Source organism: Bacillus sp. FSL K6-4563, from assembly GCF_038630405.1.
GTDB lineage: Bacteria > Bacillota > Bacilli > Bacillales > Bacillaceae > Bacillus > Bacillus pumilus.
Genome location: NZ_CP152030.1, coordinates 1 through 57,671 on the forward strand (window position 1 = coordinate 1; position 57,671 = coordinate 57,671).

50 protein-coding genes, 5 tRNA genes, 6 rRNA genes, 1 other RNA gene and 1 other annotated feature (1 of these 63 running past the window's edge) are annotated in these 57,671 nt (G+C 42.7%); of the genes, 55 read left to right on the plus strand and 7 right to left on the minus strand.

Annotated elements, in window-relative coordinates; all coding sequences use genetic code 11:
• The 12 genes from dnaA (at position 1) to rrf (MHH54_RS00060) (ending at position 14,523) form a co-directional block, all read left to right on the plus strand.
• On the plus strand, positions 1–1,341 hold the full coding sequence (dnaA, locus tag MHH54_RS00005; protein ID WP_003214781.1) for a chromosomal replication initiator protein DnaA: 1,341 nt from the start codon (positions 1–3) through the stop codon (positions 1,339–1,341).
• 196 nt (positions 1,342–1,537) lie between these two features.
• Complete coding sequence (dnaN, locus tag MHH54_RS00010; protein WP_106033057.1) at positions 1,538–2,674, plus strand: DNA polymerase III subunit beta; 1,137 nt, start codon at positions 1,538–1,540, stop codon at positions 2,672–2,674.
• A 149-nt stretch (positions 2,675–2,823) separates the two neighbouring features.
• Positions 2,824–3,039, plus strand: coding sequence for a S4 domain-containing protein YaaA (yaaA, locus tag MHH54_RS00015; protein WP_003215257.1), 216 nt, complete (start codon positions 2,824–2,826; stop codon positions 3,037–3,039).
• Positions 3,040–3,055: 16 nt separating this feature from the next.
• Positions 3,056–4,168: a DNA replication/repair protein RecF gene (gene recF / locus MHH54_RS00020; RefSeq protein WP_003215341.1), complete on the plus strand. Its 1,113-nt coding sequence runs from the start codon at positions 3,056–3,058 to the stop codon at positions 4,166–4,168.
• Between the two features lie 17 nt (positions 4,169–4,185).
• The gene (locus MHH54_RS00025; RefSeq protein WP_003214686.1) at positions 4,186–4,431 is read left to right on the plus strand and encodes an extracellular matrix/biofilm biosynthesis regulator RemA family protein; all 246 of its coding nucleotides are present in this window, start codon (positions 4,186–4,188) and stop codon (positions 4,429–4,431) included.
• 57 nt (positions 4,432–4,488) lie between these two features.
• Positions 4,489–6,405: a DNA topoisomerase (ATP-hydrolyzing) subunit B gene (gene gyrB, locus MHH54_RS00030; protein WP_034620352.1), complete on the plus strand. Its 1,917-nt coding sequence runs from the start codon at positions 4,489–4,491 to the stop codon at positions 6,403–6,405.
• Between the two features lie 232 nt (positions 6,406–6,637).
• Positions 6,638–9,139 carry a DNA gyrase subunit A gene (gyrA, locus tag MHH54_RS00035; protein ID WP_003214767.1) on the plus strand — a complete coding sequence of 834 codons (2,502 nt, stop codon included), beginning with the start codon at positions 6,638–6,640 and terminating at the stop codon, positions 9,137–9,139.
• Positions 9,140–9,506: 367 nt separating this feature from the next.
• Positions 9,507–11,055: ribosomal RNA gene (locus MHH54_RS00040) — 16S ribosomal RNA — on the plus strand.
• A gap of 95 nt (positions 11,056–11,150) precedes the next feature.
• Positions 11,151–11,227, plus strand: a tRNA-Ile gene (locus MHH54_RS00045).
• Positions 11,228–11,241: 14 nt separating this feature from the next.
• A tRNA-Ala gene (locus MHH54_RS00050) sits at positions 11,242–11,317 on the plus strand.
• 98 nt (positions 11,318–11,415) lie between these two features.
• Positions 11,416–14,346: ribosomal RNA gene (locus MHH54_RS00055) — 23S ribosomal RNA — on the plus strand.
• A gap of 61 nt (positions 14,347–14,407) precedes the next feature.
• Positions 14,408–14,523, plus strand: a 5S ribosomal RNA gene (gene rrf, locus MHH54_RS00060).
• Together the 16S, 23S and 5S rRNA genes with 2 tRNA genes alongside form the textbook arrangement of a ribosomal RNA operon.
• An 11-nt stretch (positions 14,524–14,534) precedes the next feature.
• Here the strand turns inward: rrf (MHH54_RS00060) and MHH54_RS00065 are convergent.
• Complete coding sequence (locus tag MHH54_RS00065; RefSeq protein ID WP_003218107.1) at positions 14,535–15,503, minus strand: YaaC family protein; 969 nt, start codon at positions 15,501–15,503, stop codon at positions 14,535–14,537.
• A gap of 121 nt (positions 15,504–15,624) precedes the next feature.
• Here MHH54_RS00065 and guaB point away from each other — a divergent pair, with 121 nt between their 5' ends.
• Together guaB and MHH54_RS00075 are read left to right on the plus strand one after the other, a co-directional pair.
• Positions 15,625–17,091, plus strand: a complete 1,467-nt coding sequence (guaB, locus tag MHH54_RS00070; protein WP_003218109.1) for an IMP dehydrogenase — start codon at positions 15,625–15,627, stop codon at positions 17,089–17,091.
• A 160-nt stretch (positions 17,092–17,251) separates the two neighbouring features.
• The gene (locus tag MHH54_RS00075; protein ID WP_003218098.1) at positions 17,252–18,577 is read left to right on the plus strand and encodes a D-alanyl-D-alanine carboxypeptidase family protein; all 1,326 of its coding nucleotides are present in this window, start codon (positions 17,252–17,254) and stop codon (positions 18,575–18,577) included.
• Between the two features lie 41 nt (positions 18,578–18,618).
• Here the strand turns inward: MHH54_RS00075 and MHH54_RS00080 are convergent, their stop codons facing one another.
• On the minus strand, positions 18,619–20,097 hold the full coding sequence (locus MHH54_RS00080) for a PLP-dependent aminotransferase family protein (RefSeq protein ID WP_003218114.1): 1,479 nt from the start codon (positions 20,095–20,097) through the stop codon (positions 18,619–18,621).
• Between the two features lie 245 nt (positions 20,098–20,342).
• Here MHH54_RS00080 and pdxS point away from each other — a divergent pair, with 245 nt between their 5' ends.
• The 5 genes from pdxS (at position 20,343) to MHH54_RS00105 (ending at position 24,587) form a co-directional block, all read left to right on the plus strand.
• On the plus strand, positions 20,343–21,227 hold the full coding sequence (pdxS, locus tag MHH54_RS00085; protein ID WP_342500560.1) for a pyridoxal 5'-phosphate synthase lyase subunit PdxS: 885 nt from the start codon (positions 20,343–20,345) through the stop codon (positions 21,225–21,227).
• A gap of 20 nt (positions 21,228–21,247) precedes the next feature.
• Positions 21,248–21,838, plus strand: coding sequence for a pyridoxal 5'-phosphate synthase glutaminase subunit PdxT (gene pdxT, locus MHH54_RS00090; RefSeq protein ID WP_106033243.1), 591 nt, complete (start codon positions 21,248–21,250; stop codon positions 21,836–21,838).
• Between the two features lie 53 nt (positions 21,839–21,891).
• Positions 21,892–22,108: a binding site (T-box leader), on the plus strand.
• 49 nt (positions 22,109–22,157) lie between these two features.
• Entirely contained in the window at positions 22,158–23,432 is a 1,275-nt protein-coding gene (gene serS, locus MHH54_RS00095; protein ID WP_106033244.1) for a serine--tRNA ligase, read from the plus strand.
• Positions 23,433–23,534: 102 nt separating this feature from the next.
• On the plus strand, positions 23,535–24,365 hold the full coding sequence (locus tag MHH54_RS00100) for a methyl-accepting chemotaxis protein (protein ID WP_003218096.1): 831 nt from the start codon (positions 23,535–23,537) through the stop codon (positions 24,363–24,365).
• Positions 24,366–24,494: 129 nt separating this feature from the next.
• A tRNA-Ser gene (locus tag MHH54_RS00105) sits at positions 24,495–24,587 on the plus strand.
• Between the two features lie 88 nt (positions 24,588–24,675).
• On the opposite strand, the gene MHH54_RS00110 is transcribed toward MHH54_RS00105, so the two are convergent.
• The 4 genes from MHH54_RS00110 to MHH54_RS00125 all read right to left on the minus strand — a co-directional run bounded on the left by MHH54_RS00110 (position 24,676) and on the right by MHH54_RS00125 (position 27,936).
• Positions 24,676–25,335 carry a deoxynucleoside kinase gene (locus MHH54_RS00110; RefSeq protein ID WP_012009062.1) on the minus strand — a complete coding sequence of 220 codons (660 nt, stop codon included), beginning with the start codon at positions 25,333–25,335 and terminating at the stop codon, positions 24,676–24,678.
• Positions 25,332–25,955 carry a deoxynucleoside kinase gene (locus MHH54_RS00115; protein ID WP_003218080.1) on the minus strand — a complete coding sequence of 208 codons (624 nt, stop codon included), beginning with the start codon at positions 25,953–25,955 and terminating at the stop codon, positions 25,332–25,334. Before MHH54_RS00115 ends, MHH54_RS00110 begins: the two co-directional genes overlap by 4 nt.
• 79 nt (positions 25,956–26,034) lie before the next feature.
• Entirely contained in the window at positions 26,035–27,336 is a 1,302-nt protein-coding gene (locus tag MHH54_RS00120; protein WP_003218116.1) for a glycoside hydrolase family 18 protein, read from the minus strand.
• Positions 27,337–27,381: 45 nt separating this feature from the next.
• The gene (locus MHH54_RS00125; protein WP_003218117.1) at positions 27,382–27,936 is read right to left on the minus strand and encodes an isochorismatase family cysteine hydrolase; all 555 of its coding nucleotides are present in this window, start codon (positions 27,934–27,936) and stop codon (positions 27,382–27,384) included.
• 79 nt (positions 27,937–28,015) lie between these two features.
• Here MHH54_RS00125 and tadA point away from each other — a divergent pair, with 79 nt between their 5' ends.
• The 25 genes from tadA to rsmI all read left to right on the plus strand — a co-directional run bounded on the left by tadA (position 28,016) and on the right by rsmI (position 47,007).
• Complete coding sequence (gene tadA, locus MHH54_RS00130) at positions 28,016–28,492, plus strand: tRNA adenosine(34) deaminase TadA (protein ID WP_003218102.1); 477 nt, start codon at positions 28,016–28,018, stop codon at positions 28,490–28,492.
• A 76-nt stretch (positions 28,493–28,568) separates the two neighbouring features.
• Positions 28,569–28,833: signal recognition particle sRNA large type (ffs, locus tag MHH54_RS00135), an RNA gene on the plus strand.
• A gap of 329 nt (positions 28,834–29,162) precedes the next feature.
• On the plus strand, positions 29,163–30,875 hold the full coding sequence (gene dnaX / locus MHH54_RS00140) for a DNA polymerase III subunit gamma/tau (protein WP_106033246.1): 1,713 nt from the start codon (positions 29,163–29,165) through the stop codon (positions 30,873–30,875).
• A gap of 26 nt (positions 30,876–30,901) precedes the next feature.
• Positions 30,902–31,225 carry a YbaB/EbfC family nucleoid-associated protein gene (locus tag MHH54_RS00145; protein WP_008342011.1) on the plus strand — a complete coding sequence of 108 codons (324 nt, stop codon included), beginning with the start codon at positions 30,902–30,904 and terminating at the stop codon, positions 31,223–31,225.
• A gap of 15 nt (positions 31,226–31,240) precedes the next feature.
• Positions 31,241–31,837, plus strand: coding sequence for a recombination protein RecR (gene recR, locus MHH54_RS00150; protein WP_003218094.1), 597 nt, complete (start codon positions 31,241–31,243; stop codon positions 31,835–31,837).
• Between the two features lie 18 nt (positions 31,838–31,855).
• Positions 31,856–32,080: a YaaL family protein gene (locus MHH54_RS00155; RefSeq protein WP_003218088.1), complete on the plus strand. Its 225-nt coding sequence runs from the start codon at positions 31,856–31,858 to the stop codon at positions 32,078–32,080.
• Between the two features lie 66 nt (positions 32,081–32,146).
• A complete protein-coding gene (locus MHH54_RS00160; protein WP_003218084.1) occupies positions 32,147–32,410 on the plus strand; it encodes a pro-sigmaK processing inhibitor BofA family protein in 264 nt (87 codons plus the stop codon).
• A 276-nt stretch (positions 32,411–32,686) separates the two neighbouring features.
• A 16S ribosomal RNA gene (locus tag MHH54_RS00165) occupies positions 32,687–34,235 on the plus strand.
• A gap of 95 nt (positions 34,236–34,330) precedes the next feature.
• Positions 34,331–34,407, plus strand: a tRNA-Ile gene (locus MHH54_RS00170).
• Between the two features lie 14 nt (positions 34,408–34,421).
• A tRNA-Ala gene (locus MHH54_RS00175) sits at positions 34,422–34,497 on the plus strand.
• Positions 34,498–34,595: 98 nt separating this feature from the next.
• Positions 34,596–37,526 (plus strand): 23S ribosomal RNA (locus tag MHH54_RS00180).
• A gap of 61 nt (positions 37,527–37,587) precedes the next feature.
• Positions 37,588–37,703, plus strand: a 5S ribosomal RNA gene (gene rrf / locus MHH54_RS00185).
• A 171-nt stretch (positions 37,704–37,874) separates the two neighbouring features.
• Positions 37,875–38,066: a sigma factor G inhibitor Gin gene (locus MHH54_RS00190; RefSeq protein WP_003217973.1), complete on the plus strand. Its 192-nt coding sequence runs from the start codon at positions 37,875–37,877 to the stop codon at positions 38,064–38,066.
• A 127-nt stretch (positions 38,067–38,193) separates the two neighbouring features.
• Positions 38,194–38,808, plus strand: coding sequence for a 5-bromo-4-chloroindolyl phosphate hydrolysis family protein (locus MHH54_RS00195; RefSeq protein ID WP_003217944.1), 615 nt, complete (start codon positions 38,194–38,196; stop codon positions 38,806–38,808).
• A 19-nt stretch (positions 38,809–38,827) separates the two neighbouring features.
• A complete protein-coding gene (locus tag MHH54_RS00200) occupies positions 38,828–39,886 on the plus strand; it encodes a toxic anion resistance protein (RefSeq protein WP_342500561.1) in 1,059 nt (352 codons plus the stop codon).
• A 77-nt stretch (positions 39,887–39,963) separates the two neighbouring features.
• Positions 39,964–41,373, plus strand: coding sequence for an aminotransferase class I/II-fold pyridoxal phosphate-dependent enzyme (locus tag MHH54_RS00205; protein ID WP_003217894.1), 1,410 nt, complete (start codon positions 39,964–39,966; stop codon positions 41,371–41,373).
• Positions 41,370–42,008 carry a dTMP kinase gene (tmk, locus tag MHH54_RS00210; protein ID WP_044140387.1) on the plus strand — a complete coding sequence of 213 codons (639 nt, stop codon included), beginning with the start codon at positions 41,370–41,372 and terminating at the stop codon, positions 42,006–42,008. Before MHH54_RS00205 ends, tmk begins: the two co-directional genes overlap by 4 nt.
• Before the next feature lie 79 nt (positions 42,009–42,087).
• Positions 42,088–42,417, plus strand: a complete 330-nt coding sequence (locus tag MHH54_RS00215; RefSeq protein WP_012008640.1) for a cyclic-di-AMP receptor — start codon at positions 42,088–42,090, stop codon at positions 42,415–42,417.
• Positions 42,418–42,429: 12 nt separating this feature from the next.
• The gene (locus MHH54_RS00220) at positions 42,430–42,870 is read left to right on the plus strand and encodes a DUF327 family protein (RefSeq protein WP_044140388.1); all 441 of its coding nucleotides are present in this window, start codon (positions 42,430–42,432) and stop codon (positions 42,868–42,870) included.
• An 11-nt stretch (positions 42,871–42,881) separates the two neighbouring features.
• A complete protein-coding gene (gene holB, locus MHH54_RS00225) occupies positions 42,882–43,871 on the plus strand; it encodes a DNA polymerase III subunit delta' (RefSeq protein ID WP_050945801.1) in 990 nt (329 codons plus the stop codon).
• A gap of 2 nt (positions 43,872–43,873) precedes the next feature.
• Complete coding sequence (locus tag MHH54_RS00230; protein WP_003217932.1) at positions 43,874–44,701, plus strand: stage 0 sporulation family protein; 828 nt, start codon at positions 43,874–43,876, stop codon at positions 44,699–44,701.
• Positions 44,702–44,715: 14 nt separating this feature from the next.
• The gene (gene yabA / locus MHH54_RS00235) at positions 44,716–45,069 is read left to right on the plus strand and encodes a DNA replication initiation control protein YabA (RefSeq protein ID WP_003217957.1); all 354 of its coding nucleotides are present in this window, start codon (positions 44,716–44,718) and stop codon (positions 45,067–45,069) included.
• Positions 45,070–45,124: 55 nt separating this feature from the next.
• Positions 45,125–45,868 carry a tRNA1(Val) (adenine(37)-N6)-methyltransferase gene (locus MHH54_RS00240; RefSeq protein ID WP_044140390.1) on the plus strand — a complete coding sequence of 248 codons (744 nt, stop codon included), beginning with the start codon at positions 45,125–45,127 and terminating at the stop codon, positions 45,866–45,868.
• Positions 45,855–46,151 (plus strand): GIY-YIG nuclease family protein, encoded by a 297-nt coding sequence (locus tag MHH54_RS00245; protein WP_003217970.1) that lies wholly within the window; start codon positions 45,855–45,857, stop codon positions 46,149–46,151. The genes MHH54_RS00240 and MHH54_RS00245 overlap by 14 nt, the downstream gene beginning before the upstream one ends.
• A complete protein-coding gene (gene rsmI / locus MHH54_RS00250) occupies positions 46,129–47,007 on the plus strand; it encodes a 16S rRNA (cytidine(1402)-2'-O)-methyltransferase (protein WP_113386627.1) in 879 nt (292 codons plus the stop codon). The genes MHH54_RS00245 and rsmI overlap by 23 nt, the downstream gene beginning before the upstream one ends.
• A gap of 45 nt (positions 47,008–47,052) precedes the next feature.
• Here rsmI and MHH54_RS00255 read toward each other — a convergent pair whose 3' ends face one another.
• The gene (locus tag MHH54_RS00255) at positions 47,053–47,343 is read right to left on the minus strand and encodes an AbrB/MazE/SpoVT family DNA-binding domain-containing protein (protein WP_087975202.1); all 291 of its coding nucleotides are present in this window, start codon (positions 47,341–47,343) and stop codon (positions 47,053–47,055) included.
• Positions 47,344–47,863: 520 nt separating this feature from the next.
• Between MHH54_RS00255 and metG the strand changes: the two genes are divergently transcribed.
• The 11 genes from metG to ridA all read left to right on the plus strand — a co-directional run.
• Positions 47,864–49,855 (plus strand): methionine--tRNA ligase, encoded by a 1,992-nt coding sequence (metG, locus tag MHH54_RS00260; protein WP_106033208.1) that lies wholly within the window; start codon positions 47,864–47,866, stop codon positions 49,853–49,855.
• 81 nt (positions 49,856–49,936) lie between these two features.
• Entirely contained in the window at positions 49,937–50,704 is a 768-nt protein-coding gene (locus tag MHH54_RS00265) for a TatD family hydrolase (protein ID WP_050945797.1), read from the plus strand.
• Positions 50,705–50,948: 244 nt separating this feature from the next.
• A complete protein-coding gene (locus MHH54_RS00270; protein WP_106033210.1) occupies positions 50,949–52,151 on the plus strand; it encodes a G5 and 3D domain-containing protein in 1,203 nt (400 codons plus the stop codon).
• Positions 52,152–52,311: 160 nt separating this feature from the next.
• Complete coding sequence (gene rnmV, locus MHH54_RS00275; protein ID WP_003217938.1) at positions 52,312–52,872, plus strand: ribonuclease M5; 561 nt, start codon at positions 52,312–52,314, stop codon at positions 52,870–52,872.
• Entirely contained in the window at positions 52,865–53,743 is an 879-nt protein-coding gene (gene rsmA / locus MHH54_RS00280; RefSeq protein WP_251191533.1) for a 16S rRNA (adenine(1518)-N(6)/adenine(1519)-N(6))-dimethyltransferase RsmA, read from the plus strand. Before rnmV ends, rsmA begins: the two co-directional genes overlap by 8 nt.
• Positions 53,744–53,876: 133 nt before the next feature.
• Positions 53,877–54,761, plus strand: a complete 885-nt coding sequence (gene yabG, locus MHH54_RS00285) for a sporulation peptidase YabG (RefSeq protein ID WP_034620903.1) — start codon at positions 53,877–53,879, stop codon at positions 54,759–54,761.
• A 213-nt stretch (positions 54,762–54,974) separates the two neighbouring features.
• On the plus strand, positions 54,975–55,232 hold the full coding sequence (locus tag MHH54_RS00290) for a Veg family protein (protein WP_003217979.1): 258 nt from the start codon (positions 54,975–54,977) through the stop codon (positions 55,230–55,232).
• Positions 55,233–55,395: 163 nt separating this feature from the next.
• On the plus strand, positions 55,396–55,581 hold the full coding sequence (locus MHH54_RS00295; RefSeq protein ID WP_342500562.1) for a small, acid-soluble spore protein, alpha/beta type: 186 nt from the start codon (positions 55,396–55,398) through the stop codon (positions 55,579–55,581).
• A 146-nt stretch (positions 55,582–55,727) separates the two neighbouring features.
• The gene (gene ispE, locus MHH54_RS00300; protein ID WP_034620899.1) at positions 55,728–56,597 is read left to right on the plus strand and encodes a 4-(cytidine 5'-diphospho)-2-C-methyl-D-erythritol kinase; all 870 of its coding nucleotides are present in this window, start codon (positions 55,728–55,730) and stop codon (positions 56,595–56,597) included.
• Positions 56,598–56,652: 55 nt separating this feature from the next.
• The gene (gene purR, locus MHH54_RS00305; protein ID WP_003217919.1) at positions 56,653–57,486 is read left to right on the plus strand and encodes a pur operon repressor; all 834 of its coding nucleotides are present in this window, start codon (positions 56,653–56,655) and stop codon (positions 57,484–57,486) included.
• A gap of 37 nt (positions 57,487–57,523) precedes the next feature.
• A protein-coding gene (ridA, locus tag MHH54_RS00310; protein ID WP_003217959.1) for a 2-iminobutanoate/2-iminopropanoate deaminase crosses the window boundary here: on the plus strand, positions 57,524–57,671 show its beginning. The gene runs 230 nt beyond the window's last position; the window shows 148 of its 378 coding nt (coding positions 1–148); its start codon is at positions 57,524–57,526; the stop codon falls past the right edge of the window.

Consider the following 57,671-nt stretch of genomic DNA (forward strand, 5'->3'; position numbering starts at 1 on the left):
ATGGAAAATATTTTGGATCTGTGGAATAAAGCACTTCAAAAAATAGAGACAAAGTTGAGCAAGCCCAGTTTTGAGACATGGATGAAATCGACAAAAGCCCATTCTCTTCAAGGTGATACGCTTACAATTACCGCACCAAATGAATTTGCTAGAGACTGGCTGGAATCAAGATATCTTCACTTAATTGCTGATACCATCTACGAACTGACAGGTGAAGAGCTCAGTATTAAATTTATTATTCCTCAAAATCAGGATGAAGTGGAAGCTATGCCAAAGTCTCCAATTAAAAAAATGTCTAAAGAAGATCCCGTCGATATTCCACAAAATATGCTGAATCCAAAATATACATTTGATACTTTTGTTATTGGTTCAGGCAACCGATTTGCGCATGCCGCTTCACTTGCAGTTGCGGAAGCACCAGCAAAAGCATATAATCCGCTCTTTATTTATGGGGGCGTTGGTTTAGGAAAGACTCACTTGATGCATGCGATTGGTCATTATGTCATCGACCATAATCCATCAGCCAAAGTGGTCTATCTATCATCTGAAAAATTTACAAATGAATTTATCAACTCAATCCGAGACAACAAAGCTGTCGATTTCCGTAATCGCTATCGGAATGTCGATGTGCTTTTGATAGATGATATTCAATTTTTAGCAGGAAAAGAACAAACACAAGAAGAATTTTTCCATACATTCAACACACTTCACGAAGAAAGTAAGCAAATCGTCATTTCTAGTGATCGGCCGCCGAAAGAAATTCCGACACTTGAAGACAGATTACGCTCTCGATTCGAATGGGGCTTAATCACAGACATTACCCCACCAGATTTAGAAACGCGTATTGCGATTTTACGAAAAAAGGCAAAAGCAGAGGGATTAGACATTCCGAATGAAGTCATGCTTTATATTGCCAATCAAATCGACAGCAACATTCGTGAACTGGAGGGTGCTTTGATTCGTGTCGTTGCTTATTCTTCTTTAATTAATAAAGATATCAATGCGGATCTAGCAGCTGAGGCGCTAAAGGACATCATTCCTTCATCGAAGCCAAGGATCATTACAATTAAAGATATTCAAAGAATTGTAGGGCAGCAATTTAATATTCGCTTAGAGGATTTCAAAGCGAAGAAACGTACGAAGTCAGTTGCTTATCCAAGACAAATTGCCATGTATCTCTCTAGAGAAATGACCGATTCCTCTCTGCCTAAAATAGGAGAAGAATTTGGAGGTCGTGATCATACGACTGTCATTCATGCTCATGAGAAGATTTCGAAATTAATCGTTGAAGATGAACAGCTTCAGCAGCATGTGAAAGAAATCAAAGAACAATTAAAATAACCTAGCTGATATAATAAGTACGGGAAAATGTGAATAACTAGAGCATAGTCATACACAGTCTGTCCACATGTGGATAGGCTGTCTTTCCTTTCTTATTACCGACTTATCCACATATTCACAAGCCCTACTATTACTTCTACGATTTTTATTAATAAAATATATATACATGTCATTAAGAAAATTTAGGAGGACCACTATGAAATTCACGATTCAAAAAGATCGTCTTGTCGAAAGTGTCCAAGATGTATTAAAGGCCGTATCCTCTAGAACAACGATACCTATTTTGACAGGGATAAAAATTGTTGCATCTGATGAGGGGGTTTCTCTCACAGGAAGCGACTCTGATATCTCAATTGAATCCTTTATTTCTCAAAGAGATGGAGATTTAGAAGTGATCACGATTGATCGTCCAGGGAGTATTGTGCTTCAGGCCCGCTTCTTTAGTGAAATTGTGAAGAAACTGCCAATGACTACTGTCGAAATTGAAGTAGAACAAAATCACCTCACCATCATCCGTTCTGGTTCAGCGGAATTTAACTTAAACGGCTTAGATGCTGAGGAATATCCGCATCTTCCGCAAATTGAAGAGCATCATGCATTTCAAATTCCGACAGACTTGCTTAAAAACTTAATTCGTCAAACCGTTTTTGCAGTGTCCACCTCAGAAACACGACCTATCTTGACAGGTGTAAACTGGAGGGTAGAAAAAGGTGAATTAATATGCACAGCGACGGATAGTCACCGTCTTGCTTTAAGAAAAGCAAAGTTGGATATTGACGAGGAAAGCTCATACAATGTCGTGATTCCAGGGAAAAGTTTAACAGAGTTAAGTAGAATCCTTGATGACGGACAAGATCTTGTGAGCATCGTAATTACAGAAACGCAAGTTCTCTTTAAAGCACAAAACGTGTTGTTCTTCTCAAGATTGCTGGATGGTAATTATCCAGATACAGCTCGCCTGATCCCGCAGGAAAGTAAAACGGATGTCGTGGTCAACACGAAGGAATTCCTTCAAGCCATTGATCGTGCATCACTTTTGGCAAGAGAAGGACGCAATAACGTCGTAAAGCTGTCAGCTGATCCTGAACAAAGCCTTGAGATTTCTTCTAATTCACCTGAGATCGGTAAAGTAGTCGAAACGGTTCAAGCAGATGACATTAAAGGGGAGGACCTTAAAATCTCCTTCAGTCCAAAATATATGCTGGATGCGTTAAAAGTATTAGAGGGAACAGAAATTCATGTAAGCTTTACTGGCGCCATGAGACCTTTCCTGTTGCGCACACCAAATGATGATTCAATCTTGCAGTTGATTCTTCCAGTCAGAACATATTAATTCAACTAAAATAGCTGCTGTGAGAGTGCACAGCAGCTTTTCTTCTCGTTTACCATGCTTTCTTTCATCCCAGTTCGCTTTCCCCCTTTCCTTCTTGTCTTGTTTTTTAGTACAATTAGATATTAGTGATATTGAAAGAGGTCGATACAATGCCTAATCTTATAACCATTGAGAAAGAAATGATTACATTAGGGCAGTTTTTGAAATTAGCCGAAGTCATCCAATCTGGCGGAATGGCGAAATGGTTTTTAAGTGAACATGAGGTGTTCATTAATCAAGAGCCAGATAATAGACGGGGACGCAAACTATACCCAGGAGATGTTGTCGAGATAGAAGGTTATGGCACATTTCAAGTTGTGAATTAGAAACGGGTGACAATACATGTACATTCAAAGTCTGGCGTTAACTTCATACCGAAACTATGAACACACCGAGCTTCAATTCGACAACAAGGTGAATGTCATGATCGGTGAGAATGCCCAAGGTAAAACGAACTTGATGGAAGCGATCTATGTATTGTCGATGGCAAAGTCGCATCGTACGTCAAATGATAAAGAACTTATCCGATGGGACCAAGACTATGCTAAAATAGAAGGTAGAGTCATCAAAAAAAATGGTCCACTCCCAATGCAGCTCGTGATCTCAAAAAAAGGGAAAAAGGGCAAGGTCAATCACATTGAACAACAGAAGCTCAGTCATTATGTTGGTGCGTTAAACACCATCATGTTTGCACCAGAGGACTTAAGTCTTGTGAAGGGCAGCCCGCAAATCCGCAGAAGATTTCTCGATATGGAGATTGGACAAGTTTCTGCTGTCTACTTGCATGATTTATCGCTCTATCAAAAAATTCTCTCTCAGCGGAATCATTACTTGAAACAATTGCAGACAAGAAAGCAAAAGGATCAAGCGATGCTGGAGGTTTTAACAGAGCAGTTGATTGATGCGGCAGCGAAAGTTGTCAAAAGACGACTGACTTTTACGAAACAGCTCGAGAAATGGGCGCAGCCGTTGCATTTTGGCATTTCTAGAGAGCTAGAAACACTCACGCTCCAATACCACACGGCGATAGAGGTATCAGAAGCGTCAGACTTGTCGAAAATAAAGAATAGCTATGAAGAATCGTTTCAGAAACTAAGAGACAGAGAAATAGACCGAGGAGTGACGCTGTGGGGACCTCACAGAGATGACCTTCTTTTCTTTGTGAATGGTCGGGATGTTCAGACATATGGCTCTCAAGGGCAGCAAAGAACAACAGCTCTTTCACTAAAACTGGCAGAAATCGACTTGATACACGAAGAGATCGGAGAATATCCCATTCTTCTACTCGATGATGTTTTATCTGAACTTGATGATTACAGACAGTCTCATTTGCTCCATACCATTCAGGGACGTGTACAGACCTTCGTCACCACAACAAGTGTTGAGGGCATCGATCACGCCACCTTGAAAGAAGCGGAAATTTTCAGAGTAGCCAGTGGAAAAGTAATTGACTGATAAATGAGGTGTGGGTCTTGTATATTCATTTAGGTGATGATTGTGTTGTTTCTACACGAGAGATTGTCGCAATTGTTGATTACAAAATGAGGTCGTCTTCTGTTGTGGAAGAGTTTCTCCTAAAACAAGAAGGACAAATCATTTCGTTATCACAAGGGACACCCAAATCCATCGTCGTCACAACTAAATCTGTTTATTACTCTCCTCTTTCCTCAAGCACGCTCAAAAAACGTGCTTCATTTGTGATTGAAATTGAAGTCTAAAAGCTCAATTCATATAAATATATCGTTTAAGAAAAGTGTAGGTGAATGTACGTGGCAATGGAACAGCAACATAATAGTTATGATGAAAATCAGATACAGGTGCTTGAAGGACTAGAAGCTGTTAGAAAACGTCCAGGAATGTACATTGGGTCAACCAGTGCAAAAGGACTTCACCATCTTGTATGGGAAATTGTCGACAACAGTATTGATGAGGCTTTAGCTGGATATTGCACAGATATTACGGTGCAAATTGAAAAGGATAATAGCATTACAGTGAAAGATAATGGCCGCGGAATTCCTGTTGGGATTCATGAGAAAATGGGACGTCCTGCTGTAGAGGTTATTATGACTGTTCTTCACGCTGGCGGTAAATTTGACGGCAGCGGTTATAAAGTATCTGGCGGTCTGCATGGCGTAGGGGCATCTGTTGTTAATGCGTTATCTACGACCTTAGACGTGACCGTATATCGTGATGGGAAAATTCATTATCAACAATTCAAACGTGGTGTTCCAGTTGGAGATTTAGAGATCATTGGTGAAACAGATGTTACAGGGACAACCACTCATTTTGTGCCAGATACAGAAATTTTTACTGAAACCATTGAATTTGATTACGACACACTTGCCAACCGTGTACGTGAGTTAGCTTTCTTAACAAAAGGTGTCAACATCGTTATTGAAGATTTACGTGAGGGGAAAGAACGACGAAATGAATACTGCTATGAAGGCGGTATTAAGAGCTATGTAGAACATTTAAATCGCTCAAAAGAAGTCGTTCATGAAGAACCCGTTTACATCGAAGGTGAAAAAGATGGAATCACGGTTGAAGTGGCATTACAATATAACGATTCCTATACAAGCAACATCTATTCCTTCGCCAACAATATCAACACGTATGAAGGCGGAACACACGAAGCAGGCTTTAAAACAGGTCTGACACGTGTCATCAATGATTATGCTCGTAAAAATGGCGTATTCAAAGATGGAGACTCGAATTTGAGCGGTGAAGATGTGCGAGAGGGCTTAACAGCCATTATCTCCATCAAACATCCAGATCCTCAATTCGAAGGACAAACGAAGACAAAGCTCGGTAACTCAGAAGCAAGAACCATTACCGACTCCCTTTTCTCTGAAGCACTTGAGAAATTCCTCTTAGAGAACCCTGATGCTGCAAAGAAAATTGTGGAGAAAGGCGTGATGGCAGCTCGTGCAAGAATGGCTGCCAAAAAGGCACGTGAGCTGACAAGACGTAAAAGTGCACTGGAAGTCTCCAGCTTACCGGGGAAACTGGCGGATTGTTCTTCTAAAGACCCTTCCATCTCTGAACTTTATATCGTAGAGGGAGATTCTGCGGGTGGATCTGCTAAGCAAGGTCGTGATCGTCACTTCCAAGCAATCTTACCGTTAAGAGGGAAGATCCTAAACGTAGAAAAAGCGCGACTAGATAAAATTCTATCGAACAACGAGGTTCGGTCAATGATTACAGCGTTAGGGACTGGAATCGGAGAAGACTTTAATTTAGAGAAAGCTCGCTATCACAAAGTTGTGATCATGACGGATGCGGATGTCGATGGAGCGCACATTCGAACGCTGCTTTTAACATTCTTCTATCGCTACATGCGTGAAATCATTGAAAACGGTTATGTGTATATTGCGCAGCCACCTTTATTTAAAGTGCAGCAAGGTAAACGTGTTGAGTATGTGTATAACGATAAACAGCTAGATGAGCTGCTAAAGACATTGCCTCAAACACCAAAACCTGGACTTCAGCGCTATAAAGGTCTTGGAGAAATGAACGCAACTCAGCTTTGGGAAACAACAATGGACCCTGATGCGAGAACACTTCTTCAAGTCACACTTGAGGATGCGATCGATGCTGATGAGACATTTGAAATGCTCATGGGAGATAAAGTAGAGCCGAGAAGAAACTTTATCGAAGAAAATGCGCAATACGTGAAAAACCTCGATATTTAGATAGATCCCTACTGAGAACAACCTTATTTCTTGTTTGGAATAAGGTTGTTTTTCAAGAAATAGGGGCGTGTAACCAATGTCCTGTTTTTCCGTGTTTTCGCTGATTTTCTAGTAAATAAATGTGTATAAAGACGAGATTATTGATATAATGGAGAATAGTCTTGTGAAGATAAATACATATTTTACTCCCACATAATTTATTTCATGTGATACGTAAAGGGAGGTTCTTATAGTGAGTGAACAACATACACCAAATGTACGCGAAGTGAATATTAGTCAGGAAATGCGTACGTCTTTTTTAGATTATGCAATGAGTGTGATTGTGTCGCGTGCATTACCAGATGTGCGTGACGGATTAAAGCCCGTGCATCGAAGAATTTTGTATGCGATGAATGACCTAGGTATGACAAGTGATAAACCATTTAAGAAATCTGCACGTATCGTCGGGGAAGTTATCGGTAAGTATCACCCTCATGGTGACAGTGCTGTATACGAAGCGATGGTTCGTATGGCGCAAGACTTCAACTATCGTTATATGTTAGTAGATGGTCATGGAAACTTTGGTTCAGTCGATGGAGACGGAGCAGCGGCGATGCGTTACACCGAGGCACGTCTATCGAAGATTTCTATGGAAATCCTCCGTGATATCACTAAGGATACCATTGATTATCAGGATAACTATGACGGCAGTGAAAGAGAGCCAATGGTGATGCCTGCAAGATTCCCGAACTTATTGGTCAACGGAGCGACAGGAATTGCTGTAGGAATGGCGACCAATATTCCGCCACACCAATTAGGTGAAGTGATTGATGGGGTATTGGCTATCAGTCAAAACCCTGAAATGACCACACAGGAACTTATGGATATCATCCCAGGTCCAGATTTCCCAACAGCAGGTCAAATCATTGGCCGAAGTGGTATTCGGAAGGCGTATGAGACAGGGCGCGGCTCTATTACATTAAGAGCAAAATCGGATATTGAGGAAACATCTAGTGGTAAACAGCGCATTGTTATCAATGAGATTCCTTACCAAGTCAACAAAGCCCGTTTAATTGAAAAAATTGCTGATCTTGTGCGTGATAAAAAGATTGATGGCATTACAGACTTGCGTGATGAATCAGATCGTAATGGTATGCGTATTGTCATTGAACTGCGTAGAGATGCAAACGTTCATGTTCTATTAAACAATCTTTATAAACAAACGACACTTCAAACGTCTTTTGGTATCAACTTATTAGCACTTGTTGATGGACAGCCGAAAGTCTTGTCCCTCAAACAATGTCTAGAGTACTATCTAGAGCATCAAAAAGTGATCATTCGCAGAAGAACAGCGTATGAGCTACGTAAAGCAGAAGCAAGAGCACACATTTTAGAAGGTCTGAGAATTGCACTTGATCACTTAGATGAAGTCATTGCTTTAATTAGAGGCTCTCAAACTGCGGAAATTGCGAGAAATGGTTTGATGGAGAACTATAGCTTGTCTGAAAAACAGGCACAGGCCATTCTTGATATGCGACTTCAGCGTTTGACTGGTCTAGAACGAGAAAAGATAGAAGATGAATATAAAGGACTTGTTGATTTGATTGCTGAATTAAAAGCCATTTTAGCAGACAATGAGAAAGTACTTGAAATCATTAGAGAAGAATTAATAGAAATTAAAGAACGCTTCAATGATACGCGCCGTACTGAAATTGTGACAGCGGGTATTGAAACAATTGAAGACGAAGATTTGATTCCTGTTGAGAACATCGTGATTACGCTGACGCATAATGGTTATATCAAGCGTCTCCCTGCATCAACATACCGCAGTCAAAAAAGAGGCGGTAAAGGTGTCCAAGGAATGGGAACCAACGAAGATGATTTCGTTGAACAGTTGATTTCAACATCGACCCACGATACGATTCTTTTCTTCTCTAATAAAGGGAAGGTTTATCGTGCGAAAGGGTATGAGATTCCTGAATTCGGACGGACAGCGAAAGGGATTCCGATCATTAACCTTCTTGAAGTAGAAAAGGGAGAATGGATTAACGCCATTATTCCTGTAAGCGAATTTGATGAAAATTCGTATCTCTTCTTTACAACAAGACATGGTGTATCCAAACGGACGACATTGTCCCAGTTCGCTAACATTCGAAACAACGGTCTTATTGCACTTAGCCTTCGTGACGAAGATGAACTGATGGCCGTTCGTTTAACCAATGGAGAAAAACAAATCATCATTGGGACGAAAAAGGGGATGCTGATTCGTTTCGCCGAGACAGATGTTCGTGAAATGGGACGTACGGCAGCTGGGGTCAAAGGGATTACACTTTCTGAGGATGACATCGTCGTTGGAATGGAAATCCTTGAGCCAGATGCAAACGTATTGATCGTAACCGAAAGAGGTTATGGTAAATTAACGCCTGAAAAAGAATATCGTGTTCAAACTCGAGGCGGTAAAGGTCTTAAAACATGCAAGATCACTGACAACAATGGTCCGCTTGTCACAGTGAAGGCGACCAATGCTGAAGCTGAAGAAGACTTGATGATTATTACAGGGAGCGGTGTCATCATTCGTATGGCCGTTTCAGACATTTCGACAACAGGCCGTGTCACTCAAGGTGTCCGCCTAATCCGTCTTGGTGATGAGGAACATGTCGCAACAGTGGCATTAGTTGAACAATCACAAGAAGACGATGAAGATAATGAAGAGAACGTAGAGAATATAGAGTCAGATCAAGAGCAATCTGAGTAAAAATAAAGCCGGTTTTTCACCGGCTTTATTTTTTTTTGAAAAAACATCACTTTTTTTGAAATTTATAATGCTTTTTTCATAGATATGTGTTAATCTTTCAAAGGAGCAAAAAGAGGCTCTATTTTTTATCTCATTCCCCAGTAAAAACTTCTTAGAAAAACAAAATGTTTTTTAAGAAAAATGTTGACTGTTGATAGAGATATATGATATATTTAAGTGGTCGCTTTAAGAGAGTGACACACAAGTTCTTTGAAAACTAAACAAGACAAAACGTACCTGTTAATTCGAGTTTTTATAAAAAAATCCTATGTTATATCATAGGTAGTCAGTCAAACACTGACGAAAAACAAAACTTCGGTTTTGTACTTTTTCGGAGAGTTTGATCCTGGCTCAGGACGAACGCTGGCGGCGTGCCTAATACATGCAAGTCGAGCGGACAGAAGGGAGCTTGCTCCCGGATGTTAGCGGCGGACGGGTGAGTAACACGTGGGTAACCTGCCTGTAAGACTGGGATAACTCCGGGAAACCGGAGCTAATACCGGATAGTTCCTTGAACCGCATGGTTCAAGGATGAAAGACGGTTTCGGCTGTCACTTACAGATGGACCCGCGGCGCATTAGCTAGTTGGTGGGGTAATGGCTCACCAAGGCGACGATGCGTAGCCGACCTGAGAGGGTGATCGGCCACACTGGGACTGAGACACGGCCCAGACTCCTACGGGAGGCAGCAGTAGGGAATCTTCCGCAATGGACGAAAGTCTGACGGAGCAACGCCGCGTGAGTGATGAAGGTTTTCGGATCGTAAAGCTCTGTTGTTAGGGAAGAACAAGTGCGAGAGTAACTGCTCGCACCTTGACGGTACCTAACCAGAAAGCCACGGCTAACTACGTGCCAGCAGCCGCGGTAATACGTAGGTGGCAAGCGTTGTCCGGAATTATTGGGCGTAAAGGGCTCGCAGGCGGTTTCTTAAGTCTGATGTGAAAGCCCCCGGCTCAACCGGGGAGGGTCATTGGAAACTGGGAAACTTGAGTGCAGAAGAGGAGAGTGGAATTCCACGTGTAGCGGTGAAATGCGTAGAGATGTGGAGGAACACCAGTGGCGAAGGCGACTCTCTGGTCTGTAACTGACGCTGAGGAGCGAAAGCGTGGGGAGCGAACAGGATTAGATACCCTGGTAGTCCACGCCGTAAACGATGAGTGCTAAGTGTTAGGGGGTTTCCGCCCCTTAGTGCTGCAGCTAACGCATTAAGCACTCCGCCTGGGGAGTACGGTCGCAAGACTGAAACTCAAAGGAATTGACGGGGGCCCGCACAAGCGGTGGAGCATGTGGTTTAATTCGAAGCAACGCGAAGAACCTTACCAGGTCTTGACATCCTCTGACAACCCTAGAGATAGGGCTTTCCCTTCGGGGACAGAGTGACAGGTGGTGCATGGTTGTCGTCAGCTCGTGTCGTGAGATGTTGGGTTAAGTCCCGCAACGAGCGCAACCCTTGATCTTAGTTGCCAGCATTTAGTTGGGCACTCTAAGGTGACTGCCGGTGACAAACCGGAGGAAGGTGGGGATGACGTCAAATCATCATGCCCCTTATGACCTGGGCTACACACGTGCTACAATGGACAGAACAAAGGGCTGCGAGACCGCAAGGTTTAGCCAATCCCATAAATCTGTTCTCAGTTCGGATCGCAGTCTGCAACTCGACTGCGTGAAGCTGGAATCGCTAGTAATCGCGGATCAGCATGCCGCGGTGAATACGTTCCCGGGCCTTGTACACACCGCCCGTCACACCACGAGAGTTTGCAACACCCGAAGTCGGTGAGGTAACCTTTATGGAGCCAGCCGCCGAAGGTGGGGCAGATGATTGGGGTGAAGTCGTAACAAGGTAGCCGTATCGGAAGGTGCGGCTGGATCACCTCCTTTCTAAGGATATATGGAGCAGTGTACGTTTTCGTCTTGTTTAGTTTTGAAGGAACTTGCAAAAGATCCTACAACATCATATCTTCGATATGAAAGATGGGCCTGTAGCTCAGCTGGTTAGAGCGCACGCCTGATAAGCGTGAGGTCGGTGGTTCGAGTCCACTCAGGCCCACCATCTTCTATTAAATCGGGGCCTTAGCTCAGCTGGGAGAGCGCCTGCCTTGCACGCAGGAGGTCAGCGGTTCGATCCCGCTAGGCTCCACCAACGTGTTCTTTGAAAACTAGATAACAATAAGTAATACATTCACATTGAATGCAATGCAAAGTTCATCACACATAGTGATTCTTTCTAAAGTAAGAAATGGTTAAGTTAGAAAGGGCGCACGGTGGATGCCTTGGCACTAGGAGCCGATGAAGGACGGGACGAACACCGATATGCTTCGGGGAGCTGTAAGCAAGCTTTGATCCGGAGATTTCCGAATGGGGAAACCCACTGCTCGTAATGGAGTAGTATCCATACTTGAATACATAGAGTATGAGAAGGCATACCCGGGGAACTGAAACATCTAAGTACCCGGAGGAAGAGAAAGCAAATGCGATTCCCTGAGTAGCGGCGAGCGAAACGGGAACAGCCCAAACCAAGAGGCTTGCCTCTTGGGGTTGTAGGACACTCTATACGGAGTTACAAAGGAACGATATAAGCGAAGAGGTCTGGAAAGGCCCGCCAAAGAAGGTAACAGCCCTGTAACTGAAATGTTGTTCTCTCCAGAGTGGATCCTGAGTACGGCGGAACACGTGAAATTCCGTCGGAATCCGGGAGGACCATCTCCCAAGGCTAAATACTCCCTAGTGACCGATAGTGAACCAGTACCGTGAGGGAAAGGTGAAAAGCACCCCGGAAGGGGAGTGAAATAGATCCTGAAACCGTGTGCCTACAAGTAGTCAGAGCCCGTTAAAGGGTGATGGCGTGCCTTTTGTAGAATGAACCGGCGAGTTACGATCCCGTGCAAGGTTAAGCAGAAGATGCGGAGCCGCAGCGAAAGCGAGTCTGAATAGGGCGCATGAGTACGTGGTCGTAGACCCGAAACCAGGTGATCTACCCATGTCCAGGGTGAAGTTCAGGTAACACTGAATGGAGGCCCGAACCCACGCACGTTGAAAAGTGCGGGGATGAGGTGTGGGTAGGGGTGAAATGCCAATCGAACCTGGAGATAGCTGGTTCTCTCCGAAATAGCTTTAGGGCTAGCCTCAAGGTAAGAGTCTCGGAGGTAGAGCACTGATTGGACTAGGGGCCCCTACCGGGTTACCGAATTCAGTCAAACTCCGAATGCCGATGACTTATCCTTGGGAGTCAGACTGCGAGTGATAAGATCCGTAGTCGAAAGGGAAACAGCCCAGACCGCCAGCTAAGGTCCCAAAGTATACGTTAAGTGGAAAAGGATGTGGAGTTGCTTAGACAACCAGGATGTTGGCTTAGAAGCAGCCACCATTTAAAGAGTGCGTAATAGCTCACTGGTCGAGTGACTCTGCGCCGAAAATGTACCGGGGCTAAACGTATCACCGAAGCTGCGGACTGTTCTTACGAACAGTGGTAGGAGAGCGTTCTAAGTGCTGTGAAGTCAGACCGGAAGGACTGGTGGAGCGCTTAGAAGTGAGAATGCCGGTATGAGTAGCGAAAGACGGGTGAGAATCCCGTCCACCGAATGCCTAAGGTTTCCTGAGGAAGGCTCGTCCGCTCAGGGTTAGTCGGGACCTAAGCCGAGGCCGAAAGGCGTAGGCGATGGACAACAGGTTGATATTCCTGTACCACCTCCTCACCATTTGAGCAATGGGGGGACGCAGGAGGATAGGGTAAGCGCGGTATTGGATATCCGCGTCCAAGCAGTTAGGCTGGGAAATAGGCAAATCCGTTTCCCGTGAAGGCTGAGCTGTGATGGCGAGCGAAATTTAGTAGCGAAGTTCCTGATTCCACACTGCCAAGAAAAGCCTCTAGCGAGGTGAGAGGTGCCCGTACCGCAAACCGACACAGGTAGGCGAGGAGAGAATCCTAAGGTGATCGAGAGAACTCTCGTTAAGGAACTCGGCAAAATGACCCCGTAACTTCGGGAGAAGGGGTGCTTCTTAGGGTGTTAAAGCCCCGAGAAGCCGCAGTGAATAGGCCCAGGCGACTGTTTAGCAAAAACACAGGTCTCTGCGAAGCCGTAAGGCGAAGTATAGGGGCTGACGCCTGCCCGGTGCTGGAAGGTTAAGAGGAGCGCTTAGCGTAAGCGAAGGTGCGAATTGAAGCCCCAGTAAACGGCGGCCGTAACTATAACGGTCCTAAGGTAGCGAAATTCCTTGTCGGGTAAGTTCCGACCCGCACGAAAGGCGCAACGATCTGGGCACTGTCTCAACGAGAGACTCGGTGAAATTATAGTACCTGTGAAGATGCAGGTTACCCGCGACAGGACGGAAAGACCCCGTGGAGCTTTACTGCAGCCTGATATTGAATGTTGGTACAGCTTGTACAGGATAGGTAGGAGCCTTGGAAACCGGAGCGCTAGCTTCGGTGGAGGCATCGGTGGGATACTACCCTGGCTGTATTGACCTTCTAACCCGCTGCCCTTATCGGGCAGGGAGACAGTGTCAGGTGGGCAGTTTGACTGGGGCGGTCGCCTCCTAAAATGTAACGGAGGCGCCCAAAGGTTCCCTCAGAATGGTTGGAAATCATTCGCAGAGTGTAAAGGCACAAGGGAGCTTGACTGCGAGACCTACAAGTCGAGCAGGGACGAAAGTCGGGCTTAGTGATCCGGTGGTTCCGCATGGAAGGGCCATCGCTCAACGGATAAAAGCTACCCCGGGGATAACAGGCTTATCTCCCCCAAGAGTCCACATCGACGGGGAGGTTTGGCACCTCGATGTCGGCTCATCGCATCCTGGGGCTGTAGTCGGTCCCAAGGGTTGGGCTGTTCGCCCATTAAAGCGGTACGCGAGCTGGGTTCAGAACGTCGTGAGACAGTTCGGTCCCTATCCGTCGCGGGCGCAGGAAATTTGAGAGGAGCTGTCCTTAGTACGAGAGGACCGGGATGGACGCACCGCTGGTGTACCAGTTGTTCTGCCAAGGGCATCGCTGGGTAGCTATGTGCGGACGGGATAAGTGCTGAAAGCATCTAAGCATGAAGCCCCCCTCAAGATGAGATTTCCCATTCCGCAAGGAAGTAAGATCCCTGAAAGATGATCAGGTTGATAGGTCTGAGGTGGAAGCGTGGTGACACGTGGAGCTGACAGATACTAATAGATCGAGGACTTAACCTATATTCTAATGTGAAGTTTGAACATTGTTATCTAGTTTTGAGAGAACATTCTCTCCATCAGGTTTGGTGGCGATAGCGAAGAGGTCACACCCGTTCCCATACCGAACACGGAAGTTAAGCTCTTCAGCGCCGATGGTAGTTGGGGGTCTCCCCCTGTGAGAGTAGGACGCCGCCAAGCTTTTCTAAGGATCAGTTCCATAAGGAACTGGTCTTTTTTGTTTTTTCTTCTAATAGCATCATGATATAAGCTGGGAACTTCTCTTCGGCAATCTCCATGTAGCGTTCAATCATGACGTAATCATCACTAATGTATTGAGACAGCAGCTCGTACCACCATTCAGTTTCGTAGCGGGCAATCATACTGAGGTTATACATTAATAAGTAATGACTGATGATCTCAGGAATCCCTAAAAAGGAATCACGCGTTGACGGAATATACCATTGATCCATTTCTAAATCATAATGAAGATGAGTAGCCAGCGCTGGGTTTTCTTCTAGAGATACATCAAACGTCAGCTTTTTGGCTTCTCTCTGTTTGAGTTTCCAACTTGTATGAAACTCAAAGTATTCAATAAAACGTTCAGCAGACATGTTATATAGCAATGGAATATGATCTTGAATCATCATCCCATTGGCCTTTTCCACTTTAACTAATGTCGAGGGCTGCTTTTGAAACTCCAGAATATGACTCATTTCAGGTATCTTTGAAAGGAGATGAATCATCGTAAATCGTTCATCTTCAAGTCCATTTAAATGAAATAGATGCTTTAACACATGCATGCATAGTCCATTTCGTTGAATTTTCACCTCATCTTCACTAAAACGGTAGTGCTGCTTCTTTCTCTTTCTCGATGTTACACCATGGGCCAAAACAGAGGTTTGAGAAGGATAGTGAGGATCAACTGTCAGTAAACATGCCTTTAGCAACTGAGCCATTCCATAAAACAATAAAATGGGCTTCAGTTCGAGTGGAGCGATAGCTGCCTGTTCATAGAACGTATGGCCATGCTTTAAAAAATAAATAAACCGTTCACAGTTTTTAAAGGCTTGCTGGTTTGCATCTTGAATGTTCCGTTTCTCATATTGTTGATATAGAAATTTTTGGGAAGTTTCAAGTGAGTAAAAACGTTTTAAATCCTTCCATCCTGAACTTTTCATCTTCTTCCTCAACTCTCTTTATATTTTCTAAAAATTGCAACTGTTTGTTGCTTCCTTGACATGCTGTTTGCTAGTTGATAATCTACATATAATATTTTGCCGAAAAGAGGGGGATTTACTAATGTGGGAAAGTAAATTTTCAAAAGAAGGTTTGACGTTTGACGATGTTTTGCTTGTTCCAGCTAAGTCTGAAGTACTTCCGCGAGATGTCGATTTATCAGTTGAGTTAACAAGCACATTAAAACTAAACATTCCAATTATCAGTGCAGGAATGGACACGGTGACTGAATCACAAATGGCGATTGCAATGGCACGTCAAGGTGGTCTTGGTATCATTCATAAGAACATGTCTATTGAGCAACAAGCAGAGCAAGTGGATAAAGTAAAACGTTCAGAGCGCGGCGTTATTACAAATCCATTCTTCTTAACACCTGAGCATCAAGTCTTTGATGCAGAGCACTTAATGGGTAAATACCGTATTTCAGGTGTACCGATTGTAAATAACATAGAAGATCAAAAGCTTGTCGGTATTATTACGAACCGTGACCTTCGATTTATTTCGGATTATTCAATGAAGATTAGCGATGTGATGACAAAAGAGGAACTTGTGACAGCTTCTGTCGGTACGACGTTAGAAGAAGCTGAAAAAATCCTACAGCAATACAAAATTGAAAAATTACCTCTTTTAGATGACGAAGGAACGTTAAAAGGTCTCATCACCATCAAAGATATTGAAAAAGTGATCGAATTCCCTAACTCCTCTAAAGATGCACATGGTCGTTTAATTGTTGGTGCCGCTGTTGGTGTCACTGGCGATACAATGACTCGTGTGAGAAAATTAGTCGAAGCCAATGTGGATGTCGTTGTCATTGATACGGCACATGGTCATTCACAAGGTGTTCTAAACACTGTATCGAAAATCCGTGAAACGTATCCTTCTCTTAATATCATTGCTGGTAATGTGGCAACAGCCGAAGCAACTAAAGCATTGTTTGAAGCAGGAGCCGATATTGTGAAAGTCGGTATCGGACCAGGATCTATTTGTACAACACGTGTTGTTGCAGGCGTTGGTGTACCACAAATCACAGCGATCTATGACTGTGCAACAGAAGCAAGAAAACATGGTAAAGCTATTATTGCAGATGGTGGAATTAAATATTCAGGTGATATCGTAAAAGCTCTAGCATCTGGTGGACATGCTGTAATGCTTGGAAGCCTTCTAGCTGGTACATCTGAAAGCCCAGGAGACACAGAAATTTTCCAAGGTAGACGCTTCAAAGTTTATCGCGGTATGGGTTCAGTCGCTGCAATGGAAAAAGGAAGTAAAGATCGTTACTTCCAAGAAGATAATAAAAAATTCGTTCCAGAAGGTATTGAAGGCCGTACACCATACAAAGGACCAGTCGTTGATACAGTGTATCAACTCGTTGGCGGTATCCGTTCTGGTATGGGCTATTGTGGAACACAGGACTTACGCTCTCTTAGAGAAGATGCACAGTTCATTCGCATGACTGGTGCAGGACTTCGTGAGAGTCATCCACATGATGTACAAATTACAAAAGAATCACCAAACTACACAATTTCTTGATAAATTGTGACAATCAAATTACATTTGACAGGGTCTATGACTCTGTCTATTTTTTTTGTCTTTATTGTGATAAAATTTATACTGTTGTGTTGAAATAAGCCCTTGTGGATTAAATATATATGAAATATGTCGAAAAAAGATGATAACGGAGGTATGACGATTGAACAGCAAGATATTGAAACAGCTTATGGTCTCTATCCTTGCACTGGCATTGATTGTGACAGCATTTACACCAATGTCCAAAGCAAAAGCAGCTGAAGATCCATTCAATGTGAATGCGAAAGCAGCGATCCTAATTGAAGCTTCTACAGGTAAGATCCTTTATAGTAAAAACGCAGAGCAAAGACTGCCTATTGCAAGTATGGCAAAGATGATGACAGAGTATCTTTTACTAGAAGCGATTGCTGAAGGCAAAGTGAAATGGGATCAAACGTATACGCCAGATGATTATGTATACGAAATTTCTCAGGACCGCAGTTTATCAAACGTTCCTTTGAGAAAAGATGGCTCGTATACAGTGAAAGAACTTTATCAAGCAACGGCTATTTATTCGGCAAATGCAGCAGCAATTGGCTTAGCAGAAGTGATTGCTGGATCAGAATCGAAGTTCGTTGAAAAAATGAACGCAAAAGCGAAAGAATTAGGTTTAACAAACTACAAATTCGTGAATGCAACTGGACTAGAAAATAAAGACTTACATGGCAAACAGCCAAAAGGTACAGGTCCTGATGAAGAAAGTGAAGTATCTGCGAAAGATATGGCATTGCTTGCACAGCATCTCATCAAAGACCACCCAGAAATTCTTGAAACATCAAGTATTGCGAAAACAAAGTTCAGAGAAGGCACAGACGATGAAATGGACATGCCTAACTGGAACTTCATGCTTAAAGGACTTGTGAAGGAATATAAAGGTGTAGACGGTCTGAAAACAGGTTCTACAGATTCAGCTGGTTCTAGCTTCACAGGTACCGCTAAGCAAGGTGACATGCGTGTCATCGCAGTGATCTTGAATGCAAAAGGTAATCTTCATACAGCACGTTTTGACGTGGCGAAAAAACTGTTCGATTATGCGTTTAAAAACTTCACGATGAAAGAAATGTACAAAAAAGGTCAACAGATCAAAGGACATGAAAACATCGAAGTCGACAAAGGCAAAGACAAAGAAGTACCTGTCGTTACGAAAGAAGCTTTCTCTGTGCCGGTAAAAAATGGCGACGAAAAGAGCTTTAAAGCAAAAGTAAATATCGAGAAAACAAAACTCGAAGCTCCTATTAAAAAAGGAACGAAGGTAGGCATGCTGACGACTTCTTATTCTGGTGATGAGAAGGACTACGGCTATTTGAATAAAGATCAATCAGGTGTTGAGCTTATAACGAAAACAGGCGATGAAAAAGCAAACTGGTTCATCCTTGCAATGCGTGGTGTAGGTGGATTCTTCGCTGGCATTTGGGGCGGAATCGTTGACACAGTAAAAGGTTGGTTCTAATAAAAAACTGCTCTCTATGCATGAGAGCAGTTTTTTTATCGTTAAAAGAAAAGCGATTGTTTGTGATTTTGAGGAGTGGACAAGGCTTGCTGAAAAATACCACATAACTTTTCCACTCCCTCGGTCAGTGCCTTTTCATTCACATAAGAAAAGCTGAGGCGGATATAGTTTTGTTTCGGCTCTCCAGGATAGCACACAGAGCCAGGCAGAAAGGTGATTTGCTGTTTACGTGCCTCATGCAGCAGTGCACGTGTATCAACCCAGGAAGGAAAGCTAAGCCACAAATTGAGCCCACCCTGAGGAATTTGCCACGTCACATCTTTTGGTGCGTTCTTCGTTAACACATCTATCATTAAATCACGTCTCACCTTCAAGGCGGTTCTCAGCTTTTTCGTATGATCAATCATTTTCTTTGAAGTCAGAAATGGCAGAATAGCTTTTTGTGTGAGAAGAGGGCTGCCTAAATCATTATTGGCCTTTGCAGCTAATAAACGATTAAATATCGAGCCTGAAGCAGTGATAATTCCAATTCTGCATCCTGGAGCAAGTGTTTTACTTAAACCTCGTAAATAAATGACGTGTCCATCATGATCCAGACTTTTGATAGGTGCTGGCGGCTTCTTTTCGAAATAAAGCTCACGATAAGGATCATCCTCTACAATCAGACAATCAATACTTTGAGCCAGTAAGAGAAGTTGTTTTCTGCGTTTCATTGACATACTGGCGCCTGTTGGACTGTGAAAAGTAGGAATCGTGTAGATGAGCTTTGGTTTATATTTATCACAAATGCTTTGAAGCTGCTTCATGTTCATTCCTTCATGATCAACCGGGACTGTAATAATTCTTGCCCCTCTCCCCATAAAGACATCAATGGCGCCTGGATAGGTCGGTGCTTCCATGACAACTACATCATCAGGACCGATAAACGCACGTGCGACCAAATCAAGCCCTTGCTGAGAACCACTAGTTACTAAGATATTCTCAGGAGTAGAAGGCACATCCAGCTTTTCTAAAAAAGACTGAATGACCTGCCGAAGCTGAAGATCCCCTTGAATTTCCCCATACTTTGACATGATTTGAGGATGTCTGGCTAGGACATGCTGCATTTCTTTTTCTAAATAACGGTTTGGCAAAAGCCCTGGATCGATCATAGAGGAAGAAAGGTTGATCGCTTCTTCGACATAGTGATACTGCGCAAATTGAGACCGTGGTAAATAATCCGGAATGGATAACTGCCAATCAAAAGAGGTAGATGACGGAACCGGAATCTCTGACTGCTTTTGCAACTCATCCACAAACGTTCCTTTTCCTTGCACAGTCGTTAAATATCCGTCGTCCTTCAGCCGAGTGTATGCCTTTGCTGCCGTGACAAGACTCACATTCAACTGCTTTGCCAAATCACGTACAGTTGGCAGCTTATCTCCCTGTTGAAGCAAACCCGATTGGATATGATCAATGATTGAAAAGTAAATCTGATTTGAAAGCGATGTATCAGAATGTCGATGGATATCAATATGCATGAGAAACCTCCATTGAGTGCAAAATTGTTATACATGAATTTGAATTGTTATAGTTGCATTATAGCATGTAAATGGCACTTCAAAGAAAGAATGACATATTTTTAGCAGGTAATCGTTTATATACAAGGGTTTAAGCTATTTTTTCGGCTGATTGAATTGTTATACTATTCTCTTTATTGTTATACTGTCTCGCTTGTATGATAAAGGGGTAAATCAATCGAATTGACAAATGGGAGGAAACTATTGTGAGCAATAAGGGAACTGAACGAGTGAAACGTGGAATGGCAGAAATGCAAAAGGGTGGCGTCATTATGGATGTCGTCAATGCTGAACAGGCGAAGATCGCAGAAGAAGCAGGTGCGGTGGCAGTTATGGCACTAGAACGAGTACCAGCTGATATCCGTGCAGCCGGCGGTGTTGCCCGTATGGCAGACCCAAGAATCGTAGAAGAAGTACAAAATGCAGTAACGATTCCAGTCATGGCAAAAGCACGTATCGGCCATATCGTCGAGGCTCGTGTTCTTGAAGCACTTGGTGTTGATTATATCGATGAGAGTGAAGTGCTGACGCCCGCAGATGAGGAATTCCATTTAAATAAAAATGAATACAGAGTACCTTTTGTCTGTGGTTGCCGTGATTTAGGTGAAGCAACCCGTCGTATTGCAGAAGGCGCTTCTATGCTTCGTACAAAAGGGGAGCCTGGAACAGGCAACATTGTAGAAGCTGTCCGTCATATGAGAAAGGTCAATGCTCAGATTCGTAAAGTAGCAGCAATGAATGAAGATGAACTGATGACAGAAGCGAAGAACCTAGGAGCACCGTATGAATTATTGCTTCAAATCAAAAAAGATGGCAAGCTCCCAGTTGTTAACTTTGCAGCGGGAGGCGTTGCAACACCAGCAGATGCTGCATTAATGATGCAGCTTGGAGCAGACGGTGTATTTGTTGGATCTGGTATTTTTAAATCAGACAATCCAGCGAAATTTGCAAAAGCAATTGTTGAAGCAACGACTCACTTCACAGATTACCGTCTCATTGCAGAGCTTTCAAAAGAGCTTGGAACAGCCATGAAAGGAATTGAAATCTCAAATCTACTGCCAGAAGAGCGTATGCAAGAGCGTGGCTGGTAATTAAGGGAGCGCAAACGAACATGCTAACAATTGGTGTACTAGGGCTTCAAGGAGCCGTGAGAGAGCATATTCAATCGATTGAAGCTTGCGCTGCAGAAGGGAAGATCATCAAACGAGCAGAAGAGCTAGCATCTGTGGACGGTCTTATTATCCCTGGTGGAGAAAGCACGACGATGAGAAGACTCATGGATACGTACCAATTCATTGAACCGATCAAAGCGTTCGCTGCAGAAGGGAAACCGATTTTCGGAACATGTGCCGGTTTGATTATGCTGGCAAAGCATATAGAAGATCGAGACGATGCTCATCTTGGACTGTTAAATGTATCTGTTGCACGGAATTCATTTGGCAGACAGGTAGACAGCTTTGAAGCAGAATTAGAAGTAAAAGGACTGGATGCGCCGTTTACAGGAGTGTTCATCCGTGCGCCTCATATCATCAGCGCAGATGAGAGCGTAGATATCATGGCTGAATATGATGGCAGGATTGTGATGGCGAAGGAAAACAATATCTTAGGCTGTTCTTTTCATCCAGAGCTGACAGACGACCACCGGTTAACACAGCTGTTTGTTGAAATGGTGAAGTCCTATAAAACGAAGCTCGCTGTATAAAACGGTTGAAAAGAGATAAAACTTATAGTACATTAAAATCACAATCAAAGATCGAAAAAGCGTTGACGGGAAATAGTAAGAAGCCCCTCTTTCTCAGAGAGCCGATGGTTGGTGCGAATCGGTGAAAGATGCAGTCTGAATCCATCCTTGAGCGAAATGCTGAAACACGTGAAGTAAGCATTTACGGTGATACCGTTACAGAGGAAAGAGGAAAGCATGCTTCTGCATGTTTTCAATCAGGGTGGCAACGCGAGAGCTCTCGTCCCTTTCATGGGATGAGGGCTCTTTTTATTTTTCGATAAAAAAAGGAGTGTTACACATGCTGGATATTAAACAACTGCGCACGGACTTTGATCAAATCAAAGAAAAATTAGCACACCGAGGCGAAGATTTAGCAGATTTTGATAAGTTTGGTGAGCTGGATCAAAAAAGAAGAGAATTAATCGGAAAAACAGAAGTATTAAAGAGCCGAAGAAATGAAGTATCACAGCAAGTGGCTGTTCTAAAAAGAGAAAAGAAAGACGCCGATCACATTATTCAAGAAATGCGTGAGGTAGGAGATGAGATTAAGAAGCTGGATGATGAGCTACGAACAGTAGAAGAAAGCTTGCAGCACATCTTATTCTCTATTCCGAATATCCCTCATGACACTGTACCCGTTGGGGAAACAGAAGATGACAACGTGGAAGTGAGAAAATGGGGCGAACAGCCGGCATTCTCATTTGAGCCAAAGCCACATTGGGACGTAGCGGATGAACTAAACATTCTCGATTTTGAACGTGCAGGAAAAGTCACAGGAAGCCGTTTCGTTTTTTATAAAGGGCTTGGCGCACGCTTAGAGCGCGCACTATACAACTTTATGCTCGATTTGCATGTAGATGAGTTTGGTTTTACTGAAGTGCTTCCTCCTTACATGGTCAATAGAGCAAGCATGACAGGGACTGGACAGCTTCCAAAATTCGAAGAGGATGCCTTTAAAATCCGTGAAGAGGATTATTTCCTCATTCCAACAGCTGAAGTACCTATTACTAACATGCACCGTGATGAAATAATTGAAGGGGAACAGCTGCCAATCAATTATGCAGCGTTCAGTGCTTGCTTTAGATCAGAGGCTGGATCTGCCGGCAGAGATACACGCGGACTCATCCGTCAGCATCAGTTTAATAAGGTAGAGCTTGTGAAATTTGTAAGACCTGAAGATTCTTATGAAGAATTAGAGAAACTAACAAATCAAGCAGAAAAAGTCCTTCAGTTATTAAACCTGCCATACCGTGTCATGAGCATGTGTACGGGAGATTTAGGATTCACGGCTGCGAAGAAATACGACATCGAAGTATGGATTCCGAGCCAAGATACGTATCGTGAAATTTCTTCTTGCAGTAACTTTGAAGCATTCCAAGCAAGACGTGCAAACATTCGATTCCGTCCAGAGCCTAAAGCCAAGCCAGAGCATGTGCACACATTAAATGGATCTGGTTTAGCAGTAGGAAGAACCGTGGCGGCCATTTTAGAAAACTATCAACAAGAGGACGGTACTGTGATTATTCCTGAAGTACTGCGTCCTTATATGGGAAATAAAGAAGTAATTAAATAAGATGCCGTTATGGCATCTTATTTCTTTTTCCCAAAAGTCCTACAGTTTTCCTAAATTTAGCCGATAGAAATACTAAAAGCTTCTAGGAAAGAAGGAATAACCTTGAATAGGCTTGACTATTATGTTGAAATGGCTCAATTAATTAGAAAAGTTCTAGATGAAAGTATCCTTTTCGGCATCACTGATACAGAGAAGGTGCTTTGTTACTATCCGTCTAAAACAATAGATTTTGGCATGAAGGTTGGGGACCCATTGAACCCAGAAGACCAAAACGTGGCGACGACATTAAGAGGACAAGAATATGACGGTCATTTACCAGAGTCTTTATATGGTTATGAAATTGCAGTAAAAGGTTACCCGATTTTTGATGAAAATAGAAAAGTAATTGGCTCTTTTTTAGTGGCATTTTCACATCATCGTGAAAAGAAATTAAGTGGTTACATGGAGCATATCAATGATGTAGCGAAAGAACTTCAAAGTGGAATTGAGCAAATTGCTGCGCATTCACAAGAGCTGGCTGCCACAAGTTTAGAAATAAGCGAACAGGCAGGAAGAGCGGAAGAGAAATCTGCAAATATTGAAGAAGTCGTCAAAACCATTGGCGGGATTGCTAGACAAACCAATTTGCTAGGCCTAAATGCTGCAATTGAAGCAGCAAGAGCAGGAGAGAATGGAAAAGGGTTTGCTGTCGTAGCTGATGAAGTTCGTAAATTATCAGATGGCTCAAAGGAAGCGGCTGAAACCATTAATACCTTCTTAAAAGAGATCCAAGACAGCATTGGCACTTTGTCTGAAAACATCTCACAAATCAGCAGTTCAACAAATGAACAAGCAAAACAAGTGACAGACTTTACGAAAATTATTGAATCATTAAATGAGTTTAAAGAAGAGATGAATCATTTTATTGAAGAGATTAGACAGGATACAAAATAGATCAAGAGCAGCCGTCGATGGCTGCTTTTTTATGGGCAGATTCTCATGCCAAAATAACTTATTGAAATTTTTTTCGAAAAGATGTTGACTTGAAATAAATCGATATGGTATATTAATTCTTGTCGATACGGAGGAATACCCAAGTCCGGCTGAAGGGATCGGTCTTGAAAACCGACAGGGGTGTCAAAGCCCGCGGGGGTTCGAATCCCTCTTCCTCCGCCATATTGATTTTTTACCTTAGTTGAATTGAAACGCAAGCATAAAAATTGGAATTGTCAAACCGCTGCATTTGCGAAATGCAGCGGTTTTTTTATTTTGTTTTAGAGCGATTTTTTTGAATAACAGAAGCTATTTCATGAAGAATGGGATCAAGTGAGCTTTCATCATGAAGTAAGTCGTAATCTTCAATGTTAATTTTAATCACTGGGCATAAATCGAATTGTTCAATCCATTCCGTGTATCGAGTGTACATTTCTTCCCAATAGGCTCGATCCGTTTGAGTTTCCATCTCTCTGCCGCGTTCCTCAATACGATGTAAAATGTGATTTAAATCCCCGTGCAAATAGATGAGAACATCAGGGTGAGGGAAGTAAGGTGTCATCACCATCGCCTCGAATAGACTTGTATACGTTTCATAATCTACTTCAGACATCGTACCTTTGTCCGCATGCATTTTTGCGAAAATGCCAGTGTCCTCATAAATTGAACGATCTTGCACATACCCTCCACCAGATTCAAAAATCCGCTTTTGCTCCTTAAAACGCTCAGCTAGGAAATAGACCTGTAAATGGAAGCTCCATCTTTGGAAATCTGAATAAAAGGGCTCTAAATATGGGTTATCATCTACTTTTTCAAGAGAGGTTTGAAAGCCTAGCTTGTCCGCTATTGTTTTAGTCATAGTTGATTTTCCGACACCAACAGTCCCGGCGATTGTGATCACTGCATCCTTTGGTATTTCGATATTGTTCATAGCACTTGCTCCTTTATGTTCTGTACAATTTGCTGGTAATCTTGCTGTGAGGAAACGAAGTCTGTATGATCTCCTTCAATTGTAATGATAGGAAGCCCTGGGTCAGTCTGTTTTAAATGTTCAATGGCCAGCTCATAATCTTCAATGAGTGTTTTTAAATAAGCCGGTTCAATGTCTTCTTCAAAAGAGCGTCCTCTCATCTGTATTCTTTCAAGTAAGGTAGGAAGGCTGGCTTTTATATAGATGATGGCATTTGGTTTAGGAAGATCATCTGTTAGCAGGTGATAGATCTTTCTATATTTGTCCATGTGCTTTTTTGATAATGTTCTTTCTGCAAATATCATATTTTTATAGACATGATAATCAGTGACAATCGGCTGCTGTTGATTCACATAGTTTTCTTGAATAGATTCTAATTGTTTGAACCGATTGCATAAAAAGAACATCTCAAGCTGAAAGCTCCATTGTTCCATATCTTCATAAAATTTATCTAAGAATGGATTTTCTTCTACAATCTCTTTTACTAAAGGAAATTGAAATTCCTTCGCAAGCATTGTAGCCAAAGTTGTTTTTCCGGCTCCAATTGGGCCTTCCACTGCAATAAAAGGGGCAGGATACATAGGCGTTCTCCTCTATCTATAAAGTTGTCAAACCAATGTATATTGTACCATACCCCTGCCGAGAGATAGAGCGAACGGATTACGATGTCGTTCTTTTTTCAATATTGAATTGATCTGATAATAAGAGCCAATTTTGAGGGAAGGATAGACCTAATTTCCAATAAGCAATTCCGTTCAAGTTTAACTCTTTGATGAGGTTGAACTTTGCTTGAATTGATCTAGCGTCTTCGAACCATACCTCATGCTCTTTATTATTGGCATCTGTATAACGAAAATAAGGTGCTTGTGCTGTTTCGTCATATAGAATGGAGGCATTATTATTTCTAGCAATTGCAATCGCTTGTTGGGGACTGACAGCTTTAGCAATAGGGCCGCCTTGAACGTAAGGAAGCGTCCAATCATAGCCGTATAAGTTCTGGCCCATAACAATTTTATTTGCTGGAATAACGGTCAGTGCATATTCAATGACTTGGCGGACAGGTCCAATGGGAGAGACTGCTTGCGCAGGGCCGCCGCTGTATCCCCATTCGTAGGTCATTAATACAACATGATCGACGATTTTCCCAATGGCTTCATAGTCATGAGCTTCATACCATTTTCCCTTTTGCTGACTACTTGTTTTAGGGGCAAGTGCAACAGATATTGTCCATCCTTCTTGATGGAAGCGGGTTGTTGCCTCTCTTAAAAATTGAATGTAGGCATCTTTATCAGCGGGACGTAAATATTCAAAATCAAAATGGATTTCTTTTAATTGATACTTTTTTGCAACACGAACGATTTCATTTAAAAATGTGGCTTTGACAGATTGGTTATTCAAAAGAATTTGCCCAAGTTCATCACTGAATTTATCATTCTCTAGGTTAGTCACCACCATGGATAAAACGGTTCTGCTCTGAGCGGCTATTTGAGGTAGCTGATCTATCGGTGGTTCTTTCAGTGTTCCATCTCTTTGCGCTTGAAAACTAAAGGCGCCTAAATGCGTTAAATATGGAGAGGCCTCTCTAGCTGCTTGTTTTAAGTTTTCACTGACTTGATTTCCCCGTGGTTCAATGTAAGCATTCGAGTTAATGTTCCTTTTCGGTCTTTGAGGGATATAGAGCAAGAAGCGAATAGGAAGTATCGCTTCAGGCCGTATTCTATTCACACGTGCCAACTCTTCCACTGAAATTCGAAATCGTCTTCCAATTTGATAAAGTGTGTCATTTTGTTTGACCTCATAAAATTGACCTCTAATTGGAATGACAATTGTTTGTCCAATGACGAGTTGATTTGGTGTTTCAATATCGTTGGTACGGATGATTTCATTGACTGTTGTTTTAAAACGCATGGCAATTTCGTTTAAAGTATCTCCTCTTTTGACAACATAAATTTGAATAGTCAACGCCCCCTTTGTTATTGCTAACAATTTATGAGGGTTATGGATAAATCATGTTTGATTTTCATTCGTGATCTCTTTAGCAGTGGTGATTTTTGCTAGTAGAACGTTCTCCATCATCGTTAAAGCATATTCGTTGTCTCTGTCGTCATTTGATGCGATACAATCTTCAGGTACAATTAAGTTGTATTCTCGCATGTATGCGTCATTTGCAGTGAACAGAACGCAAATGTTTCCTGCAATTCCGGTCAAAATGATGTCTTGTACACCTAATTCATTTAAGAGTGTCTCTAATGCAGTTCCATAGAAGGCAGAATGCTTCGGTTTAATTAAGAAGTAATCATCTTTAGATGGTGCCATTTTCTCTAAAATAGGGGCGCTTCTTTCATTTTTGCATGTTTCCATCACAGCTTGAATATCAGCCTTCCAGAGACCATAGTGGTCGTTGATATAGATGATCGGCCAATTTTCCTTGAAAGCATGATCTTTAAGAGCTAAAATCTTATTGGTCATTTGCTCTGTTTTATCAGCGAGCACATGTCCCATTTCAAAATCAAAATTATTAATCATGTCGATAATAAGCAGTGCCTTTTGGTGCTTTGACAAAGTAAGACCCCCTTTAAAAGATTGTGCTAATATGTTAACCTCAATATCCTTTTAAAAAACATGAAAAGAGAGCCGAGCTATGACGAGAGATGAACAGTTTATGCAAGAAGCTATTTCTGAAGCCTTAAAAGCAGAACAAATAGGAGAAGTACCAATCGGTGCCATCATCGTTGTTGATGACCAAATTGTGAGCCGAGCTCATAATTTAAGGGAAACAGAGCAGCGTTCAATTGCACATGCAGAATTACTTGCCATTGATGAAGCGTGTAAAACGACTGGAAGCTGGCGTTTAGAGGATGCTGTACTTTATGTGACGCTTGAACCATGTCCTATGTGTGCGGGAGCGATTGTCCTTTCTAGAGTGAAAAAGGTCGTTTTTGGTGCATACGATCCAAAAGGTGGATGTGCAGGTACTTTAATGAATTTACTGGATGATGAACGGTTCAATCATCAGTCTGAAGTCATTGGTGGTGTACTTGAAAATGAGTGTGGTGAGCTGTTAAGTCAGTTCTTCCGAAACCTCCGTCAGCGAAAGAAACAAGCCAAAAGTAAATGAATGGATGTCGTTTGCAATTTCGGCTATAAGAAGGTATACTTATGTCTGCGTCACTAACAATTTAATATTCATTTTGCCGTGCTAAGCGGGGAGGTAGCGGTGCCCTGTACTCGCAATCCGCTCTAGCGAGGCCGAATCCCTTCTCAAGGTTCGTTTACTTCAAGGTCTGCCTTAAATAAGTGGTGTTGACGTCTGGGTCCTGCGCAATGGGAATTCATGAACCATGTCAGGTCCGGAAGGAAGCAGCATTAAGTGAAACCTCTCATGTGCCGCAGGGTTGCCTGGGCCGAGCTAACTGTTTAAGTAACGCTTGGGGTAGCGAATCGACAGAAGGTGCACGGTAAATCAATATTAAATGTAACTCATCTAGTTAATCTAGGTGAGTTTTTTGTTGCTGTTTAAAGAATAGTTCAGCTGCTTTGTTTATACAAATAGCCAAAAAATCTTTTTAGAGTTTTTTTGTTTTTTATTAATCGCAGCGGGAACTAGTGTTCCTCGTGGTGTGGCAGATCAATTCGAAAATCTAGAAAACAGGTTTTTGGTTCATAGAAAGTAGAAAAACTATAGTTGAAATCATCATTTTCGTTTATTAGAAAATAAAGGTGTGCTTTTGAATTGATCGGTGCATCATGTATAATAAAAAAGATGATAAATGGAGGAGGGCGTATTTGTGAGTTATCAAGCTTTGTATCGAGTGTTCAGACCTCAAGTTTTTGAGGATGTTGTTGGACAAGAACACATCACAAAAACGTTGCAAAATGCCCTTTTGCAGAAGAAGTTTTCTCATGCTTACTTATTTTCAGGTCCTAGAGGAACAGGTAAAACAAGCGCTGCTAAAATCTTTGCGAAGGCAGTGAACTGTGAAAAGTCACCTGTGAGTGAACCTTGTAATGAATGTGATGCCTGTAAAGGGATTACAAACGGCTCGATTTCAGATGTGATCGAAATAGATGCTGCCTCAAACAACGGAGTAGATGAAATCCGTGATATACGTGATAAAGTGAAATTTGCTCCTTCGGCGGTTACATATAAGGTTTATATTATAGATGAAGTACATATGCTCTCTATCGGGGCGTTTAATGCCCTCCTTAAAACGTTAGAGGAGCCGCCCGCTCATTGTATCTTTATTTTGGCTACCACAGAGCCTCATAAGATTCCTCTTACCATCATATCTCGTTGTCAGAGATTTGATTTTAAACGAATCACGACAAAAGATATTGTTGGAAGAATGCAGAAAATTGTAGATGCAGAAAGCCTAAATGTCCAAGAGGGCTCGCTCGAGATTATCGCTAGTGCAGCTGATGGTGGTATGCGTGATGCACTAAGCCTCTTAGATCAAGCAATTTCATTTAGTGGTGAGCAACTGACAATTGATGATGCGCTGCTCATTACAGGAGCTGTTTCTCAGCAATTTATTAGTCAGCTAGCCGAAGCAATTTTTGATCAAAATATTGCCGTGGCGTTAGATACCTTAAATGAATTACTTCAGCAGGGGAAAGATGCTGCTAAATTAATAGAGGACATGATTTTTTACTTTAGAGATATGCTGCTTTATAAAACAGCACCAGATCTGGAAGGGGTCCTTGAAAAGGTAAAGGTCGATGAAAATTTCGTGACGCTTTCGGATCGTGTGACACCTCAATTTCTATATGAAACAATTGAAGTGCTGAATAAAAGTCACCAAGAAATGAAATGGACGAATCATCCAAGGATTTTCTTTGAGGTAGCTGTTGTCAAGCTATGTCAGTCAACGGCTGGAATACCACAAGCTCATGCTAACGCTGATTTAACGACGCTAACGGATAAAATAGACAGGTTGGAACAGGAGCTATCTAGGATAAGAGCTGAGGGTGTGCCAATGTCTCATTCTCATCATCCTCAAGAAAAAAAGGAAGCACCTCGACCACAAACGAGTAACAAAAATGGATACCGTGCACCTGTCGGTCGAATTCACGAAATTCTAAAAGAGGCAAAACGTCCAGAGCTAGAAAAAATTAAAGGTAAGTGGGGAGAACTCCTTGCCCACTTGAAACAGCAGAATAAGGTGTCTCACGCTGCACTATTAACGGATAGTGAACCAGTTGCTGCTGCTACTCATGCCTTTGTTTTAAAATTCAAGTTTGAAATACACTGTAAAATGGTTGCTGAAGATAAAAGTGGTGTTCGAACCAACCTTGAGCAGCTATTAGAGTCTACGTTAGGGAAAAGAGTGGAATTAGTTGGCGTTCCTGACGCTCAATGGGGTAAAATAAGAGAAGAATTTTTAAGAGATCATCAGCCGGATGAACAGGCAGATGGTCAGGGGACTTCTGCTGAAGAGGATCCATTGATTGCAGAAGCAAAGAAGTTAGTAGGAACCGATTTAATAGAAATTAAAGATTAATAAAAATGAAAGAGAGTGGTGTTCATATGCGCGGTGGAATGGGAAATATGCAAAAAATGATGAAACAAATGCAAAAAATGCAAAAGGATATGGCTAAGGCTCAAGAAGAGCTTGCAGAAAAAGTCCTTGAAGGTACAGCAGGTGGCGGTATGGTCACTGTAAAAGTAAATGGACAAAAAGAAGTTGTTGATGTAGCAATCAATGAAGAAGTTGTTGATCCAGAAGATATCGATATGCTTCAAGATCTTGTACTTGCAGCGACAAACGATGCATTGAAAAAAGTTGATGAGTTAACAAATGAAACAATGGGTCAATTCACAAAAGGAATGAACATGCCAGGTTTATTCTAGGAGGAATAACTGAAGATGCAATATCCTGAACCAATATCAAAGCTGATAGACAGCTTTATGAAATTGCCAGGAATCGGACCGAAAACCGCGGTCCGTCTGGCTTTTTTTGTTCTTAGTATGCAGGAAGATGTCGTACTAGATTTCGCGAAGGCGCTTGTTAACGCAAAGCGTAATTTAACTTATTGCTCGGTATGCGGCCATATCACAGATCAAGATCCTTGCTATATTTGTGAAGATACAAGAAGAGATCAATCTGTTATCTGTGTAGTGCAAGATCCAAAAGATGTGATCGCAATGGAAAAGATGAAAGAATACAACGGCTTATATCATGTGCTTCATGGTGCCATTTCGCCAATGGATGGCATTGGCCCAGAGGATATTAAAATTCCTGACCTGTTAAAAAGATTGCAAGACGATCAAGTGACAGAGGTAATCCTTGCAACCAATCCAAACATTGAAGGAGAGGCTACAGCCATGTATATCTCTAGATTGTTGAAACCATCAGGAATTAAACTCTCTCGTATTGCTCACGGACTACCAGTAGGTGGAGACTTAGAGTATGCGGATGAAGTCACACTGTCTAAAGCTTTAGAGGGCAGACGTGAGATGTAGGAAGGAGAAGTACGGTACATGGGTTTTCTTCGCAGAAAATCAATTCGAAAAGAATTCGATGAGAAATTAATTCAACAGCTTTTTAAGCAAAAGGAAGAATGGAACAGACAAAAAAAGCTTGTCGCAAATAGCGTTGAGCCTTCACCGGACATTCTATTCGAATTAAAGCTTGCTCAAGCGAAGTACTTTTTCTATCTAAGAGAAGCGAAAAAGAGGAATTTACGTTTAAACAACTGGAGATAGCAGGTCTATTTTACATAGTCCTCTCATATGCTTGTACTATTCATATGAAGAGGAGATGAGAGGATTATGGAACCTGTTATTGTGATCGGGTCAATTTTGCTTGCTGTATTATTGTTGTTTATGTCAGGTGTTCAAGCGAACCCCATCAAATGGTTAGGGCTGATCGGAATAAAGTTTGTGGCAGGTGCTCTTTTTTTATTTTGCCTCAATCTATTTGGTGAGAGTCTAGGATTACATGTCTCTATTAACCCTGTAACAAGTGGAATCAGTGGTCTATTGGGCATCCCAGGCGTAGCAGCTTTAGTCGTAATTGAAAAATTTATTATTTAATGAGAAATATTGTTGACTTTGATCCCGTATGGTGGTAAATTAATATACGTCGCTGATGACGAAGAAACGAAATAACATGATAACAAAAAAGTTGTTGACATCAACAATTTAAATATGGTATGATGTTCTAGTCGCTTCTGAAGCGGTAAACAAGTTCTTTGAAAACTAAACAAGACAAAACGTACCTGTTAATTCGAGTTTTTATAAAAAAATCCTATGTTATATCATAGGTAGTCAGTCAAACGCTGACGAAAAACAAAACTTCGGTTTTGTACTTTTTCGGAGAGTTTGATCCTGGCTCAGGACGAACGCTGGCGGCGTGCCTAATACATGCAAGTCGAGCGGACAGAAGGGAGCTTGCTCCCGGATGTTAGCGGCGGACGGGTGAGTAACACGTGGGTAACCTGCCTGTAAGACTGGGATAACTCCGGGAAACCGGAGCTAATACCGGATAGTTCCTTGAACCGCATGGTTCAAGGATGAAAGACGGTTTCGGCTGTCACTTACAGATGGACCCGCGGCGCATTAGCTAGTTGGTGGGGTAATGGCTCACCAAGGCGACGATGCGTAGCCGACCTGAGAGGGTGATCGGCCACACTGGGACTGAGACACGGCCCAGACTCCTACGGGAGGCAGCAGTAGGGAATCTTCCGCAATGGACGAAAGTCTGACGGAGCAACGCCGCGTGAGTGATGAAGGTTTTCGGATCGTAAAGCTCTGTTGTTAGGGAAGAACAAGTGCGAGAGTAACTGCTCGCACCTTGACGGTACCTAACCAGAAAGCCACGGCTAACTACGTGCCAGCAGCCGCGGTAATACGTAGGTGGCAAGCGTTGTCCGGAATTATTGGGCGTAAAGGGCTCGCAGGCGGTTTCTTAAGTCTGATGTGAAAGCCCCCGGCTCAACCGGGGAGGGTCATTGGAAACTGGGAAACTTGAGTGCAGAAGAGGAGAGTGGAATTCCACGTGTAGCGGTGAAATGCGTAGAGATGTGGAGGAACACCAGTGGCGAAGGCGACTCTCTGGTCTGTAACTGACGCTGAGGAGCGAAAGCGTGGGGAGCGAACAGGATTAGATACCCTGGTAGTCCACGCCGTAAACGATGAGTGCTAAGTGTTAGGGGGTTTCCGCCCCTTAGTGCTGCAGCTAACGCATTAAGCACTCCGCCTGGGGAGTACGGTCGCAAGACTGAAACTCAAAGGAATTGACGGGGGCCCGCACAAGCGGTGGAGCATGTGGTTTAATTCGAAGCAACGCGAAGAACCTTACCAGGTCTTGACATCCTCTGACAACCCTAGAGATAGGGCTTTCCCTTCGGGGACAGAGTGACAGGTGGTGCATGGTTGTCGTCAGCTCGTGTCGTGAGATGTTGGGTTAAGTCCCGCAACGAGCGCAACCCTTGATCTTAGTTGCCAGCATTTAGTTGGGCACTCTAAGGTGACTGCCGGTGACAAACCGGAGGAAGGTGGGGATGACGTCAAATCATCATGCCCCTTATGACCTGGGCTACACACGTGCTACAATGGACAGAACAAAGGGCTGCGAGACCGCAAGGTTTAGCCAATCCCATAAATCTGTTCTCAGTTCGGATCGCAGTCTGCAACTCGACTGCGTGAAGCTGGAATCGCTAGTAATCGCGGATCAGCATGCCGCGGTGAATACGTTCCCGGGCCTTGTACACACCGCCCGTCACACCACGAGAGTTTGCAACACCCGAAGTCGGTGAGGTAACCTTTATGGAGCCAGCCGCCGAAGGTGGGGCAGATGATTGGGGTGAAGTCGTAACAAGGTAGCCGTATCGGAAGGTGCGGCTGGATCACCTCCTTTCTAAGGATATATGGAGCAGTGTACGTTTTCGTCTTGTTTAGTTTTGAAGGAACTTGCAAAAGATCCTACAACATCATATCTTCGATATGAAAGATGGGCCTGTAGCTCAGCTGGTTAGAGCGCACGCCTGATAAGCGTGAGGTCGGTGGTTCGAGTCCACTCAGGCCCACCATCTTCTATTAAATCGGGGCCTTAGCTCAGCTGGGAGAGCGCCTGCCTTGCACGCAGGAGGTCAGCGGTTCGATCCCGCTAGGCTCCACCAACGTGTTCTTTGAAAACTAGATAACAATAAGTAATACATTCACATTGAATGCAATGCAAAGTTCATCACACATAGTGATTCTTTCTAAAGTAAGAAATGGTTAAGTTAGAAAGGGCGCACGGTGGATGCCTTGGCACTAGGAGCCGATGAAGGACGGGACGAACACCGATATGCTTCGGGGAGCTGTAAGCAAGCTTTGATCCGGAGATTTCCGAATGGGGAAACCCACTGCTCGTAATGGAGTAGTATCCATACTTGAATACATAGAGTATGAGAAGGCATACCCGGGGAACTGAAACATCTAAGTACCCGGAGGAAGAGAAAGCAAATGCGATTCCCTGAGTAGCGGCGAGCGAAACGGGAACAGCCCAAACCAAGAGGCTTGCCTCTTGGGGTTGTAGGACACTCTATACGGAGTTACAAAGGAACGATATAAGCGAAGAGGTCTGGAAAGGCCCGCCAAAGAAGGTAACAGCCCTGTAACTGAAATGTTGTTCTCTCCAGAGTGGATCCTGAGTACGGCGGAACACGTGAAATTCCGTCGGAATCCGGGAGGACCATCTCCCAAGGCTAAATACTCCCTAGTGACCGATAGTGAACCAGTACCGTGAGGGAAAGGTGAAAAGCACCCCGGAAGGGGAGTGAAATAGATCCTGAAACCGTGTGCCTACAAGTAGTCAGAGCCCGTTAAAGGGTGATGGCGTGCCTTTTGTAGAATGAACCGGCGAGTTACGATCCCGTGCAAGGTTAAGCAGAAGATGCGGAGCCGCAGCGAAAGCGAGTCTGAATAGGGCGCATGAGTACGTGGTCGTAGACCCGAAACCAGGTGATCTACCCATGTCCAGGGTGAAGTTCAGGTAACACTGAATGGAGGCCCGAACCCACGCACGTTGAAAAGTGCGGGGATGAGGTGTGGGTAGGGGTGAAATGCCAATCGAACCTGGAGATAGCTGGTTCTCTCCGAAATAGCTTTAGGGCTAGCCTCAAGGTAAGAGTCTCGGAGGTAGAGCACTGATTGGACTAGGGGCCCCTACCGGGTTACCGAATTCAGTCAAACTCCGAATGCCGATGACTTATCCTTGGGAGTCAGACTGCGAGTGATAAGATCCGTAGTCGAAAGGGAAACAGCCCAGACCGCCAGCTAAGGTCCCAAAGTATACGTTAAGTGGAAAAGGATGTGGAGTTGCTTAGACAACCAGGATGTTGGCTTAGAAGCAGCCACCATTTAAAGAGTGCGTAATAGCTCACTGGTCGAGTGACTCTGCGCCGAAAATGTACCGGGGCTAAACGTATCACCGAAGCTGCGGACTGTTCTTACGAACAGTGGTAGGAGAGCGTTCTAAGTGCTGTGAAGTCAGACCGGAAGGACTGGTGGAGCGCTTAGAAGTGAGAATGCCGGTATGAGTAGCGAAAGACGGGTGAGAATCCCGTCCACCGAATGCCTAAGGTTTCCTGAGGAAGGCTCGTCCGCTCAGGGTTAGTCGGGACCTAAGCCGAGGCCGAAAGGCGTAGGCGATGGACAACAGGTTGATATTCCTGTACCACCTCCTCACCATTTGAGCAATGGGGGGACGCAGGAGGATAGGGTAAGCGCGGTATTGGATATCCGCGTCCAAGCAGTTAGGCTGGGAAATAGGCAAATCCGTTTCCCGTGAAGGCTGAGCTGTGATGGCGAGCGAAATTTAGTAGCGAAGTTCCTGATTCCACACTGCCAAGAAAAGCCTCTAGCGAGGTGAGAGGTGCCCGTACCGCAAACCGACACAGGTAGGCGAGGAGAGAATCCTAAGGTGATCGAGAGAACTCTCGTTAAGGAACTCGGCAAAATGACCCCGTAACTTCGGGAGAAGGGGTGCTTCTTAGGGTGTTAAAGCCCCGAGAAGCCGCAGTGAATAGGCCCAGGCGACTGTTTAGCAAAAACACAGGTCTCTGCGAAGCCGTAAGGCGAAGTATAGGGGCTGACGCCTGCCCGGTGCTGGAAGGTTAAGAGGAGCGCTTAGCGTAAGCGAAGGTGCGAATTGAAGCCCCAGTAAACGGCGGCCGTAACTATAACGGTCCTAAGGTAGCGAAATTCCTTGTCGGGTAAGTTCCGACCCGCACGAAAGGCGCAACGATCTGGGCACTGTCTCAACGAGAGACTCGGTGAAATTATAGTACCTGTGAAGATGCAGGTTACCCGCGACAGGACGGAAAGACCCCGTGGAGCTTTACTGCAGCCTGATATTGAATGTTGGTACAGCTTGTACAGGATAGGTAGGAGCCTTGGAAACCGGAGCGCTAGCTTCGGTGGAGGCATCGGTGGGATACTACCCTGGCTGTATTGACCTTCTAACCCGCTGCCCTTATCGGGCAGGGAGACAGTGTCAGGTGGGCAGTTTGACTGGGGCGGTCGCCTCCTAAAATGTAACGGAGGCGCCCAAAGGTTCCCTCAGAATGGTTGGAAATCATTCGCAGAGTGTAAAGGCACAAGGGAGCTTGACTGCGAGACCTACAAGTCGAGCAGGGACGAAAGTCGGGCTTAGTGATCCGGTGGTTCCGCATGGAAGGGCCATCGCTCAACGGATAAAAGCTACCCCGGGGATAACAGGCTTATCTCCCCCAAGAGTCCACATCGACGGGGAGGTTTGGCACCTCGATGTCGGCTCATCGCATCCTGGGGCTGTAGTCGGTCCCAAGGGTTGGGCTGTTCGCCCATTAAAGCGGTACGCGAGCTGGGTTCAGAACGTCGTGAGACAGTTCGGTCCCTATCCGTCGCGGGCGCAGGAAATTTGAGAGGAGCTGTCCTTAGTACGAGAGGACCGGGATGGACGCACCGCTGGTGTACCAGTTGTTCTGCCAAGGGCATCGCTGGGTAGCTATGTGCGGACGGGATAAGTGCTGAAAGCATCTAAGCATGAAGCCCCCCTCAAGATGAGATTTCCCATTCCGCAAGGAAGTAAGATCCCTGAAAGATGATCAGGTTGATAGGTCTGAGGTGGAAGCGTGGTGACACGTGGAGCTGACAGATACTAATAGATCGAGGACTTAACCTATATTCTAATGTGAAGTTTGAACATTGTTATCTAGTTTTGAGAGAACATTCTCTCCATCAGGTTTGGTGGCGATAGCGAAGAGGTCACACCCGTTCCCATACCGAACACGGAAGTTAAGCTCTTCAGCGCCGATGGTAGTTGGGGGTCTCCCCCTGTGAGAGTAGGACGCCGCCAAGCTTGTATAAGGATCAGTTCCATACGGAACTGGTCTTTTTTGTTTTTTAAGAAAAGGAACAAACACCCGATCTGACATGGATACATATACTAAACTACCATCTGAAACATTCTTAATTTTGTATACAATTGAAAGCGCTAGGGCATACTGAAGCTATAAGTGGAGGTGTCACAATGAGCAAAAAAGAGCGAGAAGCGATTTGTTTGATTTGTGAAGAGAAAAAGACAAAGGGAATTTATTTATATCATCAGTTTTTGTGCCGCGACTGTGAGCGAAAGTTAATTTCTACATCGACCTCGGATCCTAGCTATTCCGATTATGTGAGAAAGCTTAAAAATCTTCATACGCCGCCTTTGTATTCATAGACCACTAGATGGTCTTTTTTTATGAGCTATGAAGGATTGGCTTGTTTTTTGGAACTTAGTTTGGACATCATCCGTAATTCATAATAAGATAAACAGAGAGCCTGATTATTCATAGGAGTCGATGAACATGAAATCAATCTTTTATACATTTATATGGGCCATCCTCTCTACTTTTTTTTCGCTTGTGATTTTAACCGTCAGTATAGGGGTTTTCCATCATCATGCTGGATTATCGATACTGTATGCGATGATTGGGTGGGGCGTGATGTTTGTGGGGAGCAGATGGACTGCTTTCCAATTGTTTTTAAAGAAACACGGACTGTCTCGTAGTGATTATGTATATATCAAACAGCATTTAAAAGAAGCGGGACAAAAGCTTGTGCGTTTAAAAAAAGCTTTATTTGCTGTGAAAAACGTACAAACGATCAAACATAATTATGAAGTTTTTCGGCTTGCACGACGAATCTATACAATAACAAAAAAAGAGCCTAATCGCTTTTATGATGCACAGCGTTTTTATTTTGAAAGCTTAGATTCTGTCGTTGAACTAACTGAGAAATATGCACTCTTGTATAATCAGCCTAATCGTAGTCATGAGCTGGAAATGACATTGAGCCAAACCCGAGTGACATTGACAGAGCTGCAAAAGCAATTGACGAATGATTTGCAGCAAGTGTTAGGAAGAGATATAGAGGCTCTTCATATTGAGCTTGAAGTAGCTGATAAAATGATGAAGAAATAGATGAAAGGAGTCAAACTCGATGAAACCGGAAGATCGCGCCACAACATCACTTGCCTCCAATACAGATCTTCAGTTTCGGGTGTTTGATACCTTATCTGATGAAGAGAAAAAAGAAGCTGTGCAGCGAGCTCAGCAGATCCCTGAAAATCCGCAAAAGCTCCTTTTCTATGGTACACGTGTGCAGGAACGACTATTGGAACAATCACAACAGATGATGAAATATGTTGAGAAAAAAGATATCGATCAAATAGGAGACGTGCTTGAAGCCTTTTTGCAGCAGCTGCAAGTAGTGGAGCCTGAGGATTTAGTGCCAAAGAAACAGGGCTTTTTTTTGAAATGGTTTCAACGGGATAAGCGATCTATTCTGGAGATCATATCACGATTTCAACATGCAAAATCACAGATCGAGAGATTGTCCGCAAGGCTTCGTTATGCAAGAGGTGTATTAATCTCGGACCATATATTATTAGAGCGTTTATTTGAAGAAAATCAAACATATTTTCAAGAGATGACGATGCAGGTTGCCGCAGTTGAAGCGAAAATGACAACGTTAGAGCAGCAGCCTCTTTCAGAAACGCAACTTTCTGTTGAACGGACGTTAGAGGAGCAATTGATGAGTCAAGAAATCAATGAAGAAGAGTATGTGGAGAGACTAAAGGAACGAAAGTATGATTTGCTGTTAAGCCGGCAAATTGCATTGCAATGTAATGCTCAAATTCGGATGATCCAGCATACGAATCATACATTGGCCAATCACATTCAATCAACTGTTTCAGCATCTATTCCTCTATGGATCAACCAAATGTCGATTGCATTAACACATATTCAGCAGCGGGCCAATTCAGCTCTTGAGAACCGAATCCAAAAAACATATGAAAATGTATCGAAACAGCAGGGGCAGATTCTTGAAGAGGCATCTTTAGCCCCTATAGATACGTTGAAAAAGGTTCAACGTCAATTAGCTGAAACATTACAGGAAACATTACAGGTGAAAGAGCATGGAAGCCAAGAGCGAGCTCAATTGAAAAGCAGTATGTATGAGGCAGAGCAGCAGTTGGCGAATCCAATAAAGGAATGAGAAACCATCTTTCGGTTCACTTGTTTGAACGTTATAATAGACTTAAGATATCGTTAAAGTGAAAAGGGTCGATTTGTTTGAGAACACCTTTATATACAGCATTAGCACAGCATGCGGAAAAGAAGCCTTATTCTTTTCACGTTCCAGGACATCACAATGGAGATGTCTTTTTTGATGAGGCACGGTCTCACTATGCTTCAATCCTTCAATTGGATGTGACGGAGCTTGAAGGCCTAGATGATCTTCATCACCCGACTGGGGTCATCCAAGAGGCAGAACATTTATTGACTAAGCTATATGGTTCAGGTCAAAGCTTCTTCCTTGTGAATGGCACAACAGTCGGAAATTTGGCGATGGTGATGACAGCATGCCGCATGGGAGACGAGATTTTTGTCCAGCGTAATTGCCATAAGTCTGTCTTTCATGCGATCGAGCTTGCAGGGGCAACGCCTATTTTGATAGACGCTGAGATAGACGCTCACTTGCACGTTCCAACACATGTGACGGATGATACAGTGAGAAAAGCCATAGCAAGACATCCTCATTGCCGGGCAATCGTTTTGACTTATCCGAACTACTACGGACACGCAGCTGATTTATCAAAGCTGATTCACATGTGTCATGAAGCAGGTATGGTTGTTTTGGTTGACGAGGCACATGGTGCGCACTTTGTATTAGGCGGTGCCTTTCCTCCATCTGCTCTTTCCTATGGAGCGGACGTGGTGGTACAATCAGCACATAAAACCCTTCCGGCAATGACGATGGGTTCCTATCTTCATCTTCAAGGGGACCGAATCGATGCGAAGCGTTTGAAAACCTTGCTCACGATGCTTCAAAGTAGTTCGCCCTCTTATCCAATTATGGGCTCATTAGATGTAGCAAGAGCTTATGTCGAGGAGATCAAAGGAAAAGGGACATTGGATGTAATCATGAAAGAACTGACAGAGCTGAAAGATCAGTTCAACCGTCTGACCCATCTTGAAGTGGTTGAACCTGACTCGATACATTCCGATCCTTTAAAATGCGTCATTCGATCAACAAAAGGACTGACTGGTTACGAACTAAAGCAGGTGCTTGAATCAGTGGATGTTCATCCAGAGCTTGCGGACGAACATCAGGTTTTACTTGTACTTAGCTTAGAACAGAGGCAGAACGTTCCTTTCAAGCGGATTGAGCAGGCTCTTAAGCAAAGTGATTCATTGCTCAAAGGAAAAAAACATATCCAAAATGAGACGATATCTATTGAGACTGATGTACAAAATCAAGACATAGAGGCTGTCCCATTTGAACATGCAGCAGGCCGGATGAGTGCAGAATCCATTATTCCCTATCCACCTGGAATTCCTTTGATGATTAAGGGAGAGCGTATTGAAAAAGAACAAATTGAGGCGTTAAGCCGTTTGCTTGGTCACGAGGTTCATATTCAAGCAAGTCAGGTCATTCATCAGAGAAAATTATATGTTTATATAGAAGAGGAGACACTATGAGTGGTATGTTTATTACGTTTGAAGGGCCAGAGGGTGCCGGAAAAACGACAGTGATACGAAAAGTGTACGAAGAAATGGAACGTCAAGGATATGCAGTGATGGCGACACGCGAGCCGGGCGGCATTGACATTGCTGAGCAGATCCGTGAAGTCATTTTAAATGAAAAAAATACAAAAATGGATGCGAAAACAGAGGCATTGCTGTATGCAGCAGCAAGAAGGCAGCATTTGGCTGAAAAGGTAGAACCGGCATTGCAGCGCGGAGAGACAGTCTTGTGTGATCGTTTTGTTGATAGCTCTCTTGCTTATCAAGGTTATGCGAGAGGGCTTGGAATTGACCAAGTCAGATCAATTAACGACTTTGCTATTGATGGCACGATGCCGCAAATGACGATTTACTTTTCTATTACACCTGAGGAAGGGCTAAAGCGAATTCACGCCAATCAAGGAAGAGAAAAGAATCGATTAGACATGGAGACGCTGAATTTCCACCAGTTGGTCAGAGAAGGCTATGAACTACTTATTGCGCAATCACCAGAACGATTCCATGTAGTGGATGCTTCTCAGCCGATGCAAAATGTTTATGAAGAAGTACTTCGAGTGATTCAGGACACATTAAAGAAAAATCAAAAATGACCTCATTCCCAATCGTTGTTATAATATAGAGGAAGACATCGGCATGTCACCTGTGCCTAAAACAAAGGAGGCCAATCAAATGAAATTAATTGTTGCCGTTGTACAGGACCAAGATAGCAGCAAGTTGTTGAAAATATTGACTGAACATCAATTCGGCGTGACAAAATTAGCTTCAACTGGTGGGTTTTTAAAGTCTGGGAATACGACTTTTATCATTGGTTGTGATGATGTCCGAGTGGATAAAGCGTTACAGCTTATAAAAGAAAATTGCCGTAAACGTGATCAAATGATTGCACCTGTATCTCCAATGGGTGGTAACGCAGATTCATATGTACCATACCCTGTTGAGGTTGAAGTTGGTGGAGCTACTGTCTTTATTCTGCCAGTTGAACAATTTCATCAATTCTAAGGATGGGTTGCTGTGAAAATTAATCAAGATATGCGGCTGCTTTTAGAAAAGCGTGAACTCCAAGGCATGAAAGGAAGCCAAACATCTGCCTCTTTTAAAGCATCAATGGAGACGCAAAGCGGCAAAATGCGCTTAGAGCAGCTGACGGTTATGCTGAGTGATATCGAAGTATTCGGTAAAAAGTTGACAAAGTCACGAAACTTAAAGGACTTGGCTAGGTTTAAAGGTCTTGTGAAGCGCTTTGTGAAAGAGACAGTCGATAATGGATTAAATATAGAAACATCAAGAAGCTTTGACATTTATGGCAACACGCGTACACTCGCTTTAGTCAAAGCATTAGATGAAAAGCTGATTGAATTAACAGAGGATATGATGGACCAAGAGAAGCCATCTATTGATTTGCTTGAACGTATTGGAGAAATAAAAGGTTTATTGATTAACCTTTACACATAGAGAGTGATAACATGGCAATTAGCTGGGATGACATGAATGAGTTGCAGCCGCGCGTCATGCGGCTGATTTTTAATAGTATTGATAAAGATCGACTTGCGCATGCCTACTTATTTGAAGGAAAAAAGGGTACTGGTAAGCGGGAAGCTGCGATGCTTTTGGCTAAGAGTTTTTTTTGCTTGGAATCAGGAGTGAAACCGTGTGAATCCTGTCAAAACTGCAAGAGGATTGAGTCAGGAAACCATCCCGATTTACATCTCGTGCAGCCTGATGGTCAATCAATTAAGAAAGCGCAAGTACAGGCATTGCAAGAGGAATTTACAAAAGCAGGTGTGGAATCTCACCGAAAAATGTATATCATTCTTCATGCGGACAAAATGACGGTTAATGCTGCGAACAGTTTATTAAAGTTCCTAGAGGAGCCTAACCGGGAAACGATGGCAATTTTAATCACTGAGCAATCGCATAAAATGTTGGATACGATTATTTCAAGATGTCAGATGCTCAGCTTTCAGCCGCTGCAGCCACAATCCTTGGAGCAGCAGCTATTACAAGAAGGCGTATCTCAGCATCTTGCAAGGCTTTTGTCGAATTTAACCAACAATTTAGCAGAAGCACTCGAATTAAGTCGAAATGATCAGTTTGCAGAGTCTAGAGCGAAAGTGATAAAATTGTATGAAGTCTTACACCAGCGAAAAGAACATGCATTTTTTTATATACAGGATCAATGGATGCCTTTTTTCAAAGAGAAAGACCTTCAAGAAACAGGTCTGGATATGCTTTTATTTATATATCGTGATGTTTTGTCGATTCAAATAGGAAATGAAGATAAAGTCATTTATCAAGACTTATTCCAGACAATGAAGCAGCACGCGCTGCATTCCACACAGCAGATGGTGACGAACCAGATCCTTGCTGTATTAGAAGCGAAAAAGAGACTTCAATCCAACGTGAATGCCCAAGGGCTGATGGAGCAATTGGTGTTGATGTTGCAGGAGGGATAAGCTTGTACAACGTAATTGGTGTTCGCTTTAAAAAAGCGGGCAAAATCTATTATTTCGATCCTAATGGATTTCATATAGAAAATGATAGTTGTGTCATTGTAGAGACGGTCAGAGGAGTTGAGTACGGACAAGTGGTCATCGCTAATAAAAAAGTAGATGAACACGATGTCGTTCTTCCTCTGCGTAAGGTGATTCGTGTAGCAGACGAACGAGACCGACTCATCGTTGAGGAAAACAAAGAAGCAGCGATGACAGCCTTTGATACATGTCTTCAGAAGGTAAGTGAACACGGTCTTGAAATGAAGCTGGTTGATGTTGAATTTACATTTGACCGAAACAAGGTCATTTTCTACTTCACAGCGGATGGCAGAGTAGATTTCCGTGAGCTAGTGAAGGATCTTGCATCGATCTTCAAAACGAGAATTGAACTTCGCCAGATTGGTGTAAGAGACGAGGCAAAAATGCTGGGTGGCATAGGACCTTGCGGGCGAATGCTTTGCTGTTCGACATTCTTAGGAGACTTTGAACCAGTATCCATTAAGATGGCAAAAGATCAAAACCTGTCGCTAAATCCCACAAAAATTTCAGGGCTTTGCGGTCGTTTGATGTGCTGCTTGAAATATGAGAATGATGAGTATGAAACAGCGAAAGAACAATTGCCGGATATCGGTGAAACGATTCAAACATCTAGTGGCTCTGCAAAGGTAGTAGGGCTCAACATTTTAGAACGAATTTTGCAAGTTGAATTAACCGGGCAAGAAAAAGTGGTAGAATATACTTGGGAAGAATTATTACAAGAAGGCGTTGTATCTGCACAAACAACTGAGTAACGAGGTGTGCCACCTTGGATAAAAAGGAACTATTTGATACGGTGATCAATTTAGAAGAACAAATTGGTTCTCTTTATCGCCAGTTAGGTGATTTGAAAAATCATATCGGTGAAGTGATTGAAGAAAATCATCAGCTGCAGATGGAGAATCAGCACTTGCGTGAACGTCTGGATCAGTCCGATCGGGACAAATCGTCTGAGACAGAGAATGATTCTGCTCAGAAACCAGGTCATTCTGATATAGGAGAAGGTCATGATAACCTGGCTCGGTTATATCAGGAGGGCTTCCATATTTGCAATGTACATTATGGGAGCATACGTAAAGAGGGAGACTGTTTGTTCTGTCTGTCATTTTTAAATAAAAAATGAGAAAAGGCTTCCGCTGAATCGGAAGCCTTTTTCACAGGAAAAGAAAGGATACATCATGGTTTCGTTAAGAGAAGATGAACGATTAGATTATTTGCTCGCCGAAGATATGAAAATTATTCAAAGTAAAACGGTTTTCGCCTTTTCATTGGACGCAGTGTTATTAGCAAAATTTGCGTATGTGCCCATCCAAAAAGGAGAGATCATTGATCTTTGCACGGGAAATGGCATTGTGCCATTGCTGCTTTCGACTCGATCTAAGGCTTCCATTACTGGGGTCGAAATTCAAGAACGGCTGTTTGATATGGCAAAAAGAAGTGTGGCGTATAATCAACTTGAAAAGCAGATAGAACTGATTCATGGCGATCTGAATGATATGCCAGCACGCTACGGCAATCACAAAGTAGATGTCATTACATGTAATCCACCATATTTTAAGACACCTTCTAAAGAAGAAATCAATGAGAATGAATACTTGGCCATTGCTCGGCATGAAATTCATTGTACATTAGAAGATGTCATTCGCGTTTCTTCCACGCTGCTGAAGCAAGGAGGGAAACTGGCGATGGTTCATCGGCCTGGCCGGCTACTTGAGATTGTGGAATTGATGAAGAAGTACCGAATTGAGCCAAAACGAATTCAATTTGTTTATCCAAAACAGGGTAAGGAAGCCAATACCATCTTAGTAGAGGGGATAAAAGATGGAAAACCAGATCTGAAAATTCTCCCGCCTCTTTTTGTTTATGGAGATGATCAAGAGTATACTGAGGAAATCAGGACGATACTGTATGGAGAAGCATAATCATTATTTCTATGTATTGAAATGTGCAGACGGCAGCCTATATGCAGGTTATACAAATGATTTACAAAAAAGACTGACGACCCACAATAGTGGAAAGGGAGCAAAGTATACAAGAGCAAGACGGCCAGTTGAGCTGTATTATCATGAATGTTTTGCAACCAAGAGAGAAGCCATGCAGCAAGAATATCGTTTCAAAACGTGGACACGGAAAAAGAAAGATCTTTATATAGAAGAAATGCGTATTGAAAAGGAGGCGGCACATGAAAACACAGAAAAGCTTTGATGGTCAATCAGATATGGGCATTCTATATCTCGTCCCAACCCCAATTGGCAATTTAGAAGATATGACGTTTCGAGCCATACAAACATTAAAAGATGTAGACTATATTGCCGCAGAGGATACAAGACAAACGAAAAAACTTTGTCATGTCTATGAAATTGATACGCCATTAACGAGTTATCATGAGCATAACAAAGACAGCAGCGGTCACAAGTTGATCGAATGGTTAAAAGAAGGAAAAAACATCGCACTCGTGAGTGATGCTGGTTTACCGACGATCTCTGATCCAGGTGCTGAAGTGGTCCGTGACTTTACGAATATCGGCGGTTATGTCGTTCCGTTACCTGGAGCAAATGCTGCACTTACAGCACTCATTGCCTCAGGGATCACGCCGCAGCCATTTTTCTTTTATGGATTTCTTGACCGACAAAAAAAGGAAAAGAAAAAACAGCTCGAAGCTTTGAAGAAGCGTCAAGAAACAATCATTTTCTATGAAGCGCCTCATCGGTTAAAAGAAACGCTGACTTTGATGAAGGAAGTGTGGGGCAACCGGAATATCGCCATTACGAGAGAACTAACGAAAAAATTTGAAGAGTTTATTCGTGGAGATTTAGAGTCTGTGCTGACATGGGCGGTAGAGAATCAAATCCGAGGTGAATTCTGTCTAGTCGTACAAGGTAACGATCAAGATGAAGAAGAGCTAAATGAAGATGTCTGGTGGAAGTCCTTATCTGAAAAGGAACACGTAATCCATTACATAGAGGAAGGATTAACGTCGAAGGAAGCCATTAAACATGCAGCCGTCGAACGTGGTGTACCAAAGCGCACCATATACGATGCCTATCATATTGAACAATAAAGAAAGGTTCTTGCAAACGGTGCAAGAACCTTTTTTATATCAAACTTATTTTTGTGATTGAAGTTGGTTTTGGATTTCGTTAATGATTTGCTCTGCACCTTCACGGCTAAGAACTAATTTACCATTAGCAAGTTTAAGGTTATCGTCTGATACTTCACCTGTAACTTGGCAAGTCATGTTTGGTTTATATTTTTTTAGGATAATTTTTTCATCATCAACATAAATTTCCAAAGCGTCTTTTTCAGCGATTCCTAGAGTACGGCGAAGTTCGATTGGAATCACCACGCGCCCTAATTCGTCAACTTTACGTACAATACCTGTAGATTTCATCTTCATTCTCCTCCCAAAGAGTTCTTATTCTTAATATAATATTATCTTCGTCATTATTCGACAAATTCCTTACATTCATAGCATAACAAGGTTTCCATAAATCGTCAATCATTTTGTTTACTATTGTTTGTAAAATATGACTCTTAAAGTCAAAAGACCTTGAAACTACTGATTTATAAGGATTTTGCGGCTTTTTTCTATGAAAATATGAGAAATGACGAGTTCAGATTAACAAGACTTTTGCCCTAAATTAGACAATTGTAAATCTGGAGATAGATTTCATACGACAATATTCGACAAAATGTCGACAGGTTTGTCGTTTTTTTCGAAAAACTCATCTTTTTCGATCATTTCATCTTGTTCTATGTATATATGCTTGATCTTAAAGGCTAAGATGGTATCATAGAGAAAGCACAAGTGCAAAATTTAATAAATGGATCTAACACATTTTCATGTAATGATGATAACCGCTCTCGTCCATTGGGCGGGAGTTTTTGACATTTACACACACGCAGGAGGTTCCAACATGCCGGAAAAGAAAAAAACGTTCTATCTGACAACACCTATTTACTATCCGAGCGGAAAATTACATATTGGACATGCTTATACGACAGTAGCAGGGGATGCTATGGCTCGTTATAAACGTCTTCAAGGCTATGATGTGATGTATTTAACGGGTACAGATGAGCACGGACAAAAAATTCAGCAAAAAGCTGAAGAACAAAACATCACACCGATCGAATATTTAGATCCTGTCGTAGCAGACATTCAATCACTATGGAAGAAACTCGACATTTCCAATGATGATTTCATCCGTACAACAGAAAAAAGACATACGAAAATCATTGAGCAAGTGTTTCAAAAGCTGCTTGATCAAGGCGATATTTATTTAGACCAATATGAAGGCTGGTACAGTATTCCTGATGAGACATTCTATACGGAAACACAGCTTGTGGATGTTGAGCGGAATGAAAAAGGAGAAGTCACTGGCGGGAAAAGCCCTGACAGCGGACATCCTGTCGAATTAATTAAAGAGGAATCATATTTCTTCCGTATGAGTAAGTATGCGGATCGTTTACTAGACTATTACGAAAAGAATCCAACGTTCATTCAGCCTGAATCAAGAAAGAATGAAATGATCAATAACTTCATCAAACCAGGTTTAGAGGATCTAGCTGTATCAAGAACAACCTTTGACTGGGGAATTAAAGTTCCAAACAATCCAAAGCACGTCATCTATGTATGGATTGATGCGTTGTTCAACTATTTAACTGCGATTGGTTACGGAACTGATCAGGATGAAAAATATAAAAAATATTGGCCTGCCAACGTGCACCTCGTAGGGAAAGAAATTGTTCGTTTTCATACGATTTATTGGCCAATTATGCTGATGGCACTCGATCTGCCGCTGCCGAAACAAATTTTCGCACACGGCTGGCTGTTGATGAAAGATGGTAAGATGTCTAAATCAAAAGGGAACGTAGTAGATCCGGTCACATTAATAGATCGCTACGGTCTTGATGCCCTTCGTTATTACCTCCTTCGTGAAGTACCATTTGGTGCGGATGGTGTGTTTACACCAGAAGGATTCGTGGAACGTGTAAACTATGACCTTGCCAATGATTTAGGTAACTTGCTTAACCGTACAGTTGCGATGGTTCAAAAATATTTTGACGGTACATTAAGTAGCTATAAGGGTCCAGTTAATGAGTTTGATGAGGAGCTTAAAGCAGTAGCTGAGCAAACAGTCAAAGCCTATGAAGAAGCGATGGAAAACCTTGAATTCTCGGTGGCTCTTTCAAATGTTTGGACATTAATCAGCAGAACCAATAAATATATTGACCAGACAGCTCCTTGGGTGCTGGCAAAGGATGAAACAAAACGAAAAGAGCTGCATTCTGTCATGTATCATTTAGCAGAATCACTCCGCATCACAGCAGTGCTCTTAACGCCTTTCCTAACGAAAACACCTGAGAAAATTTTCTTCCAGCTTGGCATTGAAGAAGAGAAACTTAAAAGCTGGGATAGCACTCTATCTTTCGGTGCGATTCAACAAGCGACGGTACAAAAAGGCGAGCCTTTGTTCCCGCGTTTAGAGGTTGAAGAAGAAGTAGCATATATTAAAGAGAAAATGCAGGGAAGTGCACCAAAGGTAGAAGAAGAGAAAGTAGAAACAGAATTACCTGAGCTAGGAGCAGAAATTGCTTTTGATGATTTCTCAAAAGTTGATCTTCGAGTCGCACAGGTACTGGAAGCAGCCCCAGTGAAAAAAGCAGATCGTCTCTTAAAGCTGCAGCTTGATTTTGGATTTGAAAAGAGACAAATTGTTTCAGGGATAGCCAAGCATTATCAACCTGAGGAATTAGTAGGGAAGAAGCTCGTCTGTGTAGCAAATCTCACACCAGTTAAACTCAGAGGGGAAATTTCCCAGGGAATGATTTTAACTGGAGAAACTAGCGGGAAATTGCAGGTTCTTGAAGTGGATCAATCTCTAGCAAATGGAACAAAAATTTTATAAATCAACAAAGGTGTTCCACGTGTAACATTTCGTCGAACACCTTTTGTTTTTTAGAAGAATTGTCGAAAGGAGCAATCAACGATGTTATTTGATACACATGCCCACTTAAATGCGGAACAATATAATGAAGACTTAGAGCAGGTGATCGAAAGAGCGAAGAGTGAAAAAGTCGAAAAAATCGTAGTGGTAGGGTTTGACCGCCCGACAATTACGAGAGCAATGGAATTAATTGAAGAGTATGATTTCATCTATGCAGCCATTGGCTGGCACCCAGTCGACGCCATCGATATGACAGATGAGGATTTGCTGTGGATCAAAGAATTATCTCAACATGAAAAAGTCGTTGCAATTGGAGAAATGGGTCTCGATTACTATTGGGACAAGTCGCCAAAAGATGTGCAAAAAGAAGTCTTTAGACGTCAAATTGCTCTTGCGAAGGAAGTGAATCTTCCGATCATTATTCATAATCGTGACGCAACGGAAGATGTCGTGACGATCTTAAAGGAAGAGGGAGCGGCTGAAGTTGGAGGGATTATGCATTGCTTTACTGGCAGCCTAGAAATCGCAAAAGCGTGTATGGATATGAACTTTTATATTTCATTCGGTGGACCCGTGACATTTAAAAATGCCAAAAAACCGAAGGAAGTTGTCAAAGACATACCAAGTGACCGACTTTTAATTGAAACAGACTGCCCATACTTAACGCCAGCGCCATTTAGAGGAAAACGCAATGAGCCAAGTTATGTGAAATATATCGCAGAACAAATTGCGGAGTTACGAGAAATAAGCTTTGAAGAGCTTGCTGAATTGACCACAAAAAATGCGAAAAAAGTTTTCGGTATAAACTGACAGTATATGATGTCAATCCTTGTTTAAGCTTGTCCATTTGTGAAACATAACGAAAATGTTCTACACGTTTACGCCTCTTCATAGGATAAGTTGTCGATAAGTCTTTCTTCCCTTCCTTCCATTAATCTCCCATAATAGGGTTACAATCGAGCATTTTTGTACAGTGGGTGGAAGGGTTGACAGGTTTTGAGATACTCTATATAATCTCTCCGAGGAGAAGGAGGCGTTTTTCATCGTACAAAAAATGAAAAATCTGTTTTCTGTTAAGCTAGGAAAAGGCAAGGTTTTATTACTAGTTGTTTGCTTGCTTTTAGCTGGAACTGGGACGGCTTACGGTGCGCATGAGCTCACTAAGCAGTCTATTACCATTTCAATCAATGGTAAAGAGAAGACAATTCGTACACATGAAGAGACAGTAGCACAGCTGCTTTCAGACCTTGGAATAAAGACCAAGGCGGAGGATCATATCTCTCCAAGTCTAAATACAAAGATTGAAGACAACATGAACATTGTGTATGATGCGGCTATACCGGTTCATCTGACCCTAGATGGGAAAGAGAAAACGATATGGACAACAGATCAGACGGTTGGAGCATTATTGAAGAATGAGAAGATAGATATTGGGAAGCACGATCAAGTAACTCCAGGAAAGAATGACAAGATTAAAAAGGATATGGATCTTGTGGTTCAGCAGGCCTTCCAGGTCAGCGTAAATGATGGAGGAAAAGAGAAAAAAGTGTGGACCACTTCGACTACGGTCGCTGACTTTTTAAAGCAACAAGAGCTGAAGCTCAAGAAGCACGATAAGATCAAACCTGCGTTACATAGTCACATTTCTAATAAAAGCGCAGATATCCAGATCACTCGGGTGGAAAAAGTCACCGATGTAGTGGAAGAGAAAATTGCTTTTGATACCAAACATAAAAAGGATCGTTCTCTTGAAAAAGGAAAAGAGAAGGTGCTTAAAAAAGGTGAAGAAGGTAAATTGAAGAAGCACTATGCCATTGTGAAAGAAAACGGCAAAGTGGTGTCTAAAGAATTGATTAAAGAAGTGACTGAAAAAGATAGCAAGGATCGTTTAGTGGCCATTGGTACACAAGAGTCCCAAAAAGAGCCTAAAGCGACACCTGCCGTTTCAAGAAGCAATGAATCGTCAGGAAAAGAATTTTATGTGGCGTCGACAGCCTATACAGCGAGCTGTGCTGGATGTACGGGCAGAACGTCAACTGGCTATAATTTAAAATCAAATCCAGGTGCAAAGGTCATAGCAGTTGATCCGAGTGTCATTCCGCTAGGCTCTAAAGTGTATGTGGAAGGCTATGGATATGCCGTTGCATCAGACACTGGATCTGCTATAAAAGGGAATAAAATTGATGTGTTCGTCCCGAATAAGTCGGCAGCTTATCAATGGGGAAATAAACGAGTGAAAATTAGAGTACTCAAATAAACACATCAAATCATTTATATGAACAGAGGGCTTTGCGCACCCTCTGTTTTTTTGGTTATAATAGAAGCACTGTTTTCTAATTAATTAGACGCAAAAACAGCAAGAAAGGTTTCATTTTTTAACCAAAAATTGTTTATTGTTTTTGCAAGCGGAGGAATACATGAAAATTAAAGAAATCATTGTGGTGGAAGGTCGTGACGACACTGCGAGATTGAAGATGGCAGTTGATGCAGATACGATCGAAACAAACGGATCAGCCATTGGCGATACAGTTATTCAACAAGTGCGTCTTGCTCAGGAGACGAGAGGGGTCATTATTTTAACTGATCCTGATTTCCCTGGGGAGAAGATCCGGAAAACCATCGCAGAAGCGGTTCCTGGCTGTAAGCACGCATTTTTGCCAAAACATCTTGCGAAGGCGAAGCGGGACAAAGGAATTGGTGTCGAGCATGCTTCCTTGGACAGTATTCGGGAATGCCTTGCCCATGTCCATGAGGAAATGGAAGTAACGGAAAGTGACATTACATTAGATGACTTATTTGACGCAGGCCTAATCGGAGGCGAATCATCGAAACGCCGCCGAGAACGACTAGGTGTGCTATTAAATATAGGATATACCAATGCGAAGCAGCTGCATAAGCGCCTTCACATGTTCCAAATAACCAAACATGATTTTATTGCGGCCTTAAAGACCGTCATGCAGGAGGAAGCCGATGAATAAAGATATAGCGACACCCATCAGAACGAAGGAAATACTGAAGAAATACGGTTTCTCTTTTAAAAAGAGCTTAGGGCAGAACTTTTTAATTGATACAAATATACTCGATCGTATTGTCGATCACGCAGAGGTGACGGATGAGACCGGCGTGATTGAGATTGGGCCTGGTATCGGTGCATTGACCGAGCAGCTCGCTAAGCGTGCAAAGAAAGTCACCGCGTTTGAAATCGATCAGCGGTTATTGCCCATTTTAAACGATACACTTTCTCCATATGATAATGTTACGATCATTCATCAAGACGTATTAAAGGCAGATGTGGGAAAGGTCATCGAGGAAAATTTTGCTGACTGTAAAGAAGTGATGGTTGTCGCCAACCTTCCATATTACGTGACGACACCGATTATTATGAAGCTGCTTGAAGAAAATCTTCCATTGAAAGGGATTGTAGTCATGCTGCAAAAAGAAGTAGCAGATCGTATGGCTGCTGTCCCTTCATCAAAGGAATACAATTCGCTGTCTATCGCAGTTCAATACTATACGGAAGCGAAAACGGTGATGGTTGTGCCTAAAACGGTTTTCGTTCCACAGCCAAATGTCGATTCGGCTGTGATCAAGCTGACCGTTCGTGAAACGCCTGCTGTCTCAGTAGAAAATGATGAGTTTTTCTTTCAATTGATCCGTGCGAGCTTTGGTCAGCGCCGAAAAACATTGATGAATAATCTCATGAACAACTTACCTGATGGAAAGCAACATAAAGCGATCATTGAAGAAGCACTTCAAACAGCAGACATTGATGGAAAGCGCCGCGGCGAGTCATTATCCATTGAGGAATTTGCCCGGTTGGCGAATGTTTTACAAAAAGCCCTGTCTTAAGGGCTTTTTTCTTTTGTTTTTCACCACTTCGTTTGTTCGGGCATAGGCTAGAAAGAACAGCACCATGAAAGACGAACATATTTAGCGCAAGACGATACCAACAGGATATGAGCCTGATTGTGGAGTGAAAAGCATGCAATTTCAAATAGGAGATATGGTGACAAGGGCATCCTATCAAATGGATATTTTGTTTCGAATTATTCGAATTGATGAGACCGATCAGCACGAAGCCACCGCCATATTGCATGGGAATGAAGTGAGGCTGATTGCTGATGCCAAGTTGTCAGATCTCGTCAAGGTTCAAAAAGAGGAACAGCTGACTAGAGAGAAAAATGACGAAAGAAAAATCAATGAATCGCTCGATTTACTAAGACAGGATTATCAGCTGCTGCGGGAAAAACAAGAGTATTATACTTCTGGACAATATCAGCATCAGGAGCAGTATTTTCACATGCCTGGAAAGGTCCTTCATTTAGATGGAGATGCTTCATACTTAAAGAAATGCTTAGATGTATATGAACGAATTGGTGTACCTGTGTATGGGGTGCATTGCCATGAGAAGAAAATGCCAAGCATGATTGACTCGTTAATTGATCAATATCGGCCAGATATATTGGTTATCACAGGACATGATGCGTATTCCAAGCAAAAGGGCGGCGTACATGATATCAGTGCATATCGTCATTCTCGGCATTTCGTTGAAACGGTTCAAAAAGCCAGACGGAAAATCCCTCATTTAGATCAGCTTGTGATCTTTGCTGGTGCCTGTCAATCTCATTTCGAATCATTGATCCAAGCAGGTGCCAATTTTGCGAGCTCGCCTTCCCGTGTGAATATCCATGCGCTCGACCCCGTCTATATCGTTGCGAAGATCAGCTTCACTCCATTTGTAGATCGAATCAACGTGTGGGATGTGCTCCGAAATACATTAACAAGAGAAAAAGGGCTCGGAGGCATCGAGACGAAGGGTGTTCTAAGGGTAGGTATGCCATATAAAAGAGATCATGAATCGACATAACCCGACTGATTTCAGTCTGGTTTTTTTTATGTTCAAAAAGAAATTGCAAAAGGATACATAATTCACCGGAAATTGAGAAAAATAGGGAGGAGAAAAGGTAGAAGTTTGTCAAAATTATTTTGTTGACAATGGCTCGTGTTCGTTGATATAATTTAATTTTTATTTGACAAAAACGGGCCGTTGTTGTATAATTATCTCAGTGAGGTGGATGCAATGGCGAAGACTTTGTCCGACATCAAAAGATCGCTTGATGGTAACTTAGGTAAACGTTTGACGTTAAAGGCTAACGGGGGCCGCCGTAAAACAATTGAGCGTTCGGGCATTTTAGCTGAAACGTACCCTTCTGTATTTGTGATTCAATTAGATCAAGATGAGAATTCGTTTGAAAGAGTTTCTTATAGTTATGCAGATATACTGACTGAGACGGTCGAATTAACGTTCGATGATACCGCTAGCTCAGTCGCCTATTAATGGGCAGTGAACTTTTTGTTTACTGCTTTTTGTTTTGCCTTTTTTTCTGAATGGGAGTCTGTCCATTTTTTGAAAGGGGTAAAAGAAAGGATTCGATACAAAATAAGAAAGCCACACAAGCGGTGGCACTGATTCGAATTCTCGACTAAAGGGGCTGTTTCGTTTGGGTAGACGCCGAGGCATTATGTCAGATGAGTTCAAATACGAGCTGGCGAAGGATCTTGGATTTTATGATGCCGTCAAAAATGGAGGCTGGGGAGAGATTCGTGCGCGTGACGCAGGTAATATGGTCAAACGTGCCATTGAATTAGCTCAACAGCACATGGCTCAGGATGAGAATCAACGATAGAAAAACGGTCAGGGATACCTCGGGTGTCTCTGGCTTTTTTTGATGAAAAAGTCAGTGTGCTCAGCGTAAAAGCCTATATTCATCAGATCGATCAAATGTGATACAATATTGATACTTATGTTTAGATGGAGAAGTAGGTGAAATGTTTGCGTATTTTAGAAAAAGCACCGGCGAAAATTAATCTCTCACTTGATGTTCATGGAAAAAGACCGGATGGATATCACGAAGTGGAGATGGTGATGACAACAATAGACCTTGCAGATCGACTTGAGCTGACGGAGCTGGACAAGGATGAAATCCGTGTATCATCTCATAATCGATTCGTGCCAGATGATCAGCGTAATTTGGCTTATCAGGCGGCTAAATTACTTAAAACAAGGTTCGGTATTCAAAAAGGTGTATCCATTGTCATCACAAAAACAATTCCAGTCGCAGCAGGGTTAGCTGGAGGCAGCAGTGATGCAGCAGCAGCACTTCGCGGCTTAAATCGTTTGTGGAAGTTAAACCTCACGTTAGATGAACTAGCTGAGCTTGGAGCGGAGATCGGCTCAGATGTGTCCTTTTGTGTACACGGAGGCACAGCACTAGCGACAGGACGTGGAGAAAAGCTGCAGCATATTGCGACACCGCCGCATTGCTGGGTGATTTTAGCGAAGCCGGTGATTGGGGTATCTACAGCTGAAGTCTATAGACAATATGACGCAAGCAAAGTAGAACACCCGAATGTAAAGCGTATGATTGAAGCGATTGAAGCGAAAGATTATAAAGAGATGTGCGGCTCACTCGGAAATGTTCTAGAGTCTGTGACATTAAAGATGTATCCAGAAGTAGATATGATCAAAAGACAGATGAAGCGTTTCGGTGCTGACGCTGTTTTAATGAGTGGAAGCGGCCCTACAGTATTTGGCTTGATTCAATATGAATCGAAGGTACAAAGAATATATAACGGACTGAGAGGATTTTGTGATCAAGTATACGCTGTCCGCATGATCGGCGAACAAAATGCCCTTGATTAAATCCGTATATTAAGTTATATTTATCATAAATTATTCGGGTTCTGGGGGTAAGTTCATGAAGTTTCGTCGAAGCGGCAGATTGGTGGACTTAACAAATTATTTGTTAGCCCACCCGCACGTACTAGTACCGTTAACTTTTTTTGCAGAAAGATATCAATCTGCGAAGTCCTCCATTAGTGAAGACTTAACGATTATCAAACAGACCTTCGAACAGCAGGGAATAGGCACGTTGCTTACTGTACCTGGTGCTGCTGGCGGAGTGAAATATATTCCAAAGATTCACCTAAAAGAAGCAGACGACGTGGTAAACGATATCGGAGAAGCTCTATCGACTCCTGAACGTGTACTTCCTGGCGGTTATTTATATTTAACCGATGTTTTAGGGAATCCTTCAATCCTTGCGAAAATCGGTAAGCTATTTGCGACCATCTTTGCAGATCGTGCGATTGATGTCGTCATGACTGTTGCGACAAAGGGTATTCCTATTGCCTATTCTGTTGCGGGTTATTTAAATGTGCCGGTTGTGATCGTTAGAAAAGATAATAAAGTAACTGAGGGATCAACTGTAAGTATTAACTACGCGTCAGGTTCGTCTAATCGAATTCAAACCATGTCACTTGCAAAGCGGAGCTTAGATAAAGGATCCAATGTCCTGATCATTGATGACTTTATGAAAGCTGGCGGAACCATTAACGGCATGGTGAATTTGCTTGAGGAATTTAATGCAAATGTTGCAGGGATCGGTGTTCTTTTAGAAGATGAAGGCGTAGATGAACGTCTCGTTGATGAATATGTATCGCTTTTAAAGCTTTCAACCATTGATATGAAGCAGAAGATCATTGAGATCAATGAAGGCAATTTCCACGAGTTTTTTCATTCGAAAGCTTAAGCATTGATAAACATGTAGTTGAATGGGAGAGATTGATATGACAAAAGTTGTTCAAACCAAACATGCACCAGCAGCCATTGGACCTTACTCTCAAGGGATTATTGTCAATAACATGTTTTACAGCTCCGGGCAGATTCCATTAACGGCAGCTGGAGACTTTGTAAATGGAGATATTAAAGAACAAA

Bases quoted from the DNA above. Each gene is read 5' to 3' on its own strand.
- dnaA (WP_003214781.1), top strand. From the start codon at position 1: ATGGAAAATATTTTGGATCTGTGGAATAAAGCACTTCAAAAAATAGAG.
- dnaN (WP_106033057.1), top strand. From the start codon at position 1,538: ATGAAATTCACGATTCAAAAAGATCGTCTTGTCGAAAGTGTCCAAGAT.
- yaaA (WP_003215257.1), top strand. From the start codon at position 2,824: ATGCCTAATCTTATAACCATTGAGAAAGAAATGATTACATTAGGGCAG.
- recF (WP_003215341.1), top strand. From the start codon at position 3,056: ATGTACATTCAAAGTCTGGCGTTAACTTCATACCGAAACTATGAACAC.
- gyrB (WP_034620352.1), top strand. From the start codon at position 4,489: ATGGAACAGCAACATAATAGTTATGATGAAAATCAGATACAGGTGCTT.
- MHH54_RS00065 (WP_003218107.1), bottom strand. From the start codon at position 15,503: ATGAAAAGTTCAGGATGGAAGGATTTAAAACGTTTTTACTCACTTGAA.
- guaB (WP_003218109.1), top strand. From the start codon at position 15,625: ATGTGGGAAAGTAAATTTTCAAAAGAAGGTTTGACGTTTGACGATGTT.
- MHH54_RS00080 (WP_003218114.1), bottom strand. From the start codon at position 20,097: ATGCATATTGATATCCATCGACATTCTGATACATCGCTTTCAAATCAG.
- pdxT (WP_106033243.1), top strand. From the start codon at position 21,248: ATGCTAACAATTGGTGTACTAGGGCTTCAAGGAGCCGTGAGAGAGCAT.
- serS (WP_106033244.1), top strand. From the start codon at position 22,158: ATGCTGGATATTAAACAACTGCGCACGGACTTTGATCAAATCAAAGAA.
- MHH54_RS00110 (WP_012009062.1), bottom strand. From the start codon at position 25,335: ATGAACAATATCGAAATACCAAAGGATGCAGTGATCACAATCGCCGGG.
- MHH54_RS00115 (WP_003218080.1), bottom strand. From the start codon at position 25,955: ATGTATCCTGCCCCTTTTATTGCAGTGGAAGGCCCAATTGGAGCCGGA.
- tadA (WP_003218102.1), top strand. From the start codon at position 28,016: ATGACGAGAGATGAACAGTTTATGCAAGAAGCTATTTCTGAAGCCTTA.
- MHH54_RS00145 (WP_008342011.1), top strand. From the start codon at position 30,902: ATGCGCGGTGGAATGGGAAATATGCAAAAAATGATGAAACAAATGCAA.
- recR (WP_003218094.1), top strand. From the start codon at position 31,241: ATGCAATATCCTGAACCAATATCAAAGCTGATAGACAGCTTTATGAAA.
- MHH54_RS00155 (WP_003218088.1), top strand. From the start codon at position 31,856: ATGGGTTTTCTTCGCAGAAAATCAATTCGAAAAGAATTCGATGAGAAA.
- MHH54_RS00160 (WP_003218084.1), top strand. From the start codon at position 32,147: ATGGAACCTGTTATTGTGATCGGGTCAATTTTGCTTGCTGTATTATTG.
- MHH54_RS00190 (WP_003217973.1), top strand. From the start codon at position 37,875: ATGAGCAAAAAAGAGCGAGAAGCGATTTGTTTGATTTGTGAAGAGAAA.
- MHH54_RS00195 (WP_003217944.1), top strand. From the start codon at position 38,194: ATGAAATCAATCTTTTATACATTTATATGGGCCATCCTCTCTACTTTT.
- MHH54_RS00200 (WP_342500561.1), top strand. From the start codon at position 38,828: ATGAAACCGGAAGATCGCGCCACAACATCACTTGCCTCCAATACAGAT.
- tmk (WP_044140387.1), top strand. From the start codon at position 41,370: ATGAGTGGTATGTTTATTACGTTTGAAGGGCCAGAGGGTGCCGGAAAA.
- MHH54_RS00215 (WP_012008640.1), top strand. From the start codon at position 42,088: ATGAAATTAATTGTTGCCGTTGTACAGGACCAAGATAGCAGCAAGTTG.
- holB (WP_050945801.1), top strand. From the start codon at position 42,882: ATGGCAATTAGCTGGGATGACATGAATGAGTTGCAGCCGCGCGTCATG.
- MHH54_RS00240 (WP_044140390.1), top strand. From the start codon at position 45,125: ATGGTTTCGTTAAGAGAAGATGAACGATTAGATTATTTGCTCGCCGAA.
- MHH54_RS00245 (WP_003217970.1), top strand. From the start codon at position 45,855: ATGGAGAAGCATAATCATTATTTCTATGTATTGAAATGTGCAGACGGC.
- rsmI (WP_113386627.1), top strand. From the start codon at position 46,129: ATGAAAACACAGAAAAGCTTTGATGGTCAATCAGATATGGGCATTCTA.
- MHH54_RS00255 (WP_087975202.1), bottom strand. From the start codon at position 47,343: ATGAAGATGAAATCTACAGGTATTGTACGTAAAGTTGACGAATTAGGG.
- metG (WP_106033208.1), top strand. From the start codon at position 47,864: ATGCCGGAAAAGAAAAAAACGTTCTATCTGACAACACCTATTTACTAT.
- MHH54_RS00265 (WP_050945797.1), top strand. From the start codon at position 49,937: ATGTTATTTGATACACATGCCCACTTAAATGCGGAACAATATAATGAA.
- MHH54_RS00270 (WP_106033210.1), top strand. From the start codon at position 50,949: ATGAAAAATCTGTTTTCTGTTAAGCTAGGAAAAGGCAAGGTTTTATTA.
- rnmV (WP_003217938.1), top strand. From the start codon at position 52,312: ATGAAAATTAAAGAAATCATTGTGGTGGAAGGTCGTGACGACACTGCG.
- rsmA (WP_251191533.1), top strand. From the start codon at position 52,865: ATGAATAAAGATATAGCGACACCCATCAGAACGAAGGAAATACTGAAG.
- yabG (WP_034620903.1), top strand. From the start codon at position 53,877: ATGCAATTTCAAATAGGAGATATGGTGACAAGGGCATCCTATCAAATG.
- MHH54_RS00290 (WP_003217979.1), top strand. From the start codon at position 54,975: ATGGCGAAGACTTTGTCCGACATCAAAAGATCGCTTGATGGTAACTTA.
- purR (WP_003217919.1), top strand. From the start codon at position 56,653: ATGAAGTTTCGTCGAAGCGGCAGATTGGTGGACTTAACAAATTATTTG.